This is a genomic window from Verrucomicrobiia bacterium, assembly GCA_019634625.1.
In the GTDB taxonomy this organism is placed as follows: Bacteria; Verrucomicrobiota; Verrucomicrobiia; order Limisphaerales; family CAIMTB01; genus CAIMTB01.
This window is the reverse complement of sequence record JAHCBA010000009.1, coordinates 57672-115342: the sequence shown is the minus strand read 5'-3', so window position 1 is coordinate 115342 and position 57671 is coordinate 57672. Positions and strand designations below refer to the sequence as shown.

Genomic DNA, 57671 nt, shown 5'->3' with positions numbered 1-57671 from the left:
GTCGTCTTCCGCCTCCCTCACCCCCCAGACCCTCGCCGAACTCACCGCCATCGAGGCCCGCGAAAACGCCCTGCGCGACTCGCTCTGGCAACCCGAAATGATCGCCCAGCAGCACGGGCGGGTCATCGACGAACTCTGGGATGCCCTCAACGCCGCCTCCGATCCCTGGCTCCTCCTCCATACCGCCCCCATCCCCTCCCTCGTCTGGCCCGCCCCTCCCCAAACGGAATCCCTGCCCCACGGCATCCAGCGCTGGTTCGCGGAATCACACCCGGACACCCCCGCCCAGCCCGGCCCGGACTGGCGCGCCCCCCTGGAAGCCTGGATCCGTGAAGGCTGGCAACTCGCGCAAAGCGAATGGCGCCATGTCGCGTTCCAGCCCGCCTCCGCCGCCGACCCCGCCGCCAGCACCTTCCTCATCAACCTCCACCTCACCCGCGATGCCCCGCCCGCCCGCGCCCAGGTCTCCGCCCGGGTCCGCATGTCCTGGCCCCATTCCCCCCCAAGACCCGGCCCAGCCGCCCTCGGCCCCATCGTGGTCGAACACTTCGAAACCGTCCGGCGCCACGGTCCGCCCCTCTTTCAACCGGCCGCCGCCATCGAGGTGGACCCCTTCCCCCGCACGTCGTGGATCGACCCCATCATCCCTCACGACCTCGATGGCGATGGCCATGACGAATGGTTGCTGGTCGCCCGCAATCTCGTCCTCCGCCGCCACCCGGATGGCCAGTGGTCCACTTCAGAACTCACCCCCCATCATCCCGGCCTGATCTTCACCGCCCTCCTCGCCGACTTCACCGGTAATGGCCGGGCCGACCTGCTTCTGGCCGTGCGGACGGGTCTCGTCCTGCTCCGAGCCGGACCCGGCGGCGCCTTCGATACCCCCGCCGAAGAATCCTGGCGCGCCCCGGAACCCTTTCACTACGCCCAGGCCTTCACCTGCGGCGACATCGATGGCGACGGCCTCCTCGATGTGTTCCTCGGCCAGTACCGCGTCCCCTACCAGGGCGGCCAGATGCCCCATCCCTACTTCAATGCCAACGACGGCCCCCCAGCCTACCTCCTCCGCAACGTCGGTGACGGCCGCTTCGAAGACATCACCGCCTCCGCCGGCCCGGAAGCCCGCCGCCACCGGCGCAGCTACGCCGCTTCCTTCGTCGATCTCGACGGCGACGGACACCTCGATCTCCTGGTCACCAGCGACTTCGCCGGCCTCGACGCCTACGCCAACGACGGCACCGGCCGCTTCACCGACCGCACCGCCGAGTGGTTCGATGACCCGGCCGGATTCGGAATGGCGCACGCCCTCAGCGACTTCGATGCCGACGGCCGGCTCGACGTGCTCCTCGTCGGCATGCCCCAGACCACCGCCGACCGCCTCGAATCGCTCGGACTCGAACGGCCCGGCTTCGAATCCTGGGCCCGCCAACGCGCCCGCATGACCTTCGGCAACCGCCTCTTCTTCGGCCAGGCCGCAGGCGGCTTCCAACAACGGCCCGCCGGAAAAGCCATCGCCCGCGCCGGCTGGGCCTGGGACGCCGCCGCCGCCGACCTCGACCACAACGGCTTCCCCGACCTCTATTTCGTCAATGGCCACGAGTCCCGCGCCTCGGTCCGCGATTACGAAGTCGAGTTCTGGAACCACGACATCTACGTCGGCGACTCCACCCCGCGCCCGGCCGTGGACGCCTACTTCTCCGGCAAGTTTGCCTGGACCCGGTCCCATGGATGGTCCTACGGCGGGTACCACCCGAACCATCTCCACCTCAATCTCGGGGGCGACCGCTTCGTCGAGGTCGGGCACCTCTTCGGTCTCGCCATCCAGACCGACTGCCGCAATGTCGTCGCCCACGACATCGACGGCGATGGCCGCCTCGATCTCCTCGTCACCACCCACGAAGTCTGGCCCCGCTTCCGCCAGGCCGTCCGCCTTTATCGCAACGCCATCGAGACCGCCGGACACTGGATCGCCTTCCGCCTCGTCCCCACCCCCGGTGGCATCCCGCTCCCCGGCACCACCGTCACCCTCCGCACCCCGTCCGGCACCGCCACCCGGGTGTTCGTGACCGGAGACGCCTTCCGCGCCCAGCGGGCCCCCATCCTCCATTTCGGCCTCGGCGACTCCGCCCTCGTGGACGAAGCCATCCTCCGCTGGCCCGGCGGACGCGAACAGCGCATCCCCAACCCCGAACCCAACCGCACCCACCTCGCCCCCGCCCCGGGGTCACATCTCTGAATTTGACAATTGCCCTCCGCCCTCCGCCCTCCGCCCTCCGCCCTCCGCCCTCCGCCCTCCGCCCTCCGTCACCCGTTCGGCCGCCAGTACCGCAACCGCAGCGCGTTCCCGATCACAATCAGATCGGACAACCCCATGGCCGCCGCGCACAGGATGGGACTGAAGAACCCCAGCATCGCCAGCGGCACCCCCACCGCGTTGTAGAAGAAGGCCCAGAACAGGTTCTGCCGGATCGTCCGCAGCGTGGCCTGCGAAATCCCCAGCGCTTCCCGCAACACGCCCAATCCCCGGCGCATCAGCACCACGTCCGCCGATTCCCGCGCCACATCCGCCGCCTCCCCCACCGCAATCCCCAGGTCCGCCCGCGCCAGCGCCGGCCCGTCGTTGATGCCATCCCCCACAAACGCCACCCGCCGCCCCGCGCGCTGCCACGTCGCCAGCGCCTCCGCCTTCCCCTCCGGCCGGACCTCCGCCATCGCATCCCCCTCGGCAATCCCCACCCGCTCCGCCAAAGCCCGCACCGCCGTCGCCGCGTCGCCGCTGATCAGGCACACCCGGAATCCATCGCGCCGCAATGCCTCGACCACCCCAGCCGCCTCCGCCCGGAGTGCATCCTCGAGCTCAAACGTGGCCACCCACCGGTCCCCAACCGCGAACCCAACCCGCCCAAACCCGTCGTCCTCCTCCCCCGCGACCGTGTCCAATGGCACCCCCGCCACCCCGCACCCGCGCAGCCATCCCAACGAACCCAGCCGATACACCGTGCCGTCCCGTCGCCCTTCGATGCCCTGCCCCCGCAGCTCGCGCCACCCGTCCCAGGCATACGACGCGCTTCCTCCGCTGGGGCCATGTCCATTCGCGACTCCGAAAGACGCCACCGCACGCGCCACCGGATGACGCGAGCCCGACGCCAGCTCCGCGGCCCAACCCAACTCCGCACCTCCCTCTCCCACCCCCCCGCCACCGCCGTCCCCTCCGAGAACGCGCCGTACCGTCAACTGCCCGTGCGTCAGCGTGCCCGTCTTGTCGAACACCACGGTGTCGATCCGCCCCGCCTTCTCCAGCGCAACGCCGTCCCGGATCAGTATCCCCCGCAGCGCCGCAGCGTTGGTCCCGGCCATGATCGCCGCCGGCGTCGCCAGCCCCATCGCGCACGGGCAGGCGATGATCAACACCGCCGTCGCATGGATCACCGCCAACGCCCACGGACCCTCCGGCAGTGTCATCCGCCATAAACCCGGCGCCACCGCCTCGTGCACGCCCCGCGCCCAGTCCGGAGCCAGTCCCCACACCGCCGCTGTCGCCAACGCCAGCAGCACCACCACCGGCACGAAGATCGCGCTCACCCGGTCCGCCAAACGTTGAATCGACGCCCGGCTGTTCTGCGCCCGCTCGACCACCGCCACGATGTGCGCCAGCACCGTCTCCCCGCCCGTCGCCGTCACCCGCGCCACCAGCCGTCCATCCGTGTTCACCGTTCCCGCATACAACCCCGCCCCACGTCCCTTCTCCACCGGACGCGACTCGCCCGTCAGCATCGATTCGTCCACCGCTGACGCCCCCTCGATCACCTCCGCGTCGGTCGGCACCCGGTCCCCCGGTCTCACCACAACCCGGTCGCCGGTCCGCAGATCCCCCGCCGCCACCTCCCGTTCCGAACCGTCCTCCTCCAACCGTCGGGCCGTCGGCGGCGCCAGACCCAGCAACGCCCGCAGGGCCGTCCCCGCCCGCGCCGCCGCCAGCGCCTCCAGCCAATGGCCCACGCTGATCAACGTCAGAATCGCCGCCGACTCCATGAAATAGACATGCCCGCCCGACCCCGACAGCACGATCCACAGGCTGAACCCGAACGCCGCCGTCGAGCCCAGCGACACCAGGGTGTCCATGTTCGCCCCGCCCCGCTTCAATTGTTCCCACGCCCCCCGATAGAACCGCGCCCCGCCCCACACCTGCACCGGCAACGCCAGCCCCAGCGCCACCCACGGGTACCAGCCCGTGTGACCCCAGCCCATCACCCATTCCGACACCATCAGGAACACCGTCACCGGCGCCCCCAGCCACACAACCGTCAGCCACCCGCGGCCCGGAGTGCCGGCCGCCCGGGACGCCTCCTCCGCCTCCTCCCGCCGCGCCGGGAACCCAACCCCCGACACGGCCCGCGCCACCGCTTCCGCATCCCGCGCCGCCCCCTTCTCCCACCGCACCCGCAGACGCCCCGCATCGAGATCCACCGACGCCATCGCCACCCCCGCCACGCCCTGCGCCGCCTCCCACACCCGCCGGGCGCAATTCTGGCAGGTCATCCCCTCGACCCGCAGCCGGTCATCATCTCCAAGGCGCGTGGCATCCGGTTCCTTCATCGTGCTCTCCTCATCGCCGGACCCGTTTCACCACGGCCCCTTCGGCCAGTGCGTTTCGATGCCCTGGCTCCGGATCCATGTCTGAAACTCCGCCAGCAGCGGCGCCTTCTCACGCACCGCCCGCGCCGGTTCCCCCTTCCGCATCGCGAACGCCACCAGCGACCCCACCGATTCCCCGATGTTCCATTCCACCGGATGCAACCGGTACGCCCCGTTGGTCACGTGCGTGGTCCCGATGTTCTTCGCCGCCGGCAACAGGTTCTCCATCCGCACCGGCAGCAGCGCTCCCAGCGGCACATGAAACGGCAGCGCATCGAAGTCGATGTAATTGTCCCCCGCCGAAGTCGGGTGCAGATCGATCGGGTACTGCCCGATCCCCACCGAATCGAAATAGACCTCGCTCGTCACCTCCGACTCCTTCCGGCCCAGCGCCTCGGCCCGTGCCTGCGTTCCGCAATGCTGTTCGAGAATCGTCGTCACCGCCCGGATCCGCCGCGCCTCCCGCACGTAGGGCGCCTTCGCCATCCCGTCCTCCGTCCCCAGGAGATCCCCCCGCAACCGCAACCCCGGCCACCCCGTCCCCCCATCCAGCCGCGGCGCCTCCGTCTGCATCCAGTACAGCAGCGACAAACTCAACTGCCTCCCCCTCTCCACATGATGCGCATACGCCTCCGGCGTCACCCCCACCAGGTTCCCCAGCAGATAATCGTTCTGCGGCCAGTTGATCAGCGAGATATCCCCGTCGTAGCTCCCCGGCAGGAAATTGGCCGCCGCCGCGATCCGCCGATACACCCACAGGTTCAGCCCCGGCCCGTCCTGATCCTGTACCGGACTGAACCCCAACCGCCGCGGCTCCAGCGTCCTCGGATGCGTGTACTCCCACGACAGCAACCGGCCCGGCCACGGGGGCGTCAGCGACGGCACATACTCGCGCCAGAATCCGTACTCCCTCGGACGCTCGATGGTGTGGTCCTGTCCCGCCACATGATCGATCGCAAAGCACACCGTGAACGCCTGCTGGTTCCCCGGATCCTTCCGTTCCGGCGCGTGCAACTCCCCCGTCGCCGCACGTCCCTCCGCCCCCGTCACCCATTCCGTTCCCGTCAACGGCAACAGATCCCCCAACTCCGTCGCGTCCACGAACCACGGCGCCCGCAACACCCGGTCCATGCCCGTCCGATCGCTCCGCACCCGAACCGCCCGGACCCGGTCGCCATCCACCTCCGCCCCCACCGGCCGGTGTTCACGCAGCATCGTCAACCGCCCCCCCGCGGCGTACACCGCCAGCATCCCTTCGATCACCGCCAGGGCCACCCGCGGCTCATGACACAACCGCGACACCGCTCCGTTGCCCGGATTCAGGTTCCACCGCCCCCGCGCCGCCTCCGTCAGCGGGTAATGACGCCGGTAGTACTCCCGGATCCCCTCCCGCAACGCCCGGTACGTCCGCGTCGCCCCGAATTCCTCGATCCACCGATGCTCGTCCGGCGGCACCCCCTGCGATGTCAACTGTCCCCCCAGCCAGTCCGTCTCCTCCGTCAACACCACCCGCAGCCCGTTCCGGCACGCCGCCAGCGCCGCCGCCACCCCGCCCAGCCCGCCTCCGCAGATCACCACATCCCCCGTCAACTCCCGTCCGAATCTCCGCCGCGCCTCCGACGCACCCGCCGTCGCCCGCGCCCGAACCGCCCCTCCGGACACCACTCCTGGTGACAGCACTGCCGCCGCCCCGCTCTGCGCCAGAAACCGGCGCCGACTCCACCCGGCGCCCCCTCGGATTGATGCCGACTTCGCCATGGCCTTGAAGACCCGCATCATGCCGCCGCCAGCCCCCCATCGTCGAGACCTGGGCCAATCGGGTCAAATCTCGTGCCGCAATCACCGCTTCAGCGAAGGGATGACCTCCAGGGCCAACCCGCCCCACCATCCAGTGCCCTTCCATCTTCCCCTACCGCCGCCACGCCGGGAACACCCGGTCCACACGCTTTGCCGACTGCACCAAGCCTTCCTCATCCACCACCACCTCCAGCGCTCGAAAGGAACGCCCCGGCGTCACGGCCGCCGCCTCGATCGACTGATAGACCCATTCCAGCCGCACGCCGCCCCCGGGATCCAACCGCGCCATCGACGCCGGACCGAACCAGCTTTCCAGGTCGGATTTCCGCGTCCGCCCTGGTACCACCCGTGCCATCGCCTCCGGATCCAGCCATGGCCCGACGCTCCGGGTGTACAGCAGGGTCCAGCCTTCCAGCACGCCCCGATGGTACAGGGTCCGCTCCACCCGGCCGTCGTCTCCATACCGCACACTGAACTGCCGGATCTCCAGCGCTTCCTCCCGATCCCGAATGCCATACCGCCCGAAGATCGACTGCCAGACCTCGTAAGTCTCCACGGACAGCCCCATCCCCGATTGCTCCAGGGTCGTCGGGTTTCCCAGGACGGCCCGCACCTCGTCCCGGGTCTGCCCTTCCCGCACCTGCCCCGCCAGCGCCGGTCCGAACGGCTCGACCGTCCGGCATCCGGTCCAGACAAGCACAAGCCACCCCATCGCCATTCCCATTCCCAAGCCGGCCCGGCCCGCTCGGCTCCCAATGCCAGCCTGAATCAACGTTCCAAGCGGATTCATACCTCCCGCCTATCGGAGTTGCCGCAGCGGCGCAAGAAAGGGGACCCGAAGCACCCGTTAATAAGGCAGGCGCATTTTGTTGACTCAAGAGCGTGGCAATAAGGCAGGCAGGCTATGTTGACCCCAAGATCCTGACTGCTGACTGAGGCGCCCGACCCGATCGCGACGTCAACAAGGCTATGCCTGTCTTTCTATTTTATTGGGTCCGTTTCGCCATCGAATGGCCTTTCCCACTGGCCCACGGCTCTGGCCCACGGCTGATTGCTGGGGGCTGATCGCTTGGAGAGGGTGCCTGCCGGGTGCGGCATCGTGGGGCGGCCGAAATCCGGGCCACTCTGCGCAACCTTGCCAACGGTGCCTGCGAACGGTCGAAGCGTGCCGGACGCACGGAAGCCGGCACCTTGGCGTGCTGGTGCCGCTGCCAGACCTTCCCGAAGGCCCTCCCCGCGCTGCGGCAGTGAGGCCGTCGCTCAGGATTCCAAAACGGGGCTTGCCAGCATTTGATCCGGGCGTCTAGGGTCTCCGCCCCTTGTCCGGGAACCTGTTGGACTCGCCGGGATCGTCCCCGTGCGGAGCGGGCTTCCCCAAGGTACCGGCTTTATGTCAGTCAAGATTCGTCTCAAGCGAATGGGCGCCAAGAATGCGCCGGCCTACCGGATCGTGGTGGCCGACGCCCGTTTTCCCCGCGACGGCCGCTTCATCGAGGAGCTCGGCAGCTACGACCCCAAACGGACCGGCGTGAACTACACCCTCGACCTCGAACGTGCCAACTACTGGCTCGGCGTCGGGGCACAGCCTTCCGAAACGGTCGCAAGCTTCATCAAGCAGTCGAAGCGCGCCGCCGACGCCCCGGTCGCCTGATCCCCCGCACACGTCGCTCCCCGCCGCTCCGAACCGCCCACCAACCCCCTTCCCGCCACCCCATGCAGGACTTTCTCGAGACCGTCGTCCGCGGAATGGTCCAGCAGCCGGACGCCGTTCGCATCGAACCCGTCCAGGGCCGCGGCGAAATCATCTATGAAGTGCGCGTCCATCCCGCCGACATGGGCCGGTTGGTGGGCCGCCGGGGCAATACCGTCAACGCCATCCGCACCCTTCTGGCCGTCGGTGCCGCCAACAAGGGCATGCGCTGTTCTCTCGAACTCATCGACGAGGACGAGCCCGGCAGCGAGGCACAGGCCTGACCGAAACCGCCGCGGACGCTGCTCCGCGGCCCGACGGAGCATGAAGATCGACGTGCTCACCCTCTTCCCGGGCATGTTCGCCGGGCCGCTCGACGAAAGCATCGTCCAGCGCTCCCGCGAACGCGGTCTCCTCGATCTTCATGTCCATCAGTTGCGCGACTGGACCCACGACCGCCATCGCACCGTGGACGATCGCCCCTTCGGCGGCGGTCCCGGCATGGTGCTCAAGTGCGAACCTGTCTTCGAAGCCGTCGAAAGCCTCCGTGGCACCGGCTCCCGCGTCGTCCTGATGTGCCCGACCGGGCGCCGGTTCGATCAGGCCGCCGCCCGCGAACTCGCCGCCCGACCCCACCTCATCCTCCTCTGCCCAAGTTACGAGGGCATCGACGAGCGTATCCGCGAACTCCTTGTGGACGACGAATTCTCCGTCGGCGACTTCGTCCTCACCAGCGGCAACCTCCCGGCCATGATGGTCATCGACGCCGTAACCCGCCTCCTCCCCGGCGCCCTCGGCGATGATGCCTCCGCCACCGACGAATCCTTCAGCCGCGGCGAACTCGAATACCCCCACTACACGCGCCCGGTCGAATTCCGCAGCCGGCGCGTCCCGGAAATCCTTCTGTCCGGTCATCACGCCGCCATCGAACGGTGGCGCCGGGAACAGGCCCGTCAGCGAACCATGCAGCGCCGCCCCGACCTCCTCGCCGCCCCGGCGTTGACCGGGGGGCATCACCACGAAAGCGACTTATGAACCAGGCATTGTTGGACAAGATCGAATCCGAATTCCTCAAGAAGGAAGCCCCGGCCTTCAACATCGGCGACTCCGTCCGTGTTCACACCAAGGTCATCGAAGGCGAAAAGGAACGAATCCAGGTCTTCGCCGGCGTCGTCATCGGCCGCCGCGGCCATGGCATCAACGAAACCTTTACCGTCCGCCGCATCAGCTACGGCGAAGGCGTCGAGCGCGTCTTCCCCATCCACTCCCCGCGCATCGACAAGGTCGAGGTGGAGCGCCATGGCGATGTCCGCCGCGCCAAACTCACCTACCTCCGCGGTCGCGTCGGCAAAGGCGCCACCCTGGTGAAGGAGAAGACCACCTCCTCCCAGGCCGCCTGATCCGCCGGTCATCCCCTGCGGACCACGCCGCGCCACCCCCCTCCGTGGCGCGGCGCCCCAGGATCTGCCGTGCCGCGGCCCCACGCTTCCCATGGCCCACGGCAACCCGTCGTCCCTGCTCGACTTCGAACGGGATCTCCTGTCCCGCGGCATCGCCCGCGCGGCAGGAATCGATGAAGTCGGGCGTGGTCCCCTCGCCGGACCGGTCGCCGCGGCCGCAGTCGTGCTTCCCCCCGACTGGATCCGCGCCGGTCTGCCGCCCGAACTCCATGGCCTGACCGATTCCAAACGCCTCGCCCCCGCCCGCCGCGAACGCTTCGCCGCCTTCCTCCTCGCCTGCCCCCACGTCCAGCAGGCCGTCGTCTTTGTCGAAGTCGGGGAAATCGACCGCCTCAATATCCTGCGGGCCACCCAGGTCGCCATGCGCCGGGCCATCGCCGTCCTTGCCCCCGCCCCCCAGCACCTGCTTGTGGACGGCCTACCCGTCCCCGATCTGCCGGCTCCCCAGACCGCCCTGGTCGGTGGCGACGCGCGCAGCGCCTCTATTGCCGCCGCCAGCGTCCTTGCCAAGGTGGCCCGCGACCGACGCATGAACGACTACGACCGAACCTGGCCCGACTACGGATTCGCCGAGCACAAAGGCTACCCCACCGCCCGCCATCGTGCCGTCCTCGCCCGTCTCGGCCCCTGCCCCATCCATCGCCGCTCGTTCGCCCCGGTCCGCGACCATCCCGTCCTCCCCCTTGCCCCATGACCCTCGCGTCCCGACTGCGCTCCTGGCTCGCGGCGGTCGGCCTCCGCAAGCCGCAGGCCCGGCATCTCCAACGCGGACATCTCGGAGAACAGGCCGCCCGCGCCCACCTTCAGGCCACCGGCCTCACTTTCCTCACCGCCAACTTCCAGTCCCGTCGTGGCGAAATCGACCTGATCTTTCGCGATCAGGACTGCCTGGTGTTCGTCGAGGTCAAAACCCGTTCCAGCGAGGTCTGGTCCCGCCCCGCCGCCGCCGTCAATGCCCGCAAACGACGTGCCCTGTCCCGCACCGCCCTCGACTACCTCAGGCGCCTCGCCGAACCCCGTGTGAAAATCCGCTTCGATGTCGTCGAGGTCCTCCTCTCCGCAAACCAGGTCCGCGACATTCGACATCTCCCGGGCATGTTCACCCTCTCCCCTCCCCTGCGGCACGGCTGATCCCATGCCCGAACTCCCCGAAGTCGAAATCCTCGCCCGCCACCTCGATCCTCTCCTCCGGGGATCCCGCATCCGCCACGTTGAGATCCTACGACCCCGCATCCTCCGGCCATCGGATGTCGCATCCTTCCAACACCTCCTGAACCACCGCGTCGTCGCCAAAGTCCGGCGCCGCGCCAAATACCTCCTCTTCGACCTCGAACCCGATCCCGCCGGACGTCCCTCGCTCCTGCTCGGGCACCTCGGCATGACCGGCCGCATGTACCTCCAGCCCCGGGATCGCCCCCTCGCCCGTCATGCCGCCGCCGTATTCGACCTCGATCCCCAACTCTGGATCTTCGAAGACCCGCGCGGGTTCGGACACCTCACCTTCGATGATCGCCCCCTGGCCAGCCTCGGACCCGAGCCCCTGTCCGACACGTTCACACGCCCGGCCTGGCACCCGGCCCTCCGCCACTCCCGCCAGCCCATCAAGATCCGGTTGCTCAACCCCTCCGTCGTCGCCGGCATCGGCAATATCTACGCCAGCGAATGCCTGCATCTCGCCCGACTTTCCCCCCGCCGCCCCGCCCACCGGCTCACTGCCGCCGAGGTGGACCGCCTCGTCGCCGCCATTCGCCAGGTCCTCTCCGAAGCCATCCAGCTCGGCACCGCCCTGACCCTCAATTTCGGTCCCGCCCCCCAACGCGACGCCCTGTTCTACTACGGAAGCGATCCCAACACGCCCGCAACCGTCGCGGAAAGGTTTCGCGTTTATGACCGCGCGGGGCAACCGTGCCCCCGTTGCGGCACCCCCATCCGCCGGTCCGTCCAGGCCGGCCGCAGCACATTCGACTGCCCCAGATGCCAACGATGAATCCCCGAATCCATCGCTCCACTGCGTCCCCTCATCCCCGTTTCCCACGGCCGGTCCTCGCCCTCCTCCTCCTCCTCCCGATCGCCGCCGCCGCCGCCCTTCCCGGTGCCGATGTGCGCCGCGACCCCGTCGTCCAGGCCGTCGAACGCGTCCTCCCGGCCGTGGTCAACATCGGCACCCTCGCCGTCGAACGCGCCGACCCCTACGAACAAATGCTCCGCGAGTTCTTCGGCTACCGGCGCCGCGCCCCGGACACCCTCTACAGCAGCGGTTCCGGTGTCGTCATCGACGAGGAAGGCTGGGTCCTCACCAACTTCCATGTCATCCGCGATGCCGCCCGCGTCCGGGTCACGTTCTCCGACCGCCCCGATCCCATCGACGCCCAGGTCGTCTCCGTCTCCGAGGCCAATGACCTCGCCCTCCTCCGCCTCGCTGCCCAACCCGGCCAGCGCTTCCCCAGCCTGCCCTTCGCCGCCGACGACGACCTGCTCCTCGGCGAAACCGTCATCGCCCTCGGCAATCCCTACGGCCTCGGCGGTTCCGTCAGCCGCGGTATTCTCAGCTCCAAGACCCGCCGCGCCGAACGCGACGGTGAACCCATGGCCCCCGAAGACTGGCTCCAGACCGATGCCTCCATCAATCCGGGCAACAGCGGCGGTCCCCTCGTCAATCTCCGCGGCGAACTCATCGGCCTCAACGTCGCCATCCTCGCCCAGGCCCAGGGCATCGGCTTCGCCATCCCCATCAAACGCATCAACGCCGCCCTCACAGGCATGTTCTCCCCGGAAGCCACCCGCGGCCTCTGGTTCGGTGCCACCGTGCGCGGCTCCCGCCCCCCACTCCTCATCGCCGAAATCCAACGCGACAGCCCCGCCGACACCGCCGGCCTCGAACCCGGCGACGAAATCCTCTCCCTCGACGGTCGCTCCCCCCGCTCCGCCCTCCAGTTCTACCGCGCCCTCGGTGCCACCGGTGACACCGCCCGCCTCGTCATCCTCCGCGGTGACCAACGACGCCAGCTCAACGTCCGCCTCCTCGCCGAGGCTTCCGTCTTTAACGCCGATTACCTCCGCCGACGTCTCGGCCTTTCCCTCGAACCCGTCCCCGCCGACATCCAACGCCAGCTCCGCCTCGACCTCTCGGCCGCCCTGATCGTCGCCGACGTCGAACGCTCCGGCCCCGGCGCCACTGCCGGCCTCACCCGTGGCCAGATCCTGACCGCCCTCGATGGCCATCCCCCACGCGATATCGTCATCCTCGGCCGCTCCCTCCATCGCCGCCCCCCCGGCGACACCGTCACCCTCGACCTCCTCTCCGCCCGCCGACGTGGCATGCTCCTCAGCCTCAGCGAGGCCCGCGCCCGCCTTCGCCTCCGCTAAACCGCTCCCCGACTCCCGTCTCCCGTCCTCGGTCCTCCGCCTTCCGCCTTCCGTCCATGAACCCCAACCGGGCATGGTCCGGTTCGTGAAGCGTGACCCCGCCTCCCGCCGCCCAGGCCTGCCTCGACGCCTCCCGGCCTTCGCCATCGCGGCCTTCGCCATCGCCGCACCGGCCCTCGTCCTGTCTTCCCGCGGATCCCCCGCCCCCGATCTCTTCGAACTCCACCCCGCCCTTGAATGGTCCGTCTTTGCCGAGGCCCCCATGGTCGTGGACCCCGTCGCCCTCGCCTTCGATGAACTGGGTCGCGCCTATGTGGTCGAAATGGGCGATTACCCCTACGGCTTCGGTCCCGATCGCAGCCCCGGCGGAACCGTCCGCCTCCTCGAAGACCTCGATGGCGACGGTCGCGCCGATCGCGCCACCCTCTTCGCCGGGAACCTCAGCTTCCCCACCTCGATCACTCCCTGGAACGGCGGCGTCCTGATCGCCGCCCCGCCCGACATCCTGTTCCTCCAGGATACCACCGGCGACGGACGCGCCGATGTCCGCCGTACCATCCTCACCGGCTTCCGTCTCGGAGTGACCGACAGCAACGTCAACGGCCTCCGCTGGGGACCGGACAACTGGATCCACGGCGCCAACGGTGGCAACGGCGGCGACCTGTCCTCCCCCCTCAGACCCGGCGATCCCCTGCGGCTCGGCCACCGCGACTTCCGCTTTCGACCCGGCACGGGCGAGTTCGAGCCGACCTCCCACAGTGGCGGAGGCTTCGGACTGGTCTTCGACGACTGGGGCCGCAGCTTCACGACCTACAACATCGACCACATCCAGCAACGCATCGCCCTCGCCGCCGATGTCTCCCGCCATCCCGGCCTGCCCCCGGTCGAAACCACCCACAGCATCTCCGATCACGGGGAAATGGCCCGCATTTATCCCATCTCCCCCGCTCAAACCCGGCCCAATCACCCGGAACAGGCAGGCCACTTCTCCGCAGCCGGCGGCATGGGCTTCATCTCCCACCGCGACTGGCCCGCCGCCCTCCGCGATTCCGTGCTCGTCTGCGACGTCGTCGGCAACCTCGTCCACCGCGATCTCCTCGTCCCCAACGGCCCCATCCTCACCGCCACCCGGGCCCCCGAGGAACAATCCTGCGAGTTCCTCGCCTCCCGCGATCCGATGTTCCGCCCGGTCGGCCTCGAATCCGGTCCCGATGGCGCCCTCTACCTGCTCGATATGCGACGGGAAGTCATCGAACACCCCGACTACATCCCTAGGAAGCTCCTCGAAACACAGGACATCCGCGCCGGCGACGGCGAAGGCCGCATCTACCGGATCGCCCCCCGCGGCTGGACCGCGACCCGCGACCTCCCCGGCCGGCTCGCCCCCGCCGATTGGGTCTCCCTGCTGGATTCCCCCAACCCATGGACCCGCCTCACCGCCCAGCGCCTCCTCGTATCCCGCGGCAACCCGGACGTCGTTCCCGCGCTGCGCCAGCTCGCCCGTTCCACCCGGGAACCCGTCACGCGCATCCAAACCCTCCGCACCCTCGAAGGTCTCGGCTCGCTCGACGACGATACCCTCGCCCTCGCCCTCGAAGACCCCTCGGCGCCGCTGCGCGCCCAGGCCATCGTCCTCGCCCGGCCCCGTGTCCCGACATCGCCCCGGTTCGGCGAGGCCGTCGATCGCCTCCTCGCCGATCCCCACCCCGAAGTCCGATTCCAGGCCGCCTGGGCCGCCGGTGACCGTGACTGGGTCCGGGCCCTCCGGTCCCCCGGCTTCGCCGAGCTCATGAAGCAGGACCACGCCCACCCATGGTCCCGTCGCGCCGCCCTCAGCACCCTCGGCCCCTTTGTGCATCGCGTCCTCGGATCGATCCTCTACGACCGCCAGTTCTGGCAGGACATCACCCCGCCCAAACTCGACCTCGTCCGGGAAACCGCAGAAGTGATGGGCGGCACCAATTTTGTGCCCCCACCCTCCCCAACCCCTGCCGATCGGAGATTCGGTCGCCTTTGGGCGGAAGACGTCGGCGATGGCGGCCGCTCAAACGAGCCGACGGAAGTGTCCCTCCCCGCCCTCCGCCAACTGCCCGAGCCGGTGCGCCTGGCCTTCCTCGAAGGCTTCTCCGCCGGCTGGGCGCGACGTGACCCCTCCGCCCCGTCCCTCTCCCGTTCGTCGCGCGAACAACTCACCACCCTGCTCAACGCCTGGACCGAGCCCCCGGCCATCCTTGGTGCCGCCTGGCGACTGGCCCGCCAGGTCGGCATCGAAATCGGCGAATCCCCCCGCCGCCAGCTCGCCCTCCACCTCGACCGTCTGTTCCAACCGGACACCGGCTTCGACACGCGTCGCGACATCGTCCGGCTCCTGGCGGTCGGCGAATTCGATCAGGTCGGCCCCGTCCTCTTCCGCCTCCTCGACGGCCGCGAACCTTCCGCCCTCCAGCAGGCCGCCCTCGCCGTCCTCCGCGACCACCGCGAACCCGCCGTCGGCGAAGGTCTCGTCCGCCATTGGCCCTCCCTCGCCCCGGCCGTGCGCCCCGCGGTCGTCAACCTCCTCGTCTATCGCGGCCCCTTCAATGCCGCCCTCCTCGATGGCATCGAAAACGGCACGCTCCCCCTCGGTGAACTCAACCTCGACCTCGAACATCGCCGCCGTCTCCTCCGCCACGCCGCCCCCGACATCCGCAGTCGCGCCGCCGCCTTCGTCAGCGACGAGGAATACGCCAACCGCAGCGCCCTCGTGGAGGAATGGCTCGCCCGCCTCCCTGAAACCGGCGACCCCGCCCGTGGACGTGCCGCCTTCGACCGCCTCTGCGCCCAATGCCACCACGCCAACGGCCTCGGCCACGCCGTCGGCCCGGACCTCAGCCACCAGGGCCACCGCAGCATCGAGGACCTCGTCTCCAACACCCTCGATCCCAACATGGCCATGAACCCCGCCTTCGTGGCCTACACCGCCGAAACCACCGACGGCGACGAGGAAACCGGCATCCTCCACGCCGAATCCGCCACCACCATCACCCTCCTTCAGGCCCTCGGCCGTACCGTCGAAATCCCCCGCGCCCGGCTCCGATCCCTCCGTTCCCTCGGCCGATCCCTCATGCCCGAAGGCCTCGAAGCCGGCCTCTCCCCCCAGGAACTCCGCGACCTCATCGCCTTCCTCCAGCAACCCCCGGGCCAAGCTTCCCCCGCCGCTGCAACCGCCCCAACCAATCCTTCCCATTGAATCCCGTCCTGCCCCTCCGTCCCCGCCCCGCCCGCGACGGCACCCTCCTCGCGCTGGCCCTCCTCGCGCTCGCGCCCCCCGTGTCCGCCGCCGACACCGGCTCCGGCTGGTTCAAGCTGCTGAGCCCGAACTTCGAGATGTTCAGCAACGCCCGGGAATCCGAAGGCCGCCGGCTCCTCCGCGAACTCGAAACGTTCCGTCACGTGGTCTCCCACTTCGTCGGACTCACCAACGTCCAGCGCCGCCCCGCCCGCGTGTACTTCTTCCGCGACGACGCCACCTTCCGTCCCTTCAAGCCCCTCTACGGCGGCCAACCCCGCCCGGTGAGCGGCTTCCACGCCGAGGATCCCCTCGACTACACCCTCGCCCTCAGCCGCCAGGCCCGCGGCACCATCACCATGCGGGTGATGTTCCACGAATACACCCACCTCCTCACCGCCCGCGAATTCCGGCATGCCCCCGTCTGGGCCCACGAAGGCCTCGCCGAAGTCTTCTCCACCTTCCAAAGCGACGGCGACCGCTTCGACATCGGCATCGCCCTCACCAACCACGTCCACTACCTCCAGCGCAATCCCCCCGGCCCGCTCCTCTCCATCCTCAACACCACCCGCGACTCCCGCGACTACAACGAGGAACTTCGCGCCGGCCGTTTCTATGCCACGTCCTGGCTCCTCACCCACTACCTCCTCTTCGCCCGCGAAGGCTTCCGCAGCAACGTCCTCTCCCGCTACGCCATCCTCTGCGCCCAAACCACCAACCATCTCGACGCCTTCCGCGTCGCCTTTGGCCAGACGCCGGACCAGCTTCAACCCCAACTCGCCGAGTATCTCCGCGGCGGACGCTACACCGTCGTCCGCCAGACCTGGCCCGACCTCGAATCCAGCCGGCCCCGACGTCAACGCCTCGAACCTGGCGAACTCGACCACGCCCTCGGACGCCTCCTGCAATCCGTCAACCGGCCCCAGGACGCCCGCCTCCGCCTCGAACGCGCCGCCCAGGCCGCCCCCGACAGCCCACGTCCCCGCGAGGCCCTTGCCCTCCTCGCCTGGACCGAACGCGACCGTGACGGCATCCGAACCTGGGCTGACGAAGCCCTGCAACGGAACTCCCGGGACGCCTTCATCCACTACCTCGCCGCCGAAGTCGCCTATCAGCGCACCGCCCTCGAACCGCTCCCTGCCGCCACCCGCGCCAACCTCCTCGCCGAAGGCCGGCGCCTCTGCGAACGCGCCCTCGAACTCGATCCCCTCCTCGCCCCCGCCCATCATCTCCTCGGCGTGTACGTCCTCGCCGCCCATCCCGGTGCCCCTGCCCTCGCCGCCGTCCACGTCCGGGAAGCCCTTCGTTGCGATCCCCAGTACCGCCCCGCCGCCCTCACCTGGGCCTCCCTCCTGGCCGCCCAGGGCCAGTTCCATGAAGCCCGCCGCGTCCTTGCCGCCCTCCTCGCCGGCCCCCTCCCCCAACCCCTCCGCGACAAAGCCCGCGACGTCGCCGCCGAAATTGAGCACCGCGTCAATCGGGATCCCTGACGTAACCTCCAGAACCAATGGCGCCACGGTCTTTGTCATCGAAACCCGCATGAACCGAGTCGCCCGCCCCCTGACCCTCACCCGCTCGGTGCATTTGATTCCGCTCCAATAAGGCTTTCAAATAATAGGACAGGCGTTTTATGATGACGCACACTTAGATTATAAGCCAGTCCTTTTATGATTGACGCCCTGACCGGATGCTCTACGCTCCAGCACCTACATCAATTCCCATCCACCCATGAGAACCCCTCGCATCAAAGCCGATCCCTCCCTCCCGGCGGTCTATCACTGCATGTCCCGCGTCGCCGGTCGCCTTCCTCTCCTCGACGACTCCGCCAAGCACAAACTCCTCAACATCCTCCACCACCTCGCCCGATTCTGCGACATCGACATCATCACCTTCTGCATGATGTCCAACCACTTCCATCTCCTCATCCGCGTCCCTCCCAAACCCCTCCCCGACTCCATCCCGGACGACGTCATCCTCGCCAAACTCGAGGACTTCTACGGCCCAAAGGCCACACTCCCCACCCTCGCCCGCGCCGCAGTCAACAAGGGCCAACCCATCCCCGACGACATCCGCCAGGCCGTCCTCTCCCGCATCGCCGACCTCTCCATCTTCCTCCAGGAGTTCAAACAACGTTTCTCCCGCTGGTATAACCGCCGTCACGACCGCACCGGTTACCTCTGGGGCGAACGCTTCCGCAGCGTCCTGGTGGAAGACTGCCCCAGCACCCTGCGCGCCATCGCCGCCTACATCGACCTCAACCCCGTCCGCGCGGGCCTGGTCAACGATCCCAAGGACTACCGCTTCTGCGGCTACGCCGCCGCCCTCACCGGCGACAAGGTCATCCGCCGCGGAATCATGGGCTTTCTGGAGACCCAGGACTGGAGCGCTGCGTCAGCGGAATATCGCCTGGCGCTTTACATGATTGGCGGGACGTCAGGGCGGAGCGACAAGCGGGTGCTGGATCCGGAGGCGATCCGGGCGGAACTGGCGCGGGGCGGACAACTGCCGCTGGGCCAGATCCTGCGGTTGCGGATCCGGCACATGACCGACGGGGTGTTCCTGGGATCGAAGGAATTCGTGGACCAGATGTGGGAACGGCACCGGGACAAGTTCGGCAAGCGGCGCAAGAGTGGCGCTCGGATCATTCGAGGCGCCCCAATCCCGGGACTCACCGTGTTGCGCGATCTCCATGTCGATGCGGTGGGATGACACTCCTCCCTGGAAGGATATGTCTGTCGTGGCTGCCGGATATCGAAGTAAGAATTGCACAACAAGCGGACACTTTGCACCTGCCCAAAACGTGGACTATGGCCGTTAGCTCAATGCCAGACTCCCGCGGTTGCCAGGCCTTCTTCACAACCAACCTCCCACGGCCACCCAACCCTTCCACAGGGCCATGAATTCCCCCGAATCCCCCAAATGAGATTGGCTTTCCCTGGGACACCCCGGTAGAAACCCAGGATCCCAATGCCCCGATGAATGTCCGCCAGGCAAACCGGAAGGGACCCATCCCCAGGCAGGCCTCCAATCCCAGTCATCGCATCGATCAATCCCTCCCATGAGGTCCGACCGTCCCCACCCCCACCTGTCTCCGCGAGGCTTCACTCTCATTGAACTGCTCGTGGTGATCGCCATCATCGCCATCCTGGCCAGCATGCTCCTGCCGGCCCTGGCGCGCGCCAAATACCAAGGCAGCCGCACGCTCTGCCTCAACAACATCCGCCAGCAATACCTTTCCCAAATCCTCTACGCCGACGACCATGCCGGCAGATTCCAGCAGCACGACGACGGCAGCCCGGATTACCACCGGCTCAACGGGCGGCGCGACAGCATCGTGGACAGTCTTCGCGGCACCTACGTCAACAACACCTGGATCCTCATCTGTCCCATCACCGCCAAGTCTTTCGGCCGCCTCTGGCTCAACTATGCCAGTCCCGCCAACTTCGCCGACCGTTCCACCCGCGACTACGGCGGCTGGGACACCACCGCCGCCAACGTCTATACGCCCTACATGTGGCTCGCCAACTTCCCGGGCATGCGCTTCCAGTCCCTGAGCGGGAGCCGCGACCCCGCGGCCGACGACATCGAGCCCGAATGGCCAAAGAACACCAACGAATGCGACTCGCGACGCGCCTTCATCACCCACCGCATCAGTGACACTCCGGGCACCAAACTCTGGGATGTCGGCCACCTCGGACGCTTCGACGCCGGCTCCGTCAGCCGCCACTTCCTTGAGTTCTCTCTCACCCCCGACCAACCGGTCGGTCAGGCCGACGGAAGCGTCATTGTGCGCCCGAAGTCGCAGGTCAAGAAGCGCGTCGTCGGCGGTCCGGGCAACAACACCGCCTACTACTACTGACTTCCCCTACTGACTTTCCGCCTGACCCCAATCCACTCCCGCTGGCGCGCCCCCCTCTTCCCCCCTGACTGCCCCTTCGCTACCCTCTCCCCGACTTGGGCGCTTCAACCACCGATCCCAGCGCTGCCTCCCTGGCCGTCTCGCTCGCGCGCTCCCCCGCGATTCAGTCCCTCATGGGACGATGCAACGCATCCTCCCCCTGCCCTGTTCCTGGCATTGCCGCGCCGGCGCAGATCTTCCTGACCGCCGTCCTCCACCGCGCTCAACCCCGTCTCCCCATCGTCCTCGTCCTCGATGGACTCAAGGCCCAGGAAGCCGCATTCCAGGACCTGCAAACCTGGTTGCCCCCAGGCACGGAGACCGGCCCGCTGTTGTTCCATCCCGACTGGGAAGTCCTGCCCCACGAACCGAAACTCCCCCACGTCGATGTGGTCTCCGACCGCATCGAGACCCTGATCACCCTTCACACGTCCGCCCCCGACACCCCCGCTCCCGTCGTCGTCACCACGGTCACCGCCCTCCTTCAACGCACCTTCTCCCCCACGGCCCTCCAATGCCGGTTGCGCCGACTCCGCCCGGGAGACATTTGGGATCCTCTCGACCTCGTGGAATGGCTAGAGGACCAGGGTTACGAGCCGGAAGCCCAGGTCTCCCAAAAGGGAACCCTCGCCCTTCGCGGCGGCATCGTGGACGTCTGGCCTCCCGCCGCCCCGTGGCCGGTCCGCCTCGAGTTCTTCGGCGACGAACTCGAATCCCTGCGTCAGTTCGATCCCCAAACCCAGCTCTCCAACGAACGCATCGACACGATCACCCTTACCCCAGCCGGAGAACTCGGCCTCCTCCGCCAAACCCTGCAAAAGGCCCCTCCTGCGGAACCGCCCCACAAAGCCCAGCCGCCCACCCCGCCCCTTGGCACCCTGTTGGATCACCTTCCTCCACAGGCGCTTTTCATCCTCTCCGAACCAGCCCGCCTCGCGGAGCGGGCGCAAACCTACGCCGCCCTGATTCCCGCCGGGGGCGATCCCTTTCTCACCCCCTGGACCGAACTACTCGCCCAGTCCGCCGGCCGCGGCGATCTTCGTCTCGAACTGACCGACGAGGAACCCGTCCCGGGCGATGCAGCACCCTGTAACACCCCTTCCCTGCACTGGCCCAGCCTCGAGATCTTCCGGCCGCTCGGCTCGCGCCCCCCCGAACCCGCCGTCGCCGAAGCCCAGCGTCGCGAATTCTTCGAACAGCTTCACCGCTGGCTCCGGCGCGGCCTGGCGGTGCATGTCCTCTGCAACAATGACGGCGAACGCCAACGCTTCGCCGAAATCTGGTCGGACTACGCCCCGCCCCATTCCCCCGCCACCGATCCGCCCCCAGCCCCGTCCGTCCCCGCCGCCCCGCACCTCCACATGGGCGCCCTGTCCCGCGGCTTCCTCTGCGAGGCCGAAGGCTTCGTGGTCGTCACAGACGCCGAAATCTTCGGCCGCTACAAAATCCAACGCCCGCGCCGCCTCAAGTCAGCCCACGCCCAAACCTCCCGCTCGCTTCTCGACATCGACTTCACCGAGTTCGAAGACGGCGATTACGTCGTCCACATCGAACACGGTATCGGCCGCTTCTGCGGACTTCAGACCGCCCCGGCCACCCCCGGCCATCGCGGCGCTCCCGGTCGGCCCGGCCAGGAATGCCTCGTCATCGAATACGCCCCCTCCCAACCCGACGCCCCGCCGCCGCGCCTCTACGTTCCCGTCTCGGAGGCGCATCTGGTCAGCAAGTACGTCGGTGCCGGCAAGGCCCAGCCTCCCCTCCACACTCTGGGAGGCACCCGCTGGGCCAAGGCAAAGAAGGACGCCGAGCACGCCGTCGCCGATCTGGCGGCCGATCTTCTCGAGATTCAGGCCGCCCGCGAATCCCAGCCGGGCCACCCCTTTCCCCCGGACACCACCTGGCAGCGCGAATTCGAGGCGTCCTTCCTGTTCGAGGAAACCGTGGACCAGCAACGCGCCATCGAGGCCACCAAGCGTGACATGGAACAGCCCCGCCCCATGGACCGCCTCATCTGCGGGGATGTCGGCTTCGGCAAGACCGAAGTCGCCATTCGTGCCGCCTTCAAGACCGTCATGGGCGGCAAACAGGTCGCCATCCTCGTCCCCACCACCGTCCTCGCCCAACAGCACTTTCGCACCTTCCGGGAACGCATGAGCGACTACCCGGTTCGCGTCGAAGTCCTCTCCCGGTTCCGCACCCGCCGCCAGCAGCGCGAAACCCTCGAAGCCCTCGCCGCCGGCTCCGTGGACCTGGTCATCGGCACCCATCGCCTCCTCCAGCCCGACGTGTCCTTCAAGGACCTCGGCCTGGTCGTCATCGACGAGGAACAACGCTTCGGCGTCCAGCACAAGGAACGCCTCAAACGCCTCCGCCGGACCGTCGATGTCCTCGCCCTCAGTGCCACCCCCATCCCACGCACCCTCTATCTCGCGCTGTCCGGTGCCCGCGACATGAGCACCATCGAGACCCCCCCCCAGGATCGTCTCCCCGTCGAAACCCTCGTCGCCGCCTACGACGAACGCCTCATCCGCGACGCCATCCGCCGCGAACTCCACCGCGAAGGCCAGGTCTTCTTCCTCCATAACCGCGTCCAGACCATCGATGCCCTCGCCCTCAAACTCCGCGCCCTCGTCCCCGAAGCCCGCATCGTCGTCGGCCACGGCCAGATGGACCCCGACGAACTCGAGGAAATCATGACCCGCTTCGTGGAGGGCGAGGCCGATGTCCTCCTCTCCACCACCATCGTCGAAAGCGGCCTCGATATCCCCAACGCCAACACCATCATCATCGATCGCGCCGACCGCTTCGGCCTCAGCGAACTCTACCAGCTCCGCGGCCGCGTCGGCCGTTACAAGCACCAGGCCTACGCCTATCTCCTCATCCCCCGCCACGCCCACCTCCTCGACGAAGCCCGCAAACGCATCGCCGCCATCCGCCAGTACTCAAGCCTCGGCAGCGGCTTCAAGATCGCCATGCGCGACCTCGAAATCCGCGGCGCCGGAAACCTCCTCGGCCCCCAGCAGAGCGGCCACATCACCGCCGTCGGTTTCGACCTCTACTGCCAGCTCCTCAAACAGAGCGTCGCCGCCCTCAAAGGCGAAAAAATCCCCCCGCGCGTCGAAGTCCAGGTCCGGCTCGACTTCCTCGCCCTCAATCCTGCCGAGGAAGCCGTCCCCGCCCCGTCCTCCACCCCATCCACCCCATCCCCCGATCGTGTTGCCGTCGCCGGGCTGCCAGGACGGTACCTCCCCGAACCCTCCCAGCGCCTCGAAATCCACCGGCGCCTCGCCCAGATCACCAGCCCGATAGACCTGCGCCGTCTCAAGGACGATCTCCGCGACCGCTTCGGACCCCCGCCCCCGCCGGTCGAACTCCTCCTCCTCGTCGCCGAACTTCGCCTCATTGCCAGCCTCCTCGACATCACCGTCATCGAAACCCGCGAGGACCGCCTGATGCTCACCCGCAACGGCGGCTTCCTCCAGTTCGGCGGACGGTTCCCCCGCCTCACCAAACGCGAACCCCGCGCCCGCCTCCTCGAAATCCGCCGCTTCCTCGGCTCCCTCTCCCCCGCCCAGGGGTCGCATCTCTGAATTTGACATTTGCCCCGCCACGCCCGGCGCCCCGTCCGATTTGTCAAATTCACAGATCTGACCCCGAGTCCCTGGCGCTGCGCTTCGGGATTGCGTGCCGAACCGCATTTTCCTACCCATGGGAACTCCAGGTGAGACCCCATGATTCTGCCCACGAGCCCACACGACGAGAAACTGCCGTTCCCGACACAACCCCTGGAGGTCCAGGGCGGCACCGTCGAGGAGTACATCATTCCGGACGAGAAAAGAGCCGAGGTGCTGCATCAGCTCTATCCCTTCGAGCCCATACCGGATCTGAACGAGGAACGCTATGACCTGCACGAGGGCAAAACGTTTCGAGTCGGTGATTTCCGAGTCACGTGGGAGGACGACCAGAACTTCCTGGTAAGCCCCTACTATCCGTCCAGCGGAGGCTCGGTCATCGACTGGATGCCCGCCGATTTCGATTCCGATGCCTGACATCGGCCATCCCAGCCCCCCCTGACCTCCGCCCTCTGCCCTCCGCCCTCCGCCCTCAAGCCGGTTCCTGCTGCGACAAGCAGTGAAACGAACCCAGGCCCCAGATCAGATCCACCGAATCCAGCCCCACCACCTGCCGGTCCGGAAAGGCCCCCTGCAGTATCTCCAGCGCCCGCCGGTCGTTCGCATGTCGAAACGTCGGCATCACCACCCGCCCGTTGGCGATGTAGAAGTTCGCGTAACTCGCCGGCAGCCGCTGTCCATCCCACTCGACCCGGCCCGGCATCGGCAGTTCCAGCACCCGCAACGCCCGCCCCCGTTCGTCCGTCATCGTCGCCAGCCGGCGCCGGTTCTCCCGCAGTAACTCGAAATTCTCGTCCGCCGGGTCCTCCTCGACCACCGTCACCACCGTGTCCGGATTCACGAAGCGCGTCAGGTCATCGACGTGTCCGTCCGTGTCGTCCCCCACGATGCCGTCGCCCAGCCAGAGGATATGAGTCACCCCCAGGAAATCCCGCAGGTGACGTTCGATCGCCTCCCGTGTCAGGTCCGGGTTCCGGTTCGGATTCAGCAGACAGCTCTCCGTCGTCAGCAGCGTCCCCTCGCCGTTCACATCGATGGATCCGCCCTCCATCACGATCCCGGGCTCGAACAACTCCAGTCCCCGCAGCGCCGCCACATGACGCGGAATCGCATCATCGAGGTCGCACGGCGGGTACTTGTTCCCCCATGCGTTGTACCCCCAGTCCACCACCGCCCGTTCCCGCCGCCCATCGCGATCCCGCACCACAAAGATCGGCCCATGATCGCGGCACCACGGTTCATACGACGGGAACCGATGAAACCGCACCGGCTCCAGCGGGCACCCATGCCGGACCAGCACGTCCGCCACCCACCCCTCCATGGCCTCGTCCCAGACGTTGATGTTCACCTCCTCGACCTCCCCCAGCACCCGCACAAACGCCGCCAGCACCGGCGGTACGGCCTCATAGCGATCGGGAAAGCTGATCCCCTCCGGCCGTGGCCAGGTCAGCCACGTGGACCGGTGCGGAACCCATTCCGCCGGCATCCGCCATCCCGCCGCCGCCGGTGATCCCGCAGTGAATTCGGCTGACTTCATCGCCCCTGGAAGATTCACGGCAGCGGCGTCCCCCGCGCCACCGTGAACAGCCGGTACCATTCCTCCCGGCTCATGGTCATCTCGGACGCTTTCGCTGCCGCCCGGATCCGTTCCGGATTCACGCTGCCCACGACCGGCACCATCCCCGCCGGGTGCCGCAGCAACCAGGCCAGCGCCACCGCCGTTCGGCCCGCCCCCCGCGCGGCGGCCACCGCGTCCAACTCCCCCACCAACGCCTCCGTTCCGTATTGCTCCTGCGACTTGAGGACCCGCCGCGCCCCATCCCCCAATTTCCCACCGGCCAGGGGACTCCACGCCATCGGCGTAATTCCCTCGGCCAGGCATTGGTCGAGCGTTCCGTCCACCAGCGGCTCCCATCGGGCCAGGCTGATCTCGACCTGGTTGACCACCAACGGAAACCCGCACGCCCGCTGCAACGCCTCCACCTGGTTCGGCGCGAAATTACTCACCCCGAACTCACGGGCCTTCCCCGCCCGACGCAGCCCGTCGAACGCGGACGCCACTTCCTCCGGGTCCATCAGCGGATCGGGCCGGTGCAGCAGGAACACATCCATCGTCTCCACCCCCAACCGCCGCAACGACCCCTCGCACGACGTCACAATGTGCTGCCGCGACGCATCGTACCGGTAGGGCGCCCCCGTCGGTTCATCGGCACGCCGAATCCCGCATTTGCTCACCAGCACCAGCCCATCCCGCAGCCCCGGCGACTCCGCCAGCACCTCCCCGAAGATCCGCTCGCAGGCCCCCTGGCCGTAAATATCCGCATGATCGAACACCGTGTACCCCGCCTCCAACGCCGCCCGCACCGCCTCCCTGCCGGCCTCCGCCGCCCCGCCGTCCGCCAGACGCCAGCACCCGTACGCCAGCCGGCTCCCACGCAGTGCGCTCCTTCCGAACATGACCGTTTGCATCCGCGCCGATTACGCCCCCATCCCCGCCCGACATTCACGCTTTATCCAAAAACTCCCGAAACCCTCGTCCCATCGCCCCAACCCCCTGCGGCCTCGTGGAACTCGGCCCTCCGATCTCATCACCCTGCCTCACCCTTCGGAGGGACGAGCTCCGCGAGTCCTCAATCCATCGCACCACTCCCCTGCGGCCTCGTGGAACCCTGCCCTCAGTGGATGGGCAAAAGGTTCGCCAAGGATTACGCTGCCAATAAGGATCGGGGGCAACGACCAGGTCCGGCATTCACCAACGGCGGACCCATTATTGTGCGCGCCTGGTTCGTTGGGGATCCGAATTGAACGCCCATGCCACGCATCATCAACGGCCACATCCGCCTGTTCCCGACAATGATCGGCCGGCTCTGGCAGGAAAGGCACCATGCGAATCAACCGTCTGACCATCCGCAATTTCAAGGGCTTTGAGGACCGGTCCCTTGACTTCCCGCCTCCGCATGCGCGAGCGGACGAACCGGCCGGCTCCTTCCACCTGCTCGTCGGTGAGAATGGCTCGGGCAAGTCCACCGCACTCGATGCCGTGGCGGTGGCCCTTGGCATCTGGCACGTCGCGCGGCCCGCCGCCGGGTGGCGCGCCATCAGGAAGGGCGAGGCACGCCTCGTGCAAATCAAGGACGGCGACCGCACACGCTTCGAGCCGATGCCCGATGCGGCCATCGAGGCCGCGGGGGTCATCGGTGACCAGGCCGTCTCGTGGGTCCGCATGAACAAGGGTCATTCCACCCGCACCTCGAATGCCGAGGCGCAGGAGGCGCTCGCCGTGGTCGAGGCATTGCTGAAGCGTTCCCGGACGCCGGAGGTGGAGGTCACCCTGCCCGTGCTCGCCTACTACGGTGCGGGCCGCGCCTGGCTGCCGCAGACCGAGCGCGTTCCCGGCTCCCAGCAACAGAGCGGCAAGGTGTCCCGCTTCGACGCCTATTACAGCAGCCTCGATGGGCGCATCCGGGATCGCGAGTTGAACGAATGGTTCCTGTTCGAGGCGCTGGAGGCGTTTCAGCGGGGGGAGAAGCGGGCCGGCATGAAAGTCGTGGAGGCGGCCGTGCTGGCCTGCCTGCCCGATGCCCGCGCGCTGCGCTTCGATGCCGACCGCCGGGAAATCGTCGTGGTGCTGAAACAGGGCAAGGGTGGCGAGGTGCCGTATTACTCATTAAGCGACGGCCAGCGCGCCATGCTCTCCCTCGTGGCCGACCTCGCCAGGAAGGCGGTGATCCTCAACCCGCATCTGGGCCACCATGCCGCCAGGAAATCGCCCGGCGTGGTGCTGATTGACGAACTGGATCTGCACCTGCATCCGAAATGGCAGCGGCAGGTGGTGGCGGATCTCAAGCGCACCTTTCCCGCCATGCAGTTCATCTGCACCACTCACTCGCCGTTCATCATTCAGTCAGTGGCAGCGGGCGAACTCATCCGGTTGGACGGGGACGTTGCGCCCGAGGAGTACGCGGACGCCTCGATCGAGGACATTGCCGAGGCCGTGCAGGGCATCCGGAATCCCCAGCGCAGCCAGCGGGCGGAGGCGGTGGATCAGGCGGCGCAGGAGTATTTCGCGTTGCTGCGGGCGAAGAAGAAGGTTCCCAGGAGCCGCCTGGCCAGGGCCGAGGCGACCTATCGCAAGGCTGCCGCCCCGTTCGCGTCGGACGCGGGCATCAGCGCACTGCTCAAGCTGGAGGCGCTGGCCGCCGCCAAGGAAGGAGGCCATGCGTGAGGCCGGTCACACGCGGACCGGCCCCCGCCAAACCCTTCAGGAAGTACGGGGACGCCATCCATGAACTGGAGGACCGGCTGGGAATCTACTGCTCCTACTGCGAGCAACCGCTCGGCGTCGGACTGGCGGTGGAACATGTCGTTCCCAAAAGCCTGGAACCGGCGCGCGAACTGGACTGGAACAACTTCCTGCTGGGCTGCGCCAACTGCAATTCCGTGAAGCTCGCGAGGCCGACGAACGAGGCCGATTTTCTCTGGCCCGACAAAGACAACACCTTCCGCCCCTTCCAGTATGAGCCGGGGGGTTTTGTCCGGGTGGCACCCCGCCTGGCACGTTCCATCCAGCCCAAGGCCGAAGCGTTGATGGGACTCGTCGGTCTCAACCGTCATGTCGCCCGTGACTGGCCGCGCCCCGCGCCCCGCGACAAGCGATGGAAGCTGCGGGAGACGGCCTGGGCGCTGGCGGAACGATTCCGGAACCGGTTTCCCAACCCGGATGATGAGCTTTGCGAACTCATTGCCACCGCGGCCACCGTGGCGGGCTTTTTCTCGGTCTGGATGACCGTGTTCGCGGACAGTGCCGGGATTCGAACCTCGCTGGTGCGCGCCTTCAAGGGCACCTGCACCCAGTGCTTCGACTCGAAGGGCAAAGCCAGGAAACGCCCCGGCGGCAGGTGCTGACCGCCCGATTTTCTCCCTCCTCCCTACTCGTACTCAGCCCGAAGGGCGGTGCTCGTATTCGTCATCGAACCCGCAGACACACCTCTTCGAGCTTTGCCTTGTGGCGGGTGCGATGGGTTGGGTCTTGTTCGAACCTCCCCTTCCCGTGCATCCCGGATTCAGTTCAGTGCATCCCGGGGTTGTCGGTAGAGCTGCGAACTTGGCGAAGGGTTGCCTCGGAGGGCCGGGTTCCACGAGGCCGCAACGGTGTGGAGCGTTGGGTTGAGGACTCGCGGAGCTCGTCCCTCCGATTCGCTGGCTCGGTACCGACAACTTGGGGAAGCACCGCCTCCAGGATTCAGCTCGGTTTTTTCTCGCCCTAGTGAATTTGCTTAACCGTAATGCCCCTCATGAGCGAACTGACCCGCCGCACCCGCCCCCGGTCCAGTTCCCTCAACCCGCCCCGCGATGGCAGCGTGCGCCCCTGGTTCCTCGCCCTCCTTTCCCTCGCCAGCCTCGGTACCGTCACCGGCCTCCTCCTCGCCCAGTCCCCACGCCATCCCGAGTCCGTCGCCCGCCCGACCACTGCCTCCCCAACCGGCGCCGGGGGACTGCATGGCGCCCCGCCGGCTGCGACCGCCCCGATCCTCTTCGAATCCCCACGGCTCGAAGCGAACGGCTGGCGGCTTACCTGGACCACGATTCCCAACGGCACCTATACCCTCGAACGCTGGACCCTCGATGACCTCGGAGCCGTCGGCGAACCGCCCTGGACGCCCGTCGCCACTGTCCTGGCCACCGGAACCACGGCTTCGGTGGTGGACCCCACGTCGCTGGGAGCCTCGCGCCGGTTCTATCGGGTGGTCCTCGAATCCTCCGACCTCGAAGCCCCGATCCTGTCCGACTTCGCCGCCGTTCCCGCCACGCTGGCAGGGCAACCCGCGGTGCGCCTCGAAATCACCGCCCAAGACAACGTGGGTGTGGCGGACGTCCGGTTCTTTCTTGGCTCCACACCGCTCGGCCCGGGAACTCCCGTGGCGGGCGTTCCCGATCGCTGGGCCCTGACGCTGCCGTTCGACCTTGAACCCGGCGCTGCCGTCCTCTTCCTCGCCGAAGCCCTCGACGCCGCGGGCAACGCCGCCGTCTCGGCACCCCTGCGATACGGCACCCCCGAGTCCGACCGATTTCTTGCCATCGACGCCAGCGGGCGCCCCACCGGCGAAGTGCTGGCCCCGCTCCCTGACGGCACCCTCCCTCCCTTCGAGTACCGCCCCGCCGCGACCGGACGAAGCCAGACCCTGACGTTGCGCTTCCCCGCCGGCGCCCGTGTCGTCGAGGTCGAGGGGCGCGAATACCTCGAGTTCACCCAGGCCACGCCATCCTTCGGCGACGATTCCCCACTGCAATTCGCACCCCGCCCGCCGGGAGCCCTTCATGGACCGCCGGGCGGACCGTTCCTGCTCCCGGTCGGCCCCTTGTCGGTTGCCGATCTGGCCCCGGTCCTGGGTTCGACCCCCGAGGACGGCATCCCGGTGCTGTTCTTCGGTCAGTTCCCCATGCTCTGGACCGCCGGGGTCCTCGAGGACTACGGCATTCGTGGCGCGCGCTTTGCCCCGAACGGCCTCGGCATCCCGTTGCCGCCGGAATCCGGCGACTACCCGGACTTCGTCCTGGACCTCGATGCCGCGACCGAAGTGGCGCTGCCGTTCTACGGCGAATTCATCCTGCCGGACGGCACCGATTTCCCGGCCCAGGTCCGCACCGGCCCCGGCGACCCCGGCTGGCTCACCCTCCGCGCCGACGGCACGCTCGACTACCGCAACCGCAGCATGCTCCGCCTGCCCGGGGGCGGCCGGGTGGGCGCAGACATCTCGCTCGATCTGCCCGTCCTGCGTCTCCAGTTCTTCGCCGACCGGGTGCATGTCCCCATGCTCGGCAACCTCGCCGCCCTCCTGCCCACCAACGCCGCGGTCTGCATCCCCGCCGGCACCGTGGCCACCAACCTCGCCCTGGCCGAACGCTGCCTCCAGGGCTTCGTCCGCGCCTACCAACTCTTCAGCGCCAGCGCCGCCTCGATCTCGCCCATCCCGGACAACCCCACCAACGCCTTCCCCGGCCTGCCCCCCACCGATGTGGCCACCAGCGTCAGTGTCCTCGAAGCCTGGGCCCAATCCGCCCTCTCGCCCGTGACCGCCCCGCTGCCCCTGGAACCTCTGACCGAACTCCTGACCCAGACCCGCAAATCCGCCGCCGCCGCCTCCGGTCTCGAAGCCGTCCTCCGCTACCGCCTCACCCTCAACCGGGTCGAACTCGCCGTCCGCCGCGGCGCCGTCCTGGGCTCGTCCGCCGCCCAGACGGAACTCAACGCCGCCCTCGCCGAGGTCGATCTGGCCGCCCTGCGCCGCGCCGGCAACCCCGGCTCCCTCCGCAGTCTCTCCACCCTGCGCGAGGCGCTCGAACTCCTGGTCGAAACCCAGCCCGTCCTTCAGGAACTCAACCGCCCACCCACCGCCGAGCTGACCCAGGCCCTGCGGGTCCTGGTCGGAGACTTCGTCAACCGTCACCTCGAGGATCTGGCGGTTGCCCCCACCCAGTTCACCCCGGCCACCAATCCCCGCATCTCGGCCCTGAACCGCCCCACCGCCCTCCGGACCCTGCGCGACCTGCGGGATCACCTCACCCGCGCCACCCAGCTCGGTCTCGCCGGCAATATCGTCGGCCCCGTCCAGGAAGCTCAATCCCAGCTCGCCCTGCGTCACTTCACGCTCGCCGAGGCCGCCCTTGACGCCGCCGAGGCAGACCTCGATGTGCCGGGCTTCACCACCGTCCTTGGCGAGATCCTCGATCTCATCGCCCTTCGCCAGTCGCCGGGGTTCCCCAATGTCCCCGCCCTCGCCGGACTCCCCGACGCCACCAGCCGCCCCGCCTTGCACACCCGCCTCAACGCGCTCCTGGTCGCCGATCTCGCCCGGCCCCAACCCGTACGCACCTACGTCGCCGAATCCCAGCAACTCCGCCGCCTCCTCCGGATCGTCCGCGAAACCCCGCCCGGCATCACCCTCCCGCCCGAACCCTTCCAGCGCGTCTTCGATCGCCTGAACGAACTCCTCGCCGTCGAGATGACCCGTCTCCACGGAATCGTCCACCCGACCGAACTTCTCGACCTGCTCGATGCCGGCATCCTCCACGAGGAACTCCGCCGCCGGTTCGGCTTCACCGCGACCGCCAATTGGGATGACACCCGGCTCGGTCAGGTGGTGACCCGCCTCGCAGTGGTGGCTCAGTCGAAACTGGCCTGGCCGGAACTCCAGCGCGGCGCGGACCTTCTCCTCCAGGAAGCCGCCCGACTCGGCACCGTCAACGACCAGACCCGCCGCCGCACCTACCTCACCCGGGTCCCCACCCTGCTCGCCGCCTCGCGCGCCGTCTCGGTGACCCTCTGGCAGAACGAAAACGCCCGGCGCGCCGCCAACCCGGAGATCGCCCTTCCGGATCTTTCCCTCCCCGGGGACTTCCGAGTGGACAAGATCGCCGGCGCGGCCCAGTTCGACCTGTCCACCCAGGAGTTCATCGGCTCCTTCCAGGGCAAGCTCAGCCTCCCCGCCTTCCAGGGCGAACTCGAGATCCTCAACGCCTCGATCAGCACCCACGGCCACCTCGACCTCGCCGCCTTCGGCTCGATCACCTTCGAGGGCGTCACCGTCGCTGTCACCCGTCGTCAGCCCTTCCACCTCCGGCTCCGCGCACCGCAGGAGTTCCGGCTCAGCGGCGAGGCCACCCTCACCCTCCCGAACGGCATCCAGTTCGCCTCCCGCCTCACCCTCGACGATCCCCTCTACGGCTTCCGCATCGAGGCCCGCGACCTTCGACTCGAACTGGCGAAGCAGCTCGCCCTCCTCCGCCCCACCTTCAGCGCCACCGGCCTCTCCGCCGCCGGCGACGACCTCCGGACCGCCCTTCTCGATTATTACCGCTCCCTCAACGCCGCCCTCGAAACCGTCGCCGCCCAGACCGGAACCCTCCCCGATCTCCACCCCGAACGCCTCGGCGCCCCACCCGAATTCGAAGCGCCCCAGTTCACCATCCCCTTCTCCCAGATCGCCGCCTGGACCGACGCCGTCCTGCTCGACGCCCGCCGCGGGATCAACACCAGCTACGCCGCCCTTGCCTCCGACCTGCGCGCATCCGTCCAGGCCTGGCACGAGGACGCCGGACTCGCCGCCGGCACCTTCGAGTTCGAAGCCAGTTATCTCGACGACCAGCTCGCCCGCCTCGCCGATCTCCGCCGGACCGCCGAAGCGGCCAAACGCGCCGCCGAGGCCCAGGCGCTCGGTGACTTCTCCCAGGACGAATCCTTCCGCCAGGAACTCGAACAGGTCGCCCGCACCGATGCCCGGCGCCAGCTCGCCTTCTTCGCCCGGCGCCCGCCCCGCGACCTCGCCGAAACCACCAAGATCCTCGTCGGCCTCATGGATCTCGCGGCCGCCACGCAGGAACTCGAATTCGACCTCGAAGACCTCGATGGCGACGGCATCCCCAATCACCTCGACCTCTGCCCCGGCCATCCCAATCCCCCCGGCCAACCCCAGTCCGACCGCGACGGCGACGGCTTGGGCGACGACTGCGACCCGGCGCCCGACGATCCGTCGATTCCCTCCGCCGGCGCCTGCATCGACGTCATCCGCCTCGCCGGCCAACCGCAGGCCCAGGCCCGCGCCCTGATCGCCTGCAATGTCCCCCCCCAATACGCCGCCCTCGGCCTCGATCCCGTCACCGGCAACGTGGTCGATCCGCCCCTGTTCGAGAGCTTCTCCGCCGACTCCCTCGAACATCAGCGCAATCTGACCTTCGCCGTCGCCGCCCAGGCCCAGGCCCTCGACGTCGATGGCGGCCCGTTCCAGGCGGTCTCCAGCCGTCTCACCCGGCGCCTCATCGCCCTGCGCGCCGCGGAACTCGACGCCACCCCGGCGTCCGACACCCTCCGCCGGTATGACCTCGCCCTCCAGCTCGCCGACCTCCACGTGAGTCTGGGAGGCGCCGCCGATGCCGGGGAAACCCTCGACCTCATCGCCGACGCCGCCCCCGCTGTCCTGGAAATGTCCAACGACGACCTCGAGAGCCTCAACCAGTCGATCGAGGAACGCCGCAAGGCCCGGTCCGAACGCCTCGGGTTCCTGCTCGAACGGGACCTCGGCGTCGCCACCAGCGCCCCCCTCGAAGATCGCCTTCGTCGCCGCGGCGTCGTCGGCGACACCCTGGTCCTGATCCGCGTCCTCTTCTCCAGCCCCGGCCCCGAATCGCAGGCGTACCACGAGCGCATCGACTCCTACATCCGCTACAAGACCCAGCGCCTCCGCGACGAAATGGTGGACCCGCAGTTCATCGCCGACCGCCTCCGCCAGGGCCAGTCCTTCGCCACCACCCTCGCCGACTTCACCGCCTGGGTCCTCGAACGCGCCCCCGGCGATGAACCGCTCCTCGGCGAAATCCGGCTCGCCCTCGATGACCTGACCCTTCACCTCACGCCCGTCGCCGAGGCGCAACGCGCCTGGTGGTTCCTCAGCCAGTACGGCGGGATCCTCTCCGACACCCTCCGCCGCCACGGCGCCGGCATGAACGCCGCCCTCCTCGACAGCTACCGCCAGGCCTTCGCCGCCACCGTCCTCGCCTCCTCGCGGATCACCGATGCCCTCGCCGCCGCCGCCGCCAGCGTGGGAACGGAAACCGTCCGGTTCCAGCTCCCCGGCGACCTGCACGTCCGCCGCGCCTTCGGCGGCATCGCCTTCAACCGGCTCAATGGCGTCTGGACCGGCACCTTCGGAGGGCGCCTCGAGTTCCCCGACGTCCAGAACGCCTTCTTCGAGATCGGTTCGGCCACCCTCGCCACCGACGGTTCCTTCAGCATCGCCGCCGCCACCGGCGGACCCCTTCCCTTCGGACGTCTTCGCCTCAATTCCTCCCTCCAGGTGGTGGGCAGCCTCGCCGGGCTCCAGTCCGTCGCCGGCGCCGGCACGCTGCTCGTCCCGCAGAACACCACCACCCAGTTGTTCAACGTCACCGCCAGCTACAGCGCCGCCGCCGGCCGGCTCAGCTTCGACACCACCGGCGCCGCCCTCGACTGGCGCGCCACCGACGACTTCGTCCTCTTCAACGGCGGCCTCGGCTTCGACCTGTCCACCACCGAACCCGCCGGGGCCCTGCGTTTCTCCGGGTCCGCCGGGATGTTCGCGGTGAACAAGCCGCTCCCCGACCAGGTCGTCCGCACGAACTTCCACCTCGTCGCCACCAACACGGCCCTGCGCCTCGCTCTGAGCGAGACCGGGTTCTCGGCCAGCCTCACCAATGGCACCCTGCTGCTCCCCGAGTTCTTCCGCACCAGCCTCTGCGCCACCAACCGGATGCTCACCAACTTCCTGGCCTCCCCCCAGGGCACCCACAGCGTCCTGACCAACTTCGTCAACCTTGCCCACACCAACCCGCCCCCGGGCTCCGTCGGCGCCGCCATTTCCCTGAATCCCACCAATCCCATCGTCCTGGCCGTCACCTTCGATCCGCCCCGCGTGGAGTTCAGCGGCGAAGTCGTGATCCGCGATGTCGGCTTCGAGGTCCCCGACTTCGAGGCGGTCGAACTCGCGGTCTGCCATGCCCGCCTGATCTTCCCCACCAACCAGCTCCCCGTTCTCACCAACTTCCACGCCGCCCTCCAGTTCCCCCTGCCCAACCAGACCAACGTGATCGAGGTGGTGAACGGCGCCTGGGCCCTCGACGGCTTTCCCACCGGCACGATCCGCCTCCGCACCAACCTCGACCTGTTCGATCTCGAAGGCTGGCGCTTCACCCTGCTCGGCACCGAAAGCCCCCTCTGCCCCGCCGGCACCGGACTCACCCTCGGCCGCGACACCAACAGCATCCCGTTCCTGCGCGTCGATGCCGGGGTCGAGTTCGCCATGCCGGGTAAGGTGATCTCCGATTCGCTCGGCTCGTCCCTCACCGCCTCCGCCTGCGGCTCGCTCCGCGTCCCCTTCCAGCAGTTCCCCGAACTCACCGTCAACGCCCTCGCCGTCTCCAACTCCGCCATCCGCCTCGGCGGCACCAACGGACTCGTGGTCTCGAATGCCGTGCTCCAGGTGACCGGCCTGACCAACCTCTTCCAGCAATCCCCCGAAACGCCCCTCCGCCTCACCCTCGGCGGCATGGCCCACTTCCCCCCGGGCATCGGCATGGGCCTCAGCAACGCGGTGTTCCACTTCGAGGGCGGCCCCCTGCCGCGCTTCACGGTCTCGGAACTCGCCCTCGTCCAGTCGGGTTCCTTCCTCGAGATGGCCCAGAATCTGCCCCTCAATGTCTCCCAGGCCCGCCTCCGGTTCCTTCAGGAATCCCTCCCGATCCCCCAGGTCTTCGCCTACACCAACCTCTCCCTCCTCCTCAGCGGCAGTGTCGCCCTCCCGCCCGGCCCCAATGCCGTCGTCGGCGGCCTGGTGAACGACTTCGGCATCACCTTCCTCGAAACCGGCCAGCCCGTCTTCAGCGTCGATGCCGTCGGATTCCGCGTCGATCTCACCCAGCTCATCGGCGATGCCCTCCCCCTCACCCTCGGCGGCGAGGTCTTCGTCGGCGGCCTCACCGACCCGCCCAACTTCCTCTTCTCCGGCAAGCTCAAGGGCAACTTCAAGGGCAACGCCGTCGAGGGCCTCGTCGCCTTCGATCCCTGCGGCATCCGCGGCGTCTGCTTCGGCCTCGCCGGTTCCGAAATCAACATCCAGATCGGTTACGGCTTCGTCCTCACCGGCGCCAAGGGCGGTCTCTCCTTCGCCAATTCCAACGCCGATCCCTGCGACTTCGTCAGCCAACTGCCCATCGACCCGGTCACCGGCCGACCCCTCGGCGGCTCTTCCTGCAACATCGAGATCCCCACCAACTGCCCGCCCGCCATCACCGCCGACGAACTCTCCTTCCCCCGCCCCAACGCCGCCCCACGCCCCCTCGAACTCGCCGCGCCCCCACGGGCTCCCCGGACTCCCGGACCGGACGACGGACTCCGCCTGCACGGACTCGACCTCTCCCGCACCGCCATCCTCGCCGATCTCGGCCCGATGAGCATCCCCGCGGACGACCCCGACGAGTTTCCCTGCCCCACTCTCGGCTCGTGTCCGCCGGCTTCGGTGAACATCTATTGCATGCCGCACCCGGACTTCGACCAGCCCGACAGTCCCAACGCCAACCGCATCATCACCAAGTTCACCGCCATCCCCGAGTCCGTCCTGAACTTCATTGGGATCACCCCCGACTTCATCGCCAGCCTGGTGCCCCAGTTCACCGCCAACCCGCGCCAAATGGCCATCGACCTCGCCGGCACCCTGCGCGGCTACATCGACGCCAGCACCCAGCGCGCCCCGTCGGACGCCCCGGACTGGGTCCGCGCCGCCGATGCCTTCATCGAGCAGCGCCTCGACGACGCGGAACTCGCCATCGCCAACGCCCTCCTCTGCGTCCTGCAAGGCATCCCCACCAGCGGCACCCAGCTCGCCGCCGACCTCTACGCCGCCATCCGCGACACGGTCTATGCCGGCATCCCCTGTCCCGATCTCACCCTCAAACTCGAAGGCTCCGTCTCCTACACGGGCGTCGCCTCCTTCGCCAACATCTCCGGCGGCGTTGTCCTCTCCTCCACCGGCTCCGCCGGCGTCGTCGGCGCCGTCAATGTCTTTGGCATCCCCGTCGGCAAGGCCCGGCTCTTCCTCAATGTCACCGACGCCTACGGCAACCCCAGCGTCCCCTCCCTCTGCGGCGAACTGACCGGCGCCGTCGGCCCCCTCGAAATCGGTTCCTACGCCTTCATCGAGGATTGCCCGGAGTGCGCCACCAAACTCTTCAACGCCTTCACCACCCTCTTCGCGTCCCTCGGCGACACCTACATCGACGGGGTCATGGCCATCGCCTTCCCCGACATCGCCGATCCCGCGCTCAACCCGGCCCAGAACCTTGCCCTCCTCGATACCCCGGAGAAGCAGATGGCCTTCATCGCCGCCATGTTCGGCGCCCCGCCCCGCGATGCCGGCGGCCAGATCGGCTCGGCCTTCCTCGACTTCGTCGTCGCCCTCGTCGATGCCGTCATCCCCCGCATCGCCGCCTGCGGCGAGGTCAGTCCCAAACTGTTCGGCTTCCCGCTCTCCGGCGGCGGCACCCTCTCCAGCTACCGCATGTATGCCGGACCCAAGGACGCCATCGGTCTCGGCGACGGCGTGATCTATCGCGAGGAGTACGGCTTCTCACCCTCGCAGCTCTTCGGATACTACGCCCTCGCAGCCACCGGTGTCGGGACCTCCCTCGCCTTGTTCGCCCCCGCCATCGACGAGGCCACCGCCGCCATGGCCTTCGAACTGCCGACCTTCGGGCAGATCATCCGCGACGGCTTCACCAAACCCGCCCCTCAGTTCCTGGCGGAACGGACCGAGGACTTCCTCCGCAGCGCCCTGATCACCTTCGATTACCGCCTCGCCCCCTTCGGCATGGAATTGGGCCGCGCCGGCGGACGCATCCTTCTCCCCAGCCTCGATCATCATCCCCGCGGCCCGAACCCCCTCATCCCGCCCGAGGATCGTCGCCAGGGTCTCCCCACCCGGCTCGATGTCCTCCTCGCCGCCCTCGGCGACAAGGACCAGGAAAACGCCATGAACCGGCTCTCCGATGCCACCTGGCGCGGCCATGGCGATGCCGACTTCGCCGAGATCTTCGCCGGGTCCGGCTTCGCAACCGCCGTGGCCCGACGCAACCTCTCGCTCCGCGACGACTACTTCCCGCACGGCGGATTCCTCGGAGCCGGCACCCTCGACCTCCCCGCGGTCATCACCCGTCCCCTGCCGCCCAGCCTGTTCACGCTGCTCGACGCCTCGAACACCCCGCTGGATCGCTTCGCCGCCGCCACCGATTTCGTCTTCAACCACCTCCTCCTCACCGACCGCGTCGGGGAACTGGCCTTCTACCTCCCGGCCCCCAATCCGCCGCTCGACCGTTTCCCCACCACCGCCCAGGACCTGATGGAGAGCCTGCGGAACTTCGTCCCCGACGATCCGTTCAACATGGCCACCTACTACCCGGCCGATCGCGGTTTCCTCAGCGGCTGGCTCGACACCCCCGTGCTCGGGATTCCCACCATCCGCTCCCAGGTCAGTTGGGTGCCCGCCGAGGGACTGCTCCGGATGGACGCCGAAGTGCCGGCGGCCTCCTGGTTCAACCGTCTGGTCGGGACCGCCCGTTTCCGGTTCGACCTCCAGGCCAACACCGAACTCGAAAGCACCCTCGCCACCAGCTTCCTCTCCCTCTCCAACCGGGTCAGCCTGCTCGACCCGTCGTCCCCCCGGCTGGCCGACGACCTCGCCGCCATCGCCGCCACCCTTCCGCAGGAACTCGCCCAGTCCCTGCCCAAGGTCTCGATGCTCCTCAGCGCCTCCCAGGTCCGCATCCCCGTCCCCACCTACAACCCCGCCCAACCCCTCCCCGAATTCCAGGTCGTCGCCCGCATCAGCAACGCCGTCCTCGAAGCCTATTCCCCCTACTTCAATCCGCGCTCGCCCGGCAACACCCCCATCCAGCGTGCCCGCCGCGAGGGCGGCTTCGCCGTGAAGGGCGACTTCAACTTCCTCAACGGCGTCGTCGCCGTCACCGACGCCGAACTCGCCGTCCTTCCCACCCCCAACGCCCTCGGCCTCCCCACGGTCGTCGGCACCCTCGAAGGCGGCGCCATCAATCTCTTCGGCCTGCCCTTCGGCTCGCCCATCACCAATCTGTTCTCCCGCGCCTCCGCCGCCCCGCTCTCCCTCGCCGCGGCCCGTCCTCCCGCCGGACCCAGCGTCGATTTCCGCGCCGACGATTCCGTCGTCCGCCTGCGCGTGGACGGTTCCCTTCCCAGCCTGCCCCTCGGCCGCCTGGTCACCCTTCGCCCCATTTCCGGGTCCGCCATCGGGGCCATCGCCTCCTTTGAAACCACCACCGCCGCCCTTCCCGAAGGCCGTCTCGCCCTGCTCCCCTGCCGCATCGACTCCCCCCTCTTTCCCCCGGGCCGCCCCATCCTCGTTCACGGCACCACCACCAACGATCCCTTCACCCTCAGCACCTCCGGACCCTGGAATGCCAGTGTCACCATCCCCGCCGGTGACGGCATCGACGTCCGCGTCGGCACCGAAACGGTCCTGCGCCTGACCCGCCCCGGCACCGCCGCCACCCAAGACTTCCGGGCCACCCTCTCGGGCGAGGGGACCGACTTCGCCCGGATGGAGTTCTCCAACCTCGCCCTTGGCGTCGTCCTCACCACCTTCCCCGACGCCCCCGCCTCCGACCCGCGCCGCCAATCCCTCACGCTCGGCCCCGGCGCCGTGATCTCCTTCGCCGCCGATACCGCCGGAGAATTCGAGCTGGAAGCCACGGTCCCCAATGCCCGCTCGTTCGCCAGCCTGCCCTTCGCGTCCTTCCCGCCCGGCTGGACCCTCCGCCTCAACAACCGTTCCCTCACCCTCACCGGCACCACCGAGGGCGGGCTGCTCGGCAGCCTCGGCATCCAGGTCGAGGCCACCCTCACCCTCAGCCAGTCGGGCATCGCCCTGAACGGCACCGCCAGCCTCCCGCCCCTCGAACTCGGCGTCTTCCGCGTCGCCAGCACCACCGGCGGCCCCATCGCCGTCACCTTCGACACCACCGGCATCCAGGTGCCGTCCGGCGCCCGCCTGTCGTTCACCGACGTCCCCACCTCGAGTCTCCTCGCCCTCCAGGCGTTCTCGATGGCCAACACCGGCGCCTTCAATGCCAGCGGCAGCAACAACCTCGTCTGGGAGGGACGCACCCTCTCCAGCGCCTCCTACACCCTCGCCCGCAACGCCGCCGGCACCACCACGTTCACCGCCAACGGCAACCTCGCCGCCATCGCCATCCCCGGCTTCGGCTCCATCCAGCCGCGCACCGGCCAGACCCTCCAGGGTCAGGTCTCCCTCGCCTCGACCGGCGCCTTCTCCTTCCTCCTCAGCCAGGCCAGGCTCCAGCTCTCCGGCATCGGCCTCGGCGGCACCCTCCTCCTTCACGGGGCCCGGGGAACCGATACCCCGTTCGGCTTCTCCACCACCAGCCCCTGGTCCGCCTCCCTGACCGCCGAAGCTCTCATCGCCGATCCCGTCGGCCCCATCCCCGAACTGCTCCGCCTCGAACCCGCCTCCGGCGCCACGCTCTTCACCACCTCCCTCTCCGGCGTCGGCACCTCGTCCCTGGCCTTCACCGCCAGCCGCTCCGGCAACGTCCACTTCACCCTGCTCCGCAACAGCCCGATGGCCTACACCCATCAGAACGTCCCCGCCGGCACCCAGTCCTTCTCCCTCTCCACCAACGGAACCTTCCGCCTCACCCTCAACCCGCCCGACCTCCAGTACGACCGCACCCTCGTCCTCGGTGGCGCCGCCCGCACCTTCAACCTCTCACGCATCGTCAGTTCCTCGCTCCAGCTCACCCTCGGCACCGACGGCAACGCCCTTGCGCTCGCCTCACCCACCGTCCATCTCCTGCCCGGCACCTTCCTCGAACAGGCCGTCGCCGTCCCCACCTTCGAGGTCGCCCCCGCCCAGTTCGTGGCGAACGCCAGCAACCGGTCCCTCGCCTTCCCTCATCTCCCCGGCGTCGCCCTCACCGGAAACATGGCCCTCACCCCCACCGGCTTCCTCGCCGAAAACCTCTCCGTCCAGGCCGGCACCTGGGGCGGCACCGCCACCCTGCCCCCGCTCCTCCAGCTCGGGTCCAGCGCCTCCGGCAATCACCTGAGCTATTCCAACAACGTCCTCTCGCTCCGCTCCCAGAACCCCACCGCCACCGTCCTCGGCCTCCCCCTCACCGCCACCCAGCTCGGTCCCGTCCACTTCTCCGTCGCCCTCACCGCCGGCACCCTCACCCACGTCAACGCCGGGTTCAGCCTCAACAACACCTACGACTTCTTCGGCGCCGGCGTCCTCAAGCTCGCCAACTCCCGTTCCCTCGACCTCGCCGCGTCCGTCACCGGCCCCACCGGCTCCTATTCCCTCTCCGGCGACTGGCGCCTCGACCTGCGCTACCCGAACCCCAACAACCTCTCCGCCACCCTGCTCCGCTCCATCACCGTTCCCTTCACCATCCAGCAGGCCACCGCCTTCTCCCACACCATCACCTCGAACCTCCCCGACCCCGACCTCGGCTGGCTCGAACTCGATCCCGGCTCCGTCACCGTCAGCCGCGCCGCCAACGGCAACCTCGGACTTGCCTTCAACGGCTGGCGCGTCGAACTCTTCGGCCGCGAATACCTCAACCAGTCCTTCACCTTCTCCACCGACGGCCTCCTCACCCGCAACCTGCCGTCCTCCACCTTCGACTTCGGCACCGGCATCAACCTCATGCGCCTCACCTCCGGCGCCGCCCTGCCCTTCCGCTGGAACGCCTCCACCGGCGGCTTCCAGCTCACCCTGCCCACCCAGGCCACCCTGGCCTTCCCCCTCATCCCAGGCCTCACCGGAACCCTCCGCAACGGTCTCTCCCTGCCCGACAACTTCCCCACCCTCAACGCCGCCGGCACCTTCAATCACACCTGGTCCCGCACCCTCAATCTCAACGGACTCAGCCTCGGCTCCCAGTCGGTCACCTTCCGACGCACCACCGCCAACGGCCCCGTCCAGTTCGTCTCCTCCGCCAGCAACATCCTCGGGCTCCCCGGACTCTCCTACTCGATCAGCGCCGCCTCCGCCCCCACCACCAGCTTCAGCGCCACCATGTCCGGCGCGTTCACCATCGGCGGGTACAACCTCGGCGCCGTCAACCTCTCCCTCGACACCCTCGCCATCCAGGACCAGTTCAAGGGAACCGCCACCATCTTCAATCCCTTCACCGGCCAGACCTTCGCCAATTCCGCCCTCTACGTCGGCAGCAACGGCGTCACCTTCCTCGGCCTCAATTTCCCCCTCCCCTGATCGCCCTCGGAATCAGGGTCGGAATTCAGCGTGAACTTCCGCCCCCCCCCCGACACGCTAAAGCCCGAACAAAGTCCGACCAACCCCGCACCCCCCACATCCCCGCCCAGCCAGAACGGTTGGGTGTACACGCTTCAGCGTGAACCTCCGAACCACCCCGACGCACGAAAGCGCGCACACCCAACAAAATCCGACCAACCCCTTACCCCCACGTCCCCGCCCGGCCAGAACGGTTGGGTGTACACGCTTCAGCGTGAGCCTCCCAACCACCCCCGACGCGCGATCCGGATTCGCCAACCGTGCCCTGATGGGTTCACCCTTCCACCCCCAATGCGGCTGGATGTGCGTCTCGTGGAACTCGCCCTTTGTCCAAGCCGGGAACAGGCCCAGCGCGCCATCCTGGCCGGTCAGGTCCGTGTCAACGGCCACGTCGCCGACAAACCCGGCCGCAACGTCCGCCGCGACGACCGGCTCGAAGTCGCCCCCGGCGACCGCTACGTCAGCCGCGGCGGCGAAAAGCTCGAACATGCCCTCTCCACCTGGGCCCTCGACGTCCCTGGCAGCAGCGCGCTCGACATCGGTTCCTCCACCGGCGGCTTCACCGATTGCCTCCTCCAGCACGGCGCCGCCCACGTCACGTGCGTCGATGTCGGTCGCGGCCAGCTCGCCTGGAAACTCCGTCAGGACCCGCGCGTCAGCGTCATGGAAGGCGTCAACGCCCGCCACCTCGATCCCGGCCGGTTTCCCGAACCCTTCGAGCCCTTCGACCTCGCCGTTCTCGACTGCTCGTTCATCTCCCTTCGCCTCGTGCTCCCCCCCGTGGCCGCCCTGGTCCGTCCCGGCGGACGCCTCGTCGCCCTGGTCAAACCCCAGTTCGAAGCCGGCCGCGCCGAGGTCTCCCGCGGCCGCGGCGTGATCTCCGATCCCGCCATCCACGCCCGCGTCCTGGACGAACTCCGCGCTTTCGTCGAAGCCCAACCCGGGCTTCAATGGCGCTCCGAGAGTCCATCGCCGCTTCGAGGGCCCGCCGGCAACCACGAATTCCTCGCCCTCCTTGAAAAGTCGTCCTGAGCCCATCCATCGCGTCGGGTTGGTCGCCAATACCGAAAAGAAGGAATGCCGGCCCCTCGTCGCCGAGGCTGCCCGCCGCCTCGCCGATGCCGGCCTCACCGTCGTCACCGATGCCCCCACCCGCCGGCTCTGCCGCCTCACCCTCCCCTCGCGACAGGACGCCGCCGCCCTCGCCCCGCACTGCGACCTGCTCCTCGTCTTCGGTGGAGACGGCACCATCCTTCGCGTCGCCCGCGAAACGGCCGGCAGCCAAACCCCCATCCTCGGCATCCACGTCGGACGCCTCGGCTTCCTCGCCGAGGTCACCGCCTCCCGCCTCCCCCTCGCCCTCGAACAAATCGTCGCCGGCGATTATCGCATCGAGCCACGGCCCCTCCTTCAGGCCGAACCACCCCGCGACAACCCCGTCCTCGCCCTCAACGACATCGTCTTCAGCCGCGGCGAAGTCTCCCGCATGATCGAACTCGAGGTCGTCGTGGACGGCGAGGAACTCACCCGCTACCGCTGCGACGGCCTCATCGTCTCCTCCCCCACCGGCTCCACCGCCTACTCCCTCGCCGCCGGAGGCGCCATCGTCAGCCCCACCGCCAGCGTCTTTACCATCACCCCGATCTGCCCCCTCACCCTCTCCAACCGCTCGGTCATCGTGGACCTCGATGCCACCCTCGTGGTCCGTGTCTGCACCGCCAAACTCCGCACCCATCTCACCGCCGACGGCCAGGTCGCCCGTCAGTTGCGCGTCGGCGACGCCGTCACCATCCGCAAAGCCGCCCAATCCGTCCCCCTCCTGCGCCTGGGCGGCAGCTCGTTTTTCCAGACCCTCCGCCAGAAACTCCTCTGGAGCGGATCCCACGCCTGAATCCCGTCCTCATCCCATCCCACTGGCCTCCCTTCCCATGGTTCGACTCAAAGACATCGCCGAACGCGCCGGCGTTTCGATCATGACGGTGTCCAAGGTGCTGCGAAATGCCCGCGACATCTCCGCCGCCACCAAGGCACGCGTCCGCGCCCTCGCCCAGGAAATGGGGTACGTCCCCCATGCCATGGCCGCCGGCCTCCGCACCCGCGCCACCCGCCTCCTCGGCCTCGTCCTGCCCGGCGTCGTCAACCCCGTCCATGCCCGCCTTGTCATGGCCATCGAGGATCGCGCCTTCGAACTCGGCTACGACCTCTTCCTCGCCCATACCCTCGAGAAACCCGACCGCGAGGAATGGGTCCTCCGACGCCTCCTCGCCCGCCGCGTCGAAGGCCTCCTCGTCATGCCCGTCCCCCGCCTCGGCCATCCCCCCACCATCTACGCCGAACTCCAGCGCCTGAACATCCCCCTCGTCCTCCTCGGCGCCCCGCCCGACTTCGCCCAAGGCTTCCTCCGTGTCGCCATCGACGAACTTGCCGCCAGCCGCGAACTCACCCAGCACCTGCTCCAGCTCGGACATCGCCGCATCGCCTTCCTCGCCGGCCACAGCGTCTCGCCCTCCGCCCAGGCCCGCCTCGAAGGCCACCGCCGCGCCCTCCGCGATGCCGGCATCGAACCCGATGACCGCCTGATCTTCCCCGCCGGCACCACCCTCGAAGCAGGCTTCCAGGCCGCCCTCGAACTCATCCGCGAAAGCCCGGGCGTCACCGCCATCCAGGCCGTCAATGACCTCGTCGCCATCGGTGCCCTCAATGCCCTCGCCTCGCAGGGCGTCCGCATCCCCGACGACGTCTCCGTCGCCGGCTTCGGCAACATCCTCACGGCCGAACACGCCCGCGTCCCCCTCACCACCCTCCGCGAACCCAAGTTCCGCCTCGGCATCGTCGCCATGGAACTCCTCCGCAAACGGCTCCAGGGCGAACCCGCCCAAAGCCAGACCCTCCGCGCCGAACTCCTCATCCGCCGAAGCACCGCCCCCCCCTCCGTCAATCCCATGATCTGAACCGAAAACCGCAATCCCGAGGGCCGGGTTCCACAAGGCCGCAAGGATGTGGAGCGATGGGATGCGGACCCGCGGAGCTCGTCCCTCCGGAATCGCGGCGCCCACTCTCACTCCGGCCAGAACATCCCCTGGCTCAGATTCGTGTACGAACCGCTGGCCGTGGCCATGCGCTGCGCCGCCCGCACCAGGTACACCGCCCCAACCGGCCCCGCGTCATCGCGAAAGCGCCTCTCGTTCCTCCCCAATTCCGCCACCCGTTCCCAGCCGCGTCCCCCGGGATCCATGGACCGATGGACCCGGTAGCCCTCCGCCGCATCCGGCGACGCCGCCCACTGAAGCTCCACCGATTCCCCCCGGCGTTGACCCCGCACCCGCCCGGGCGGCGCCGTCACGTGCAGACGCAAGGTCGGATCCCCCAGGATGGTCAGCGTCCGCGTCGTCCCCCGGTTCGGATCCCGGTACACCAGATGCCGGTTGGCCGTCTCCAACTGGGCATCCCCCAGGGTCCCGCCCCGCGCCAGCGGATCGAACCGCCACTCGGCATACCGCACCCAGAACGTCGCCAACCCGTGGTCCCGCGACGCGATGATCGCCCGCAACAGGTTGTTCTCGCCCGCCGCCCAATCGCCAAACCACGACCCCATCAACATCGAGAAGGCCACCCGCGCCTGATGCCGCGGCTCGGTGAGGCGGGCCGTCGTCACCATCCCGGGCCAGTTGTCCCGAATGCGGTCGATCGCACCCGCCCCCGACTGAAATCCCCATGCCGCCGTGCGTCCGTCCCCCAACGCAAACAGATCCCCCTCCCCCAGCACCGCCGGGTCGAGCCCATACAACCGGCTCCCCGTCCGATAGGCGCTGCCCAGCATCGCCATGTCCGTGTAATTTTCGAAGTACGCCCCCACCACCGCCCGCGGTTCGAAGGGCATGCCCCCCTGCCGGTACCGGTGCGCCTTGTCCAGATACTGACGCAGCAGCGCCACCTCCGCGCTCCGTCCCCGACCGAAGGCCGGCATCCCCGCGAAATCCACCCGCCCGAACGCCAGTTCCAGCCGGGTGTCCCCAGCCTCGTTCGGCGGCACCCACGCCATGTCGAACTTGCCGTCGCCAGGCACGTTCCGCGTGATCCCGAACCGGGGCGGCGCCAGGTGCGCCGGATACTCCATCCGGTCGTGCCAGATCCCATCCATGTCCCCGTAGTAATGGTCCGACGGCCAGGCACCCAGATGGTTGTTGCCCCGCCCGGTATGGGTGTCCTCCGCCTCCATGCCCGCATACGGAATCGCCACGTGCCCGATCAGGTACACACAACGCAGTTCCCCCCCGCTCGCCCGCCAAGCGTCCTGCAGCATCGACCGGATGCGGACAATCGCGTTGGTGTTGGCCAGCCACTCCCGATCGTCATGACGCGGCACCTCACGGCGCCACACCCGCCAGCCATCCGCCATCAAGTCCCGTTCCAGCCGCCGTAATTCGGCATCCAGATCCCCCGCCACCGTCTCGTCCACCAGGACGGCCACCTGTCCGCGATCCTCCACGGCCGGCAATCCCACGCCCGCCGTCGCATCCAACCGCGACGGACGCCCGTTGGTCCAAAGCTGGTACTCGTACAACCGCCCCGCCTCCAGGGCCCGATCCTCCCATGTGTCCGCCCGCTCCACCCGCCCCACCGTCACCCAGTTGCTCACTCCCGAAACCGTCCGCCGGACCTCGATCTCCACCGCCGGATCCAGCCGCCATGCCAGTCGCAACCCCGAATCCTCCTCCAGGGGCACAACGCTCAAAACCCGGTTGCGCTTCCACAACTCCACCCGGTCCACCCCGCCATCAAACAACGCCACCTCGTCGAGCGTGCCCCGCGCCCCCTGCCGGCCATCCGGCAGTCCGCCCACCGCCATCCCCGCCCGCATCGCCCCCGCCCCCGGTCCCGGCACCCGCGCCGGCACATCGTTCAGGATCATCCGCCCCTCCACGAAGCCCCGCACCCGACCCGGAAAGACATTCCATGCCACCTCCGCCCATTGCCCCGCTCGAAAGGTCACCGGCCCGCTCTCGATCGCATACGTCTGGCGCGGGCCCGACCCGCTTCGGAATACCAGCCGATCCCCCTCCGGCGCGATCGCCAGTTCCCACCAGCCATCCTGCGGATGGCCCTCCCGATCGCCGATGGCCAGCAGCGTCGCCCACGCCCCCGGCCCCTGCCCGCCCCCCGGCCCCGCACTGCTCCAATCGGGTCGATACCACAACCGCACCCCCATTCGTACCGGATCCACCGCGGACCGTCCGCGCCGGCCCGAAACCGGATACACCAGCGCGCCGCCACCCTCCCCGAACCGGACCCCGTCTCCGAGAACCCCCGGCACACGCTCGCCCGCCGTGTGGCTCAGCGGCTTCGTCCCGTCTTCCGCGGCCAGTTCCCCCCCCTCGAAGGACCACGCCGCCCACCGCTGGGGCTGCGCCATGGCCGTCCCCGCCGTCATCCCGATCGCCAGCCCGATGCCCAACCCCAACCCGATCACCGCCCCCAGGGCGCCAGACCGGCGCCCGCCCCCGCCCGTCACCCGGACGGACGGACGCCGGAGCGTTTCGCCCGCCCGTTCAGTACTTGGGGACGCTGGCATCGATACGGTCGGACCAGGCGGCGATGCCGCCCTTGACGCTCTTCACGTACTTGAACCCCTGTTCGCGCAGAAACCTCAGGGCCTTCAACGACCGCACCCCGCTCTTGCAGTGCAGGTAGATCCGCTGGTTCGGGTCCAACTCGGTGAAACGCTGCGGCAACACGCTCAACGGCACCAACGGAACCCCGGCAATCCGGGCAATCTGGTGCTCGTCCGCCTCCCGGATGTCCACCACCCGGATGCCCAGGGACGGGTCCTCCAGGGCCCGCTTCATCTCCTCGACCGACACCTCGTCCGGGTTGTCCTCCGGCGCAGCCTCCGGCATCACCCCGCAGAACTGCTCGTAGTCGATCAACTGGTGGATCGTCGGGCGCTCCCCGCACAGCGGACACTGCGGATCGCGGCGGAGACGCAGTTCCTTGAACTTCATGTCCAGCGCGTTGAACAACAGCAGCCGCCCGATCAACGAACTCCCCTTCCCCAACGCCAGCTTCAGGATCTCCGTCGCCTGGATGCACCCGATGATCCCGGGCAACACCCCCAGCACCCCGCCCTCCGCGCAACTCGGCACCATCCCCGGCGGCGGCGGCTCGGGATACAGGCACCGGTAACAGGGCCCTCCCAGGTGCGGCGCAAACACACTCGCCTGTCCCTCGAACCGGAAGATCGAGCCGTACACGTTCGGCTTCCTCAGCAGCACGCACGCATCGTTGGTCAGGTACCGCGTCGGGAAATTGTCCGTGCCGTCCACCACGATGTCGTACTGCCCGAGGATCTCGAGGGCGTTCTCGCTCGAAAGCCGCGTCGTGTGCAGCGTCACCTCGACGTTCGGGTTCAACTCCTGAATGGTGTCCCGCGCGGACTCCGCCTTCGACCGGCCCACATCGCTCGTGCCGTGCAGCAACTGACGCTGCAGGTTCGAGAAATCCACGTTGTCAAAATCCACCAGGCCCAGCCGCCCGATCCCCGCCGCCGCCAGGTACATCGCAATCGGAGATCCCAGCCCGCCCGCCCCCACACACAACACGCTGGTGGAACAGATCTTCTTCTGCCCCGCCATCCCCACCTCGGGCAGAATCAGGTGGCGCGAATACCGGCGGATCTCGTCGTTCGACAGTTGCATAACATGGCCCGGACCCGCAGTCCGGACCGGCGAGCCTACGTTCCGCCGTCCTCAAAGCAAGCCGCCGGAATCGCGTCCCGATCCGTGCTCGGACCGCTTCCGCGGCTTTCCGATTGCGCGGTGCCCCTGCTCTGCCGGATGCTTGCGCACGGACCCAGAGCTCTAATCCCGAATCCATGAAACCTACCTGGACAAAAAACTTCACCAGGCGCGACTTTCTCGTCGGAACCACCGCCGCGACCGCGTTCGCCTTCAACTTCGTCCCCAGCCGCGTCTGGGGCGCCAATGAACGCCTCCGGATGGCCGGCATCGGCGTCGGCGGGAAGGGTTCCAGCGACATCGACCAGGCGGGCTCGCTCGGCGATGTCGTCGCCCTCTGCGACTGCGATGATCGCTCCCTCGAAACCAAGGCCCAGAAATGGCCGTCCGCGAAGAAGTTCCACGACTTCCGCGAGATGTTCGACAAGATGGGCAGCGGCATCGATGCGGTCACCATTTCGACCCCGGACCACACCCACGCCCACGCCGCCGCCGAGGCCATCATCCGCAAGATCCACGTGTACGTGCAGAAGCCCCTCACCCACACCCCGTGGGAGGCCCGCCACCTGCGCACCCTTGTCCGCAAGTACGGTGTCTCCACCCAGATGGGCAACCAGGGCTCCGCCGCCGACGGCCTCCGCCGCGGCGTCGAGGCCATCCAGGCCGGCGTCATCGGCACCGTCCGTGAGGCCCACGTCTGGACCAACCGCCCCGTCTGGCCCCAATCCCCCACCATCGTGGCCCGCCCCGCCAACGCCATGCCGGTCCCTGCCCACATCCACTGGGAACAGTTCATCGGGCCCTCCGCCATGCGCCCCTACCACCGTGCCTACCATCCCTTCAACTGGCGCGGTTGGTGGGACTTCGGAACCGGCGCCCTCGGCGACATGGCCTGTCATACCGCCAACCTTGCCTTCCGCGCCCTCAAACTGACCGTCCCGTCACTCGTCGTCGCCCAGAACGAAGCGCTCAATCCCGAAACCTTCCCCGGCTGGGCCACCGTCGTCTATGAGTTCCCCGCCCGCGGCAACCTGCCCCCGGTCACCCTCAAGTGGTACGAAGGCAAACTGCCCAACGGCGACAAGAACCTCCCGCCCATGGAACTCTTCCACGGCAACAACCCGCCCGGTTCCGGCTCCCTCCTCGTCGGCGACAAAGGCATCCTCTACTCGCCCAACGATTACGGCTCGCAGTGGGTGCTCCTGCCCGAGAAGGACTTCGAAGACTGGGAACCACCCACCCCCACCATCCCCCGCAACGGACGCGACGACCTCGGCATGAAGGAGGAATGGGTCGCCGCCATCAAGGGCGGACCCGCCCCTTACGCGGACTTCGAGTTCTCCTGCGACATGACCGAGTCCATCCTCCTGGGCAACGTCGCCATGCAGGCCGGAGGCCGCATCGAGTGGGACAGCGAGCGCCTCCTCGTCAAGGGCAACCCCGCCGCCCAGAAGTTCATCAAGCGCGAATACCGCCCCGGCTGGAAAATCGCCGGCTGACGCCCCATCCCGACCCCCACCCACCCCAGGCCCGATCGGTCCCCACCGGTCGGGCCTTTTCCTTTCCTGCATGGACTTAAGCGATGGCGCCGCTCGCTCCTGACTCCCCGCCCTCCCAAGACCGTTGGGTGTACACGCTTCAGCGTGTGCCCCCCAAACCACCCCGACACGCTAAAGCGTGCACACCAAACGAACCGCCCCTCGACGTCCCGCCCTCCCAAGACTGCTGGGTGTACACGCTTCAGCGTGTGCCTTCCAAACCACCCCGACACGCTAAAGCGTGTACACCAAACGAACCGCCTCCACGTCCCGCCCTCCCAAGACCGTTGGGTGTACACGCTTCAGCGTGTGCCTTCCAAACCACCCCGACACGCTAAAGCGTGCACACCAAACGAACCGCCCCCACGTCCCGCCCTCCCAAGACCGTTGGGTGTACACGCTTCAGCGTGTGCCCCCCAAACCACCCCGACACGCTAAAGCGTGCCCACAAACCAACCGCCCCCCACGTCCCGCCCCCCCAAGACCGTTGGGTGTACACGCTTCAGCGTGTGCCTTCCAAACCACCCCGACACGCTAAAGCGTGTACACCAAACGAACCGCCCCTCCACGTCCCGCCCTCCCAAGACCGTTGGGGTGTACACGCTTCAGCGTGTGCCCCCCAAACCACCCCGACACGCTAAAGCGTGCACACCAAACGAACCGCCCCTCCACGTCCCGCCCTCCCAAGACCGTTGGGTGTACACGCTTCAGCGTGTGCCTTCCAAACCACCCCGACACGCTAAAGCGTGTACACCAAACGAACCGCCCCCCACGACCCGCCCTCCCAAGACCGTTGGGTGTACACGCTTCAGCGTGTGCCTTCCAAACCACCCCACCCCACCAACCCGCATCCGTATCAGCCCCCGCGGATTCGAAGACCAAGGCGGTCGCCGACGTGGGCGTACAATTCGAGACCCTCGCGGGTGGCGTCGAGGAGGTCCCCGGCAAGCCGGACCCGCCCCGGGGCGAACAGCGTCAGGATGGCGGAGGCGCCGAACCGGAAGCAGCCGATTTCGGCGCCCTTGGCGGCGGGGATTTCCGGCGGGTATCCGAAGACGGCGCTGCCGACGTTGGTGGCGCCCACGGGGGCCACGAGGACGGGACCGAAGGCGTCGGTGTGGAGGAGGATCTGCCAGCGGCGGTTGGTCCAAAGCCAGGCAAGACGTTGGCGAAGGGCAATGGGATTGACCGAGGCGAGCGGGCCCTTGAGGAGGCGTGGGGACGAGGGGATTCCGGCGACGGGGAAGTGAAACCGATGGTAGTCGGTGGGGCAAAGGCGCGAGAACACGGCGGGTCCGCCCTGGAATGTCCGGCTCAGGGCGGGGTCGTCGAGGAAGCTGTCCAGATCGAACCGCTGTCCCTTGACATAGAAGCGGTCGGCGGCGGAGAGGCTGGACCAGCCGAGGTGCCGTCCGTCGGCGGGAAAGACCGCCGCATCGGGGTGGGGATCGACGGGGCGGGCTTCGGGGCGGAGCCGGCGGTGGAAGAACTCATTGAAGGTGCGGAAGGAGTCCGGGGGATCGGCGAATTCCGCAGGGTCGAGTGCGTAGCGGTGGAGGAAGGGGGCGATGCGCGAACGGCTGGCGGGTCGATCCATCCGCCAGCCGTACCAGCGGGAGAACCAGGGGCGGATGACGAAGGCGCGGAGGGCGAGCCGGCCGACGGGGGATTCGTAGGCCCAGCGGAGCCAGCCTTCGCCGTAGATGGCCTCGGTCTCGATCCGTCCGGAGTAGCGGTTGCGGAAGCGGACGGGTGGGGAGGGTGCGGCCACAGGCAGGGAGCCGGCTTGCCCCCGGGTTCAGGCGGCGGGCGTGCCGGCCTGGGGCATCATGCCGGTCTGGCGGGCGTAGTTGAAAATGCCTCCGGCATCGATGACCGGGCGGACCTCACCGAGGGTCTTGAGGGCGAACACCTGTCCGGTGCCGTGATGGCGGATGGTGTTGGCATCGATGTCCACAGTGGCGATGTCGCCGGTTCGGAACCGGTCGCACAGGCGGTCGGGGGCTTCGACGGGATAAAGTTCGCCGGTGGCGATGCAGTTGCGGAAGAAGATGCGGGCGAAGCTTTCGGCGACGACCGCCTGGCAGTCGCTGGCGCCGAGGGCGATGGGGGCGTGTTCGCGGGAGCTGCCGCACCCGAAATTACGGCCGGCGATGACAATGGGATATGAGGTCTTGGTGCTGCCTTCAGGGACGAAGCGGGTCGGATAGAGGGAATCCGGCAGGCCCCAGAGGGCATAGGCGCCGAGTTTCTCGTACTCCTCGGGGATGGTGGGGACGAGGTTCAGGAACTGCGCCGGGATGATCTGGTCGGTGTCGATGTTGTCCCGGACGACATATACGGGTCCGGTGAAGACGCTCTGCATGGTGGGAATGTGGGACACCGGGGGCGGAGGGTTCAACGGGATTTCTGCGGGGTTGAGGAGCGGGCGCATCTCCGGATTGTCGGGAGGTGCAACGGTCCCTCCCCCCCTCCCAAGGGTCGTCGTCCTGCCGCCGCCACCTCCGGATTGACCCCACCAGGGCACCCCATCAGCCTGACTCCACCCCACGATACGCCCATGCCCGACCCCCACAGCCAGCCTCAGTGGATGCAGGAGGTCATCCACCAGCACCTCTTCAGCCAGTTCTGGCTGACGCTCTTCTTCGTGGTGCCGCTCGTCCTGGTGGCCCGAGCCGTCGTCGCGGGAACCCGCTACTCCGCCATCCTCATCATCGTGGTGTTCGGCCTGGGCATGGGCTACCTCCTGGTGGCAACCAGCGTCTCGGAACCCGGCCTGCGGGATTACCCCATGCTGGGCGTCATCGCCCAGGCGACGATCATTGCCCTGGCAGCCTCGTTCTTCGTGGGAGGCCAGGAATTGCGGCGGATCCTCTTCGGAACCCCTTCCCTCCCCGACCAAAGTGTGGTGTACGCCATGGAAGAAGTGTTCTTCGGCACCGCCCGTACCCAGGTGGTGTTCATCGTGCGCGCCTTCTTCCTGCTCCTCGGTCTGGAATCCCTCACCCGCCTCCTCCAGGGCACCGTGCCGGACACGGCCCTGGCCCGTTACTACCCCCTCATGGCCTACATGGGCCTGATCATCGCCGTCATTCTCATCGATCACAAAGCCACCATCGCCAACAAGAGCCTCTATCTCCGCAAGGGTCTGGTGGAGATGTCTGCCGTGGTGGCCGTTCTATGGGCGGGCTACCAACTGGCCTCGTGGGCGAAACCCACGGTGGCCCTGCCCCAGATCTTCTTCGTCATGCTCCTCGCCTCAGGCCTGGGACTCCTCTTTCCCCGCTGGCTCCATGGCCCTGCCTTGAGATGCCTCCTCTTCGCCGGCATCCCCGTGGTCCTGGCGGCCAACTTCGTCATCGGTGGATCCAGAATCGGCGAAGCCTTCGCTCTCACCGGAATGAACGCCGTTCTGGCATATGGCTTCTTCGGACAGGTGTTCTGGATGTTCGGAGGCATGGCCCTCCTCATGCTGTTCGGTGGGACCGCCGCCGTCCGCAACCTCGGCCCCGGCATGGCGGGCTCGCTGTCGCATGCCGGCCTGACGGGTGCCTGCACCGCCGGGGACCTCGGTGAGTCCGCGGCCAAACGGGCCCCAATCATGATCAACATCCCCTTTTTCGGCCATGTGTTCGTCTTCTCCATCCTGGCCGTCAGCATTGAACGCGGTGCCCTCACCTGGGTCCCGGCCATCAGTGTCGCCGCCGTCGGGGTGGCCTTGACCGCCTGGTCCCTGCGCAACCTCCGCCATGCCCGAGGCGACGATTCCTGCGAGGTCCGCGCCCTCATGCAGTTCTCCTTCGGCTGGCAGTTGTGCGCCGTCTTCGGCGGCATGCTCGCCCTTTGCCTCTCCGGACTGACCCTGGAAAATGCACTCATGGCCAAGAGTTCCTCCATCTCCCACTTCGGCCTGTTCGCCGCCATTCAGGGCGGCATGGCCGGACCCCACGCCGCCAGCCTGATCGCCTTCGTCTTTGCCATGCCCTTCCTCGTTCATCCCCTCGTGTTCTTCCTCTTCGGACGGGGCATGGAAAAAGACGGCGAAATGCCCCGCATCCCCGTGATCGCCCTGGGCGTTCTGGGTCTCCTCGGCGTCCTCGGAGCCCTCACCTGGGGTCGCGGCTGAATTCGTCGGAAGGGTCAACCGGACAGGTGAATCCGGAGGGCTGCGATCTTCCTCGCGCTTCCTTCCCCCGACGGTTTGGAACCGGCACCCGGGGATTGCCAATCGCGCCTGGCCCCGGCTTCATTCCCCCTCCCATCACGCTTCCCAACTCATCCACCCCATGAAATCCCTTGCACGCCTCGCCTTGGGGCTCCTGGCCACGTCCCTGGCCCTGAACGCCCCGGCCGCCGACCTCACCGGTCAACTCGGTCTCCAGACCTGGACCCTGCGCAACATGGAGTTCGACCAGGTGGTCGAGTTCGCAAAGAAGCACGGCATCCGGCACCTCCAGATGATCGGCAAACACATGGACCCAAAAGCCCCCGCCGAGGAAACCCGGCGGAAAAAGGCCGTCCTCGATGCCGCCGGCCTCCGCGTGTACACCTTCGGCGTTGCCGGCACCTCCCTCGACCAGAACGAAAACCGGAGGCTCTTCGAGTTCGCCAGGTCCCTCGGCATCGAGGTCATCGTCGTCGAACCCAACGATTTCAAGATCCTCGATCTCCTCGAGGAACTGGTGAAGGAATACGACATCAAGATCGCCATCCATAACCACGGCATCCGCTCCCTGTACGGCAACCCCGCCGTCGTCCGTGCCCTCCTCAAACACCGCGACCCCCGCATGGGCGTCTGCCTGGACACCGGCTGGATTGCCTCCACCGGCATGGACCCCACCAAGGTCTTTCAGGACTACGCCGGACGGGTCTTCGACATCCATCTCAAGGACAAACGGGTCGAGAAAACCCAGGGCGACGACGTGGCCTTCGACACCCACATCGGCCAGGGACAGGGTCGCCTCGAGAATCTCCTCGCCGAACTGCGCCGCACCCGGTGGCCGGGCATCCTCGCCATCGAAACCGACAGCAACGATTTCGCCCGCAACCCCGACGAGTTCGTCGCCCAGGCCAGGGCCTTCGTGACCCGCCACGGACGGTGATCCCGCCCGAAATTCCCCGGCATCTCCGCAAATCTCCTTCCGCGCCCGGTCCGCTTCGCGTTGACTGGGCGCCGGCTTTTCACGGCATGAAAATCGTCCTCGCGTACTCCGGCGGCCTCGACACCTCCGTCCTCCTCTCCTGGATCAAGGAGACCTACGACGCCGAGATGATCGCCTTCTGCGCCAACATCGGACAGGAGGAGGAACTCAAGGGCCTCGACCGCAAGGCCCGCAAAACCGGCGCCTCGAAGATCTACATCGACGATCTCCAGGAGGAGTTCGCCGCCGACTTCATCTTCCCCATGTTCCGCGCCGGAGCCGTGTACGAGGGCCAGTACTTCCTCGGCACCTCGATCGCCCGCCCGCTCATCGCCAAGCGCATGATCGAAATCGCCCGCCTCGAGAACGCCGACGCCATCGCCCACGGCGCCACCGGCAAGGGCAACGACCAGGTCCGCTTCGAACTCACCGCCAGCGCCCTCGCCCCGGAACTCCAGATTATCGCCCCCTGGCGCGACGAGAGCTTCCGCGAGGAGTTTCCCGGCCGTCAGGAAATGATCGAGTACTGCGCCGCCCGCAATGTCCCCGTCCAGGCCAGCGCGAAAAAGCCCTACTCGATGGACCGCAACCTCCTCCACATCTCCTACGAAGCCGGCATCCTCGAGGATCCCTGGTTCGATGCCGGCGACCTCTCCAACCGCGACAAGTTCACCACCCTCTCCGTCCTCCCCGAGGATGCCCCCGACCGCCCCGAGTTCGTCACCCTCGACTTCGAACGCGGCGATTGCATCGCGGTCAACGGCAAGCCCCTCTCCCCGCTCGCCGTCATGAAAACCCTCAACAGGATCGGCGGCCGGCACGGCGTGGGACGCGTGGACATGGTCGAGAACCGCTTCGTCGGAATGAAGAGCCGTGGCGTGTACGAAACCCCCGGCGGGAGCATCCTTCACTTCGCCCATCGCCAGCTCGAAAGCCTCACCATGGACCGCGAGGTCATGCACCTGCGCGACTCCCTGATCCCGAAGTACGCCGAACTGGTCTATTACGGCTTCTGGTTCAGCCCCGAGCGCCTCGCCCTCCAGGCCCTCGTCGAGGAAAGCCAGAAACACGTCACCGGCACCGTCCGCGTGAAACTCTACAAGGGCGGCATCCACGTCGCCGGCCGCCGCAGCCCGGTCAGCCTCTACCACCCCCAGATCGCCACCATGGAAGCCGACCCCACCCAGGCCTACAACCAGGGCGACGCCACCGGCTTCATCCGCCTCAACGGATTGCGCCTCCGCGTCCAGGCCCAGGTGCATGCCGCCCGCAAATCGCCCTCCGCACGCCAACGCCGCACCAAGCGCTGATCCCCCCCGCGCTTCACTTCCGGAGGGACGAGCTCCGCGAGTCCTCTTCCCATCGCTCCCTCCGCACGACCCGTTCAGCAAGGCGGCACTTCGACGCTCTGGTCCCACGGATACCCCGTCACCCTCATTCGCCGGGGTATCCCTCCCCCTCCGGGCCCGAACGTCGCGTCGATCCGCGTGAAGTGAAGCGCCCCGCCATCCGACTGCCCCACATTCACCACCCGGGTGGAACCCAGCACGTGGTGCCAGTGCCCGTTCCGCCCGGGCGTCTCGTGGTCATGACCGAACACCACCAGCCATGGCTGAAAC

At 68.1% G+C, this 57671-nt stretch carries 35 protein-coding genes (2 of these 35 cut by a window edge); 25 read left to right on the top strand and 10 right to left on the bottom strand.

All coding sequences use genetic code 11. From position 1 onward, the window contains the following. Window positions 1–2236 carry the 3' portion of a CRTAC1 family protein gene (locus KF833_07655; protein MBX3745171.1) on the top strand. Its footprint begins 149 nt before the window's first position, so the window shows 2236 of its 2385 coding nt (coding positions 150–2385); its start codon lies beyond the left edge, outside the window; it ends in the stop codon at window positions 2234–2236. A gap of 68 nt (window positions 2237–2304) precedes the next feature. Here KF833_07655 and KF833_07650 read toward each other — a convergent pair whose 3' ends face one another. The 3 genes from KF833_07650 to KF833_07640 all read right to left on the bottom strand — a co-directional run bounded on the left by KF833_07650 (window position 2305) and on the right by KF833_07640 (window position 7144). Then, window positions 2305–4596, bottom strand: coding sequence for a cation-translocating P-type ATPase (locus KF833_07650; protein MBX3745170.1), 2292 nt, complete (start codon window positions 4594–4596; stop codon window positions 2305–2307). Window positions 4597–4623: 27 nt separating this feature from the next. Beyond that, window positions 4624–6393 carry an FAD-dependent oxidoreductase gene (locus KF833_07645; GenBank protein ID MBX3745169.1) on the bottom strand — a complete coding sequence of 590 codons (1770 nt, stop codon included), beginning with the start codon at window positions 6391–6393 and terminating at the stop codon, window positions 4624–4626. Window positions 6394–6544: 151 nt separating this feature from the next. After that, window positions 6545–7144, bottom strand: coding sequence for a hypothetical protein (locus tag KF833_07640; protein ID MBX3745168.1), 600 nt, complete (start codon window positions 7142–7144; stop codon window positions 6545–6547). 678 nt (window positions 7145–7822) lie between these two features. On the opposite strand from KF833_07640, the gene rpsP reads away from it, so the two are divergent. From rpsP to KF833_07570, 14 genes are all read left to right on the top strand, one after another. Further along, on the top strand, window positions 7823–8083 hold the full coding sequence (gene rpsP, locus KF833_07635; protein MBX3745167.1) for a 30S ribosomal protein S16: 261 nt from the start codon (window positions 7823–7825) through the stop codon (window positions 8081–8083). Between the two features lie 62 nt (window positions 8084–8145). Then, a complete protein-coding gene (locus tag KF833_07630; GenBank protein MBX3745166.1) occupies window positions 8146–8406 on the top strand; it encodes a KH domain-containing protein in 261 nt (86 codons plus the stop codon). 40 nt (window positions 8407–8446) lie between these two features. After that, window positions 8447–9157 carry a tRNA (guanosine(37)-N1)-methyltransferase TrmD gene (gene trmD / locus KF833_07625; GenBank protein ID MBX3745165.1) on the top strand — a complete coding sequence of 237 codons (711 nt, stop codon included), beginning with the start codon at window positions 8447–8449 and terminating at the stop codon, window positions 9155–9157. Next, entirely contained in the window at window positions 9154–9522 is a 369-nt protein-coding gene (gene rplS, locus KF833_07620; GenBank protein ID MBX3745164.1) for a 50S ribosomal protein L19, read from the top strand. Before trmD ends, rplS begins: the two co-directional genes overlap by 4 nt. 91 nt (window positions 9523–9613) lie before the next feature. Further along, a complete protein-coding gene (locus KF833_07615; protein ID MBX3745163.1) occupies window positions 9614–10276 on the top strand; it encodes a ribonuclease HII in 663 nt (220 codons plus the stop codon). After that, a complete protein-coding gene (locus tag KF833_07610) occupies window positions 10273–10713 on the top strand; it encodes a YraN family protein (GenBank protein MBX3745162.1) in 441 nt (146 codons plus the stop codon). Before KF833_07615 ends, KF833_07610 begins: the two co-directional genes overlap by 4 nt. A gap of 4 nt (window positions 10714–10717) precedes the next feature. Further along, the gene (gene mutM / locus KF833_07605; GenBank protein MBX3745161.1) at window positions 10718–11569 is read left to right on the top strand and encodes a bifunctional DNA-formamidopyrimidine glycosylase/DNA-(apurinic or apyrimidinic site) lyase; all 852 of its coding nucleotides are present in this window, start codon (window positions 10718–10720) and stop codon (window positions 11567–11569) included. Further along, entirely contained in the window at window positions 11566–12948 is a 1383-nt protein-coding gene (locus KF833_07600; GenBank protein ID MBX3745160.1) for a trypsin-like peptidase domain-containing protein, read from the top strand. The genes mutM and KF833_07600 overlap by 4 nt, the downstream gene beginning before the upstream one ends. 85 nt (window positions 12949–13033) lie before the next feature. Next, window positions 13034–16177, top strand: coding sequence for a c-type cytochrome (locus tag KF833_07595; protein ID MBX3745159.1), 3144 nt, complete (start codon window positions 13034–13036; stop codon window positions 16175–16177). Further along, on the top strand, window positions 16174–17706 hold the full coding sequence (locus tag KF833_07590) for a hypothetical protein (protein MBX3745158.1): 1533 nt from the start codon (window positions 16174–16176) through the stop codon (window positions 17704–17706). Before KF833_07595 ends, KF833_07590 begins: the two co-directional genes overlap by 4 nt. A gap of 238 nt (window positions 17707–17944) precedes the next feature. Next, the gene (locus tag KF833_07585; protein ID MBX3745157.1) at window positions 17945–18925 is read left to right on the top strand and encodes a transposase; all 981 of its coding nucleotides are present in this window, start codon (window positions 17945–17947) and stop codon (window positions 18923–18925) included. 349 nt (window positions 18926–19274) lie between these two features. Beyond that, window positions 19275–20075 (top strand): type II secretion system protein, encoded by an 801-nt coding sequence (locus KF833_07580; protein MBX3745156.1) that lies wholly within the window; start codon window positions 19275–19277, stop codon window positions 20073–20075. Window positions 20076–20248: 173 nt separating this feature from the next. Then, window positions 20249–23704, top strand: coding sequence for a transcription-repair coupling factor (gene mfd, locus KF833_07575; GenBank protein ID MBX3745155.1), 3456 nt, complete (start codon window positions 20249–20251; stop codon window positions 23702–23704). A gap of 141 nt (window positions 23705–23845) precedes the next feature. Continuing rightward, window positions 23846–24163: a hypothetical protein gene (locus tag KF833_07570; protein ID MBX3745154.1), complete on the top strand. Its 318-nt coding sequence runs from the start codon at window positions 23846–23848 to the stop codon at window positions 24161–24163. Between the two features lie 55 nt (window positions 24164–24218). Here KF833_07570 and KF833_07565 read toward each other — a convergent pair whose 3' ends face one another. After that, the gene (locus tag KF833_07565) at window positions 24219–25283 is read right to left on the bottom strand and encodes an agmatine deiminase family protein (GenBank protein ID MBX3745153.1); all 1065 of its coding nucleotides are present in this window, start codon (window positions 25281–25283) and stop codon (window positions 24219–24221) included. A 14-nt stretch (window positions 25284–25297) separates the two neighbouring features. Beyond that, window positions 25298–26215, bottom strand: a complete 918-nt coding sequence (locus tag KF833_07560; protein MBX3745152.1) for an aldo/keto reductase — start codon at window positions 26213–26215, stop codon at window positions 25298–25300. 415 nt (window positions 26216–26630) lie between these two features. Between KF833_07560 and KF833_07555 the strand changes: the two genes are divergently transcribed. The 6 genes from KF833_07555 to KF833_07530 all read left to right on the top strand — a co-directional run bounded on the left by KF833_07555 (window position 26631) and on the right by KF833_07530 (window position 45590). Further along, window positions 26631–27971: an AAA family ATPase gene (locus KF833_07555; protein ID MBX3745151.1), complete on the top strand. Its 1341-nt coding sequence runs from the start codon at window positions 26631–26633 to the stop codon at window positions 27969–27971. Further along, complete coding sequence (locus tag KF833_07550) at window positions 27968–28651, top strand: HNH endonuclease (protein ID MBX3745150.1); 684 nt, start codon at window positions 27968–27970, stop codon at window positions 28649–28651. Before KF833_07555 ends, KF833_07550 begins: the two co-directional genes overlap by 4 nt. Window positions 28652–29040: 389 nt before the next feature. Next, a complete protein-coding gene (locus KF833_07545; protein ID MBX3745149.1) occupies window positions 29041–42600 on the top strand; it encodes a hypothetical protein in 13560 nt (4519 codons plus the stop codon). Window positions 42601–42930: 330 nt separating this feature from the next. Further along, window positions 42931–43671 (top strand): TlyA family RNA methyltransferase, encoded by a 741-nt coding sequence (locus tag KF833_07540; GenBank protein ID MBX3745148.1) that lies wholly within the window; start codon window positions 42931–42933, stop codon window positions 43669–43671. A gap of 19 nt (window positions 43672–43690) precedes the next feature. Beyond that, window positions 43691–44530: an NAD(+)/NADH kinase gene (locus KF833_07535; GenBank protein MBX3745147.1), complete on the top strand. Its 840-nt coding sequence runs from the start codon at window positions 43691–43693 to the stop codon at window positions 44528–44530. 37 nt (window positions 44531–44567) lie between these two features. After that, window positions 44568–45590 carry a LacI family DNA-binding transcriptional regulator gene (locus KF833_07530; protein MBX3745146.1) on the top strand — a complete coding sequence of 341 codons (1023 nt, stop codon included), beginning with the start codon at window positions 44568–44570 and terminating at the stop codon, window positions 45588–45590. A 107-nt stretch (window positions 45591–45697) separates the two neighbouring features. Here the strand turns inward: KF833_07530 and KF833_07525 are convergent, their stop codons facing one another. Together KF833_07525 and moeB are read right to left on the bottom strand one after the other, a co-directional pair. Then, the gene (locus tag KF833_07525) at window positions 45698–48211 is read right to left on the bottom strand and encodes a hypothetical protein (protein ID MBX3745145.1); all 2514 of its coding nucleotides are present in this window, start codon (window positions 48209–48211) and stop codon (window positions 45698–45700) included. Next, on the bottom strand, window positions 48189–49334 hold the full coding sequence (gene moeB, locus KF833_07520) for a molybdopterin-synthase adenylyltransferase MoeB (GenBank protein MBX3745144.1): 1146 nt from the start codon (window positions 49332–49334) through the stop codon (window positions 48189–48191). Before moeB ends, KF833_07525 begins: the two co-directional genes overlap by 23 nt. Before the next feature lie 176 nt (window positions 49335–49510). On the opposite strand from moeB, the gene KF833_07515 reads away from it, so the two are divergent. Continuing rightward, entirely contained in the window at window positions 49511–50872 is a 1362-nt protein-coding gene (locus KF833_07515) for a Gfo/Idh/MocA family oxidoreductase (GenBank protein MBX3745143.1), read from the top strand. Window positions 50873–51767: 895 nt separating this feature from the next. On the opposite strand, the gene KF833_07510 is transcribed toward KF833_07515, so the two are convergent. After that, window positions 51768–52682 carry a phosphatidylserine decarboxylase gene (locus tag KF833_07510; GenBank protein ID MBX3745142.1) on the bottom strand — a complete coding sequence of 305 codons (915 nt, stop codon included), beginning with the start codon at window positions 52680–52682 and terminating at the stop codon, window positions 51768–51770. A gap of 27 nt (window positions 52683–52709) precedes the next feature. Continuing rightward, a complete protein-coding gene (locus tag KF833_07505) occupies window positions 52710–53276 on the bottom strand; it encodes a 3-isopropylmalate dehydratase (protein MBX3745141.1) in 567 nt (188 codons plus the stop codon). 225 nt (window positions 53277–53501) lie between these two features. Here KF833_07505 and KF833_07500 point away from each other — a divergent pair, with 225 nt between their 5' ends. From KF833_07500 to KF833_07490, 3 genes are all read left to right on the top strand, one after another. Then, window positions 53502–55037, top strand: coding sequence for a hypothetical protein (locus tag KF833_07500; protein ID MBX3745140.1), 1536 nt, complete (start codon window positions 53502–53504; stop codon window positions 55035–55037). 160 nt (window positions 55038–55197) lie between these two features. Beyond that, window positions 55198–56013: a sugar phosphate isomerase/epimerase gene (locus KF833_07495; protein ID MBX3745139.1), complete on the top strand. Its 816-nt coding sequence runs from the start codon at window positions 55198–55200 to the stop codon at window positions 56011–56013. A gap of 86 nt (window positions 56014–56099) precedes the next feature. Further along, window positions 56100–57362, top strand: coding sequence for an argininosuccinate synthase (locus KF833_07490; protein ID MBX3745138.1), 1263 nt, complete (start codon window positions 56100–56102; stop codon window positions 57360–57362). Window positions 57363–57436: 74 nt separating this feature from the next. On the opposite strand, the gene KF833_07485 is transcribed toward KF833_07490, so the two are convergent. Continuing rightward, window positions 57437–57671 carry the final stretch of a metallophosphoesterase gene (locus KF833_07485; GenBank protein ID MBX3745137.1) on the bottom strand. Its footprint extends 584 nt past the window's final position, so only the last 235 of its 819 coding nucleotides appear in the window; its start codon lies beyond the right edge, outside the window; it ends in the stop codon at window positions 57437–57439.

Coding starts and splice junctions, on each gene's coding strand:
- KF833_07650 (MBX3745170.1), bottom strand. CDS start 4,596: ATGAAGGAACCGGATGCCACGCGCCTTGGAGATGATGACCGGCTGCGG.
- KF833_07645 (MBX3745169.1), bottom strand. CDS start 6,393: ATGGCGAAGTCGGCATCAATCCGAGGGGGCGCCGGGTGGAGTCGGCGC.
- KF833_07640 (MBX3745168.1), bottom strand. CDS start 7,144: ATGGGGTGGCTTGTGCTTGTCTGGACCGGATGCCGGACGGTCGAGCCG.
- rpsP (MBX3745167.1), top strand. CDS start 7,823: ATGTCAGTCAAGATTCGTCTCAAGCGAATGGGCGCCAAGAATGCGCCG.
- KF833_07630 (MBX3745166.1), top strand. CDS start 8,146: ATGCAGGACTTTCTCGAGACCGTCGTCCGCGGAATGGTCCAGCAGCCG.
- trmD (MBX3745165.1), top strand. CDS start 8,447: ATGAAGATCGACGTGCTCACCCTCTTCCCGGGCATGTTCGCCGGGCCG.
- rplS (MBX3745164.1), top strand. CDS start 9,154: ATGAACCAGGCATTGTTGGACAAGATCGAATCCGAATTCCTCAAGAAG.
- KF833_07615 (MBX3745163.1), top strand. CDS start 9,614: ATGGCCCACGGCAACCCGTCGTCCCTGCTCGACTTCGAACGGGATCTC.
- KF833_07610 (MBX3745162.1), top strand. CDS start 10,273: ATGACCCTCGCGTCCCGACTGCGCTCCTGGCTCGCGGCGGTCGGCCTC.
- mutM (MBX3745161.1), top strand. CDS start 10,718: ATGCCCGAACTCCCCGAAGTCGAAATCCTCGCCCGCCACCTCGATCCT.
- KF833_07600 (MBX3745160.1), top strand. CDS start 11,566: ATGAATCCCCGAATCCATCGCTCCACTGCGTCCCCTCATCCCCGTTTC.
- KF833_07585 (MBX3745157.1), top strand. CDS start 17,945: ATGAGAACCCCTCGCATCAAAGCCGATCCCTCCCTCCCGGCGGTCTAT.
- KF833_07580 (MBX3745156.1), top strand. CDS start 19,275: ATGAGGTCCGACCGTCCCCACCCCCACCTGTCTCCGCGAGGCTTCACT.
- mfd (MBX3745155.1), top strand. CDS start 20,249: ATGGGACGATGCAACGCATCCTCCCCCTGCCCTGTTCCTGGCATTGCC.
- KF833_07570 (MBX3745154.1), top strand. CDS start 23,846: ATGATTCTGCCCACGAGCCCACACGACGAGAAACTGCCGTTCCCGACA.
- KF833_07565 (MBX3745153.1), bottom strand. CDS start 25,283: ATGAAGTCAGCCGAATTCACTGCGGGATCACCGGCGGCGGCGGGATGG.
- KF833_07560 (MBX3745152.1), bottom strand. CDS start 26,215: ATGCAAACGGTCATGTTCGGAAGGAGCGCACTGCGTGGGAGCCGGCTG.
- KF833_07555 (MBX3745151.1), top strand. CDS start 26,631: ATGCGAATCAACCGTCTGACCATCCGCAATTTCAAGGGCTTTGAGGAC.
- KF833_07545 (MBX3745149.1), top strand. CDS start 29,041: ATGAGCGAACTGACCCGCCGCACCCGCCCCCGGTCCAGTTCCCTCAAC.
- KF833_07540 (MBX3745148.1), top strand. CDS start 42,931: ATGCGGCTGGATGTGCGTCTCGTGGAACTCGCCCTTTGTCCAAGCCGG.
- KF833_07530 (MBX3745146.1), top strand. CDS start 44,568: ATGGTTCGACTCAAAGACATCGCCGAACGCGCCGGCGTTTCGATCATG.
- KF833_07525 (MBX3745145.1), bottom strand. CDS start 48,211: ATGCCAGCGTCCCCAAGTACTGAACGGGCGGGCGAAACGCTCCGGCGT.
- moeB (MBX3745144.1), bottom strand. CDS start 49,334: ATGCAACTGTCGAACGACGAGATCCGCCGGTATTCGCGCCACCTGATT.
- KF833_07515 (MBX3745143.1), top strand. CDS start 49,511: ATGAAACCTACCTGGACAAAAAACTTCACCAGGCGCGACTTTCTCGTC.
- KF833_07505 (MBX3745141.1), bottom strand. CDS start 53,276: ATGCAGAGCGTCTTCACCGGACCCGTATATGTCGTCCGGGACAACATC.
- KF833_07500 (MBX3745140.1), top strand. CDS start 53,502: ATGCAGGAGGTCATCCACCAGCACCTCTTCAGCCAGTTCTGGCTGACG.
- KF833_07495 (MBX3745139.1), top strand. CDS start 55,198: ATGAAATCCCTTGCACGCCTCGCCTTGGGGCTCCTGGCCACGTCCCTG.
- KF833_07490 (MBX3745138.1), top strand. CDS start 56,100: ATGAAAATCGTCCTCGCGTACTCCGGCGGCCTCGACACCTCCGTCCTC.